General features: G+C 63.4%; 49 protein-coding genes, 1 other RNA gene and 1 pseudogene (1 of these 51 cut by a window edge). 28 read left to right on the forward strand and 23 right to left on the reverse strand.

From position 1 onward, the window contains the following. The 11 genes from RW095_RS27170 to RW095_RS27220 form a co-directional block, all read right to left on the reverse strand. On the reverse strand, positions 1-945 hold the 5' portion of the coding sequence (locus RW095_RS27170; RefSeq protein ID WP_317021904.1) for a C40 family peptidase. Its footprint begins 285 nt before the window's first position; only the first 945 of its 1,230 coding nucleotides appear in the window; it begins with the start codon at positions 943-945; its stop codon lies beyond the left edge, outside the window. A gap of 216 nt (positions 946-1,161) precedes the next feature. Continuing rightward, the gene (locus RW095_RS27175; protein WP_317021905.1) at positions 1,162-3,024 is read right to left on the reverse strand and encodes a PhoH family protein; all 1,863 of its coding nucleotides are present in this window, start codon (positions 3,022-3,024) and stop codon (positions 1,162-1,164) included. Positions 3,025-3,379: 355 nt separating this feature from the next. Further along, positions 3,380-3,841 (reverse strand): peroxiredoxin, encoded by a 462-nt coding sequence (locus tag RW095_RS27180; RefSeq protein ID WP_020065818.1) that lies wholly within the window; start codon positions 3,839-3,841, stop codon positions 3,380-3,382. Between the two features lie 184 nt (positions 3,842-4,025). Then, complete coding sequence (locus RW095_RS27185) at positions 4,026-4,919, reverse strand: polysaccharide deacetylase family protein (RefSeq protein ID WP_317021906.1); 894 nt, start codon at positions 4,917-4,919, stop codon at positions 4,026-4,028. A gap of 10 nt (positions 4,920-4,929) precedes the next feature. Then, complete coding sequence (locus tag RW095_RS27190) at positions 4,930-5,976, reverse strand: bifunctional UDP-4-keto-pentose/UDP-xylose synthase (RefSeq protein ID WP_020065820.1); 1,047 nt, start codon at positions 5,974-5,976, stop codon at positions 4,930-4,932. Next, the gene (locus tag RW095_RS27195; protein ID WP_317021907.1) at positions 5,973-6,908 is read right to left on the reverse strand and encodes a formyltransferase; all 936 of its coding nucleotides are present in this window, start codon (positions 6,906-6,908) and stop codon (positions 5,973-5,975) included. Before RW095_RS27195 ends, RW095_RS27190 begins: the two co-directional genes overlap by 4 nt. After that, entirely contained in the window at positions 6,905-7,957 is a 1,053-nt protein-coding gene (locus RW095_RS27200; protein ID WP_317021908.1) for a glycosyltransferase, read from the reverse strand. Before RW095_RS27200 ends, RW095_RS27195 begins: the two co-directional genes overlap by 4 nt. 6 nt (positions 7,958-7,963) lie before the next feature. Continuing rightward, positions 7,964-9,124, reverse strand: coding sequence for a DegT/DnrJ/EryC1/StrS family aminotransferase (locus RW095_RS27205; protein ID WP_317021909.1), 1,161 nt, complete (start codon positions 9,122-9,124; stop codon positions 7,964-7,966). A 195-nt stretch (positions 9,125-9,319) separates the two neighbouring features. Next, positions 9,320-9,691 (reverse strand): SMR family transporter, encoded by a 372-nt coding sequence (locus tag RW095_RS27210; RefSeq protein WP_020065824.1) that lies wholly within the window; start codon positions 9,689-9,691, stop codon positions 9,320-9,322. A gap of 25 nt (positions 9,692-9,716) precedes the next feature. After that, a complete protein-coding gene (locus RW095_RS27215; RefSeq protein WP_317021910.1) occupies positions 9,717-11,438 on the reverse strand; it encodes a glycosyltransferase family 39 protein in 1,722 nt (573 codons plus the stop codon). A gap of 512 nt (positions 11,439-11,950) precedes the next feature. Continuing rightward, on the reverse strand, positions 11,951-12,325 hold the full coding sequence (locus RW095_RS27220; RefSeq protein WP_317021911.1) for an Mth938-like domain-containing protein: 375 nt from the start codon (positions 12,323-12,325) through the stop codon (positions 11,951-11,953). A gap of 488 nt (positions 12,326-12,813) precedes the next feature. Here RW095_RS27220 and RW095_RS27225 point away from each other — a divergent pair, with 488 nt between their 5' ends. From RW095_RS27225 to moaE, 6 genes are all read left to right on the forward strand, one after another. Continuing rightward, a complete protein-coding gene (locus tag RW095_RS27225; RefSeq protein WP_128594942.1) occupies positions 12,814-14,061 on the forward strand; it encodes a pyridoxal phosphate-dependent aminotransferase in 1,248 nt (415 codons plus the stop codon). A 160-nt stretch (positions 14,062-14,221) separates the two neighbouring features. Further along, positions 14,222-15,553, forward strand: a complete 1,332-nt coding sequence (locus tag RW095_RS27230) for a homoserine dehydrogenase (protein ID WP_317021912.1) — start codon at positions 14,222-14,224, stop codon at positions 15,551-15,553. 8 nt (positions 15,554-15,561) lie between these two features. Next, positions 15,562-17,013 (forward strand): threonine synthase, encoded by a 1,452-nt coding sequence (gene thrC, locus RW095_RS27235; protein WP_317021913.1) that lies wholly within the window; start codon positions 15,562-15,564, stop codon positions 17,011-17,013. Positions 17,014-17,238: 225 nt separating this feature from the next. Further along, positions 17,239-18,636, forward strand: a complete 1,398-nt coding sequence (locus RW095_RS27240) for a molybdopterin molybdotransferase MoeA (protein ID WP_317021914.1) — start codon at positions 17,239-17,241, stop codon at positions 18,634-18,636. Between the two features lie 24 nt (positions 18,637-18,660). Beyond that, positions 18,661-18,918: a molybdopterin converting factor subunit 1 gene (moaD, locus tag RW095_RS27245; RefSeq protein ID WP_214883610.1), complete on the forward strand. Its 258-nt coding sequence runs from the start codon at positions 18,661-18,663 to the stop codon at positions 18,916-18,918. A gap of 17 nt (positions 18,919-18,935) precedes the next feature. Next, the gene (gene moaE / locus RW095_RS27250; protein WP_317021915.1) at positions 18,936-19,412 is read left to right on the forward strand and encodes a molybdopterin synthase catalytic subunit MoaE; all 477 of its coding nucleotides are present in this window, start codon (positions 18,936-18,938) and stop codon (positions 19,410-19,412) included. A gap of 117 nt (positions 19,413-19,529) precedes the next feature. Here moaE and RW095_RS27255 read toward each other — a convergent pair whose 3' ends face one another. Further along, positions 19,530-20,072, reverse strand: coding sequence for a group III truncated hemoglobin (locus tag RW095_RS27255; protein WP_317021916.1), 543 nt, complete (start codon positions 20,070-20,072; stop codon positions 19,530-19,532). A gap of 298 nt (positions 20,073-20,370) precedes the next feature. Here RW095_RS27255 and RW095_RS27260 point away from each other — a divergent pair, with 298 nt between their 5' ends. Together RW095_RS27260 and clpB are read left to right on the forward strand one after the other, a co-directional pair. Continuing rightward, the gene (locus RW095_RS27260; protein ID WP_317021917.1) at positions 20,371-20,880 is read left to right on the forward strand and encodes an Rrf2 family transcriptional regulator; all 510 of its coding nucleotides are present in this window, start codon (positions 20,371-20,373) and stop codon (positions 20,878-20,880) included. Between the two features lie 153 nt (positions 20,881-21,033). Further along, on the forward strand, positions 21,034-23,631 hold the full coding sequence (clpB, locus tag RW095_RS27265) for an ATP-dependent chaperone ClpB (protein ID WP_317021918.1): 2,598 nt from the start codon (positions 21,034-21,036) through the stop codon (positions 23,629-23,631). Between the two features lie 194 nt (positions 23,632-23,825). Here clpB and RW095_RS27270 read toward each other — a convergent pair whose 3' ends face one another. Next, positions 23,826-24,254, reverse strand: coding sequence for a YidB family protein (locus RW095_RS27270; protein WP_317021919.1), 429 nt, complete (start codon positions 24,252-24,254; stop codon positions 23,826-23,828). A gap of 210 nt (positions 24,255-24,464) precedes the next feature. Continuing rightward, a complete protein-coding gene (locus tag RW095_RS27275) occupies positions 24,465-25,085 on the reverse strand; it encodes a ComEA family DNA-binding protein (protein WP_394365196.1) in 621 nt (206 codons plus the stop codon). 298 nt (positions 25,086-25,383) lie between these two features. On the opposite strand from RW095_RS27275, the gene RW095_RS27280 reads away from it, so the two are divergent. Together RW095_RS27280 and RW095_RS27285 are read left to right on the forward strand one after the other, a co-directional pair. Beyond that, entirely contained in the window at positions 25,384-25,884 is a 501-nt protein-coding gene (locus RW095_RS27280) for a MerR family transcriptional regulator (protein ID WP_317021921.1), read from the forward strand. Beyond that, positions 25,836-26,273, forward strand: coding sequence for a carboxymuconolactone decarboxylase family protein (locus RW095_RS27285; RefSeq protein ID WP_317021922.1), 438 nt, complete (start codon positions 25,836-25,838; stop codon positions 26,271-26,273). Before RW095_RS27280 ends, RW095_RS27285 begins: the two co-directional genes overlap by 49 nt. A gap of 228 nt (positions 26,274-26,501) precedes the next feature. On the opposite strand, the gene RW095_RS27290 is transcribed toward RW095_RS27285, so the two are convergent. The 7 genes and pseudogenes from RW095_RS27290 to trxA all read right to left on the reverse strand — a co-directional run bounded on the left by RW095_RS27290 (position 26,502) and on the right by trxA (position 33,935). Beyond that, positions 26,502-27,881: an MATE family efflux transporter gene (locus tag RW095_RS27290; RefSeq protein WP_317021923.1), complete on the reverse strand. Its 1,380-nt coding sequence runs from the start codon at positions 27,879-27,881 to the stop codon at positions 26,502-26,504. Between the two features lie 2 nt (positions 27,882-27,883). After that, entirely contained in the window at positions 27,884-29,641 is a 1,758-nt protein-coding gene (locus RW095_RS27295) for an ArnT family glycosyltransferase (RefSeq protein WP_317021924.1), read from the reverse strand. Positions 29,642-29,970: 329 nt separating this feature from the next. Then, the gene (locus RW095_RS27300; protein ID WP_102634036.1) at positions 29,971-30,237 is read right to left on the reverse strand and encodes a type B 50S ribosomal protein L31; all 267 of its coding nucleotides are present in this window, start codon (positions 30,235-30,237) and stop codon (positions 29,971-29,973) included. A gap of 168 nt (positions 30,238-30,405) precedes the next feature. Beyond that, entirely contained in the window at positions 30,406-31,242 is an 837-nt protein-coding gene (locus RW095_RS27305) for a M90 family metallopeptidase (protein ID WP_317021925.1), read from the reverse strand. 15 nt (positions 31,243-31,257) lie between these two features. Further along, positions 31,258-32,007 (reverse strand): annotated as a pseudogene (locus tag RW095_RS27310) (MFS transporter); the annotation flags it as partial. 96 nt (positions 32,008-32,103) lie between these two features. Next, positions 32,104-33,372 carry a transcription termination factor Rho gene (gene rho, locus RW095_RS27315; RefSeq protein ID WP_006048863.1) on the reverse strand — a complete coding sequence of 423 codons (1,269 nt, stop codon included), beginning with the start codon at positions 33,370-33,372 and terminating at the stop codon, positions 32,104-32,106. A gap of 236 nt (positions 33,373-33,608) precedes the next feature. Further along, complete coding sequence (gene trxA / locus RW095_RS27320; RefSeq protein ID WP_006048864.1) at positions 33,609-33,935, reverse strand: thioredoxin TrxA; 327 nt, start codon at positions 33,933-33,935, stop codon at positions 33,609-33,611. 427 nt (positions 33,936-34,362) lie between these two features. On the opposite strand from trxA, the gene ffs reads away from it, so the two are divergent. The 8 genes from ffs (at position 34,363) to RW095_RS27360 (ending at position 43,188) form a co-directional block, all read left to right on the forward strand. After that, positions 34,363-34,461, forward strand: an RNA gene (ffs, locus tag RW095_RS27325) — signal recognition particle sRNA small type. 301 nt (positions 34,462-34,762) lie between these two features. Next, positions 34,763-37,564, forward strand: a complete 2,802-nt coding sequence (gene dnaX / locus RW095_RS27330; RefSeq protein WP_317021926.1) for a DNA polymerase III subunit gamma/tau — start codon at positions 34,763-34,765, stop codon at positions 37,562-37,564. A gap of 80 nt (positions 37,565-37,644) precedes the next feature. Next, positions 37,645-37,971, forward strand: a complete 327-nt coding sequence (locus RW095_RS27335) for a YbaB/EbfC family nucleoid-associated protein (protein WP_006048866.1) — start codon at positions 37,645-37,647, stop codon at positions 37,969-37,971. Between the two features lie 312 nt (positions 37,972-38,283). After that, positions 38,284-38,880: a recombination mediator RecR gene (gene recR / locus RW095_RS27340; protein ID WP_201701493.1), complete on the forward strand. Its 597-nt coding sequence runs from the start codon at positions 38,284-38,286 to the stop codon at positions 38,878-38,880. 70 nt (positions 38,881-38,950) lie between these two features. Further along, complete coding sequence (locus tag RW095_RS27345) at positions 38,951-40,228, forward strand: CaiB/BaiF CoA transferase family protein (protein WP_317021927.1); 1,278 nt, start codon at positions 38,951-38,953, stop codon at positions 40,226-40,228. A gap of 135 nt (positions 40,229-40,363) precedes the next feature. Next, positions 40,364-41,401: an ABC transporter substrate-binding protein gene (locus RW095_RS27350; protein WP_317021928.1), complete on the forward strand. Its 1,038-nt coding sequence runs from the start codon at positions 40,364-40,366 to the stop codon at positions 41,399-41,401. A 92-nt stretch (positions 41,402-41,493) separates the two neighbouring features. After that, entirely contained in the window at positions 41,494-42,306 is an 813-nt protein-coding gene (locus RW095_RS27355) for an ABC transporter ATP-binding protein (RefSeq protein WP_128590803.1), read from the forward strand. Between the two features lie 57 nt (positions 42,307-42,363). After that, positions 42,364-43,188: an ABC transporter permease gene (locus RW095_RS27360; protein WP_128590801.1), complete on the forward strand. Its 825-nt coding sequence runs from the start codon at positions 42,364-42,366 to the stop codon at positions 43,186-43,188. A gap of 128 nt (positions 43,189-43,316) precedes the next feature. Here the strand turns inward: RW095_RS27360 and RW095_RS27365 are convergent, their stop codons facing one another. Next, positions 43,317-44,291 carry an NADPH:quinone oxidoreductase family protein gene (locus tag RW095_RS27365; RefSeq protein ID WP_317021929.1) on the reverse strand — a complete coding sequence of 325 codons (975 nt, stop codon included), beginning with the start codon at positions 44,289-44,291 and terminating at the stop codon, positions 43,317-43,319. 208 nt (positions 44,292-44,499) lie between these two features. On the opposite strand from RW095_RS27365, the gene surE reads away from it, so the two are divergent. The 6 genes from surE (at position 44,500) to rlmD (ending at position 50,724) form a co-directional block, all read left to right on the forward strand. Next, on the forward strand, positions 44,500-45,258 hold the full coding sequence (surE, locus tag RW095_RS27370) for a 5'/3'-nucleotidase SurE (protein ID WP_317021930.1): 759 nt from the start codon (positions 44,500-44,502) through the stop codon (positions 45,256-45,258). Beyond that, entirely contained in the window at positions 45,255-46,379 is a 1,125-nt protein-coding gene (locus tag RW095_RS27375) for a protein-L-isoaspartate(D-aspartate) O-methyltransferase (RefSeq protein WP_317021931.1), read from the forward strand. The genes surE and RW095_RS27375 overlap by 4 nt, the downstream gene beginning before the upstream one ends. Before the next feature lie 5 nt (positions 46,380-46,384). Next, complete coding sequence (locus RW095_RS27380; protein ID WP_317022697.1) at positions 46,385-47,323, forward strand: peptidoglycan DD-metalloendopeptidase family protein; 939 nt, start codon at positions 46,385-46,387, stop codon at positions 47,321-47,323. An 11-nt stretch (positions 47,324-47,334) separates the two neighbouring features. After that, positions 47,335-48,414 (forward strand): RNA polymerase sigma factor RpoS, encoded by a 1,080-nt coding sequence (gene rpoS, locus RW095_RS27385; protein WP_128590902.1) that lies wholly within the window; start codon positions 47,335-47,337, stop codon positions 48,412-48,414. Positions 48,415-48,418: 4 nt separating this feature from the next. Then, the gene (locus RW095_RS27390; RefSeq protein ID WP_317021932.1) at positions 48,419-49,195 is read left to right on the forward strand and encodes a 3'-5' exonuclease; all 777 of its coding nucleotides are present in this window, start codon (positions 48,419-48,421) and stop codon (positions 49,193-49,195) included. 98 nt (positions 49,196-49,293) lie between these two features. After that, positions 49,294-50,724 carry a 23S rRNA (uracil(1939)-C(5))-methyltransferase RlmD gene (rlmD, locus tag RW095_RS27395; protein WP_317021933.1) on the forward strand — a complete coding sequence of 477 codons (1,431 nt, stop codon included), beginning with the start codon at positions 49,294-49,296 and terminating at the stop codon, positions 50,722-50,724. A 118-nt stretch (positions 50,725-50,842) separates the two neighbouring features. Here rlmD and RW095_RS27400 read toward each other — a convergent pair whose 3' ends face one another. Then, positions 50,843-51,703 (reverse strand): outer membrane protein assembly factor BamD, encoded by an 861-nt coding sequence (locus RW095_RS27400; RefSeq protein WP_317021934.1) that lies wholly within the window; start codon positions 51,701-51,703, stop codon positions 50,843-50,845. 38 nt (positions 51,704-51,741) lie between these two features. On the opposite strand from RW095_RS27400, the gene RW095_RS27405 reads away from it, so the two are divergent. From RW095_RS27405 to RW095_RS27420, 4 genes are all read left to right on the forward strand, one after another. Then, positions 51,742-53,019, forward strand: coding sequence for an RluA family pseudouridine synthase (locus tag RW095_RS27405; RefSeq protein WP_317021935.1), 1,278 nt, complete (start codon positions 51,742-51,744; stop codon positions 53,017-53,019). Continuing rightward, positions 53,016-53,876: a peptidoglycan editing factor PgeF gene (gene pgeF / locus RW095_RS27410; RefSeq protein ID WP_317021936.1), complete on the forward strand. Its 861-nt coding sequence runs from the start codon at positions 53,016-53,018 to the stop codon at positions 53,874-53,876. Before RW095_RS27405 ends, pgeF begins: the two co-directional genes overlap by 4 nt. A 527-nt stretch (positions 53,877-54,403) precedes the next feature. Further along, positions 54,404-56,278 carry a class I poly(R)-hydroxyalkanoic acid synthase gene (phaC, locus tag RW095_RS27415; RefSeq protein ID WP_317022699.1) on the forward strand — a complete coding sequence of 625 codons (1,875 nt, stop codon included), beginning with the start codon at positions 54,404-54,406 and terminating at the stop codon, positions 56,276-56,278. Between the two features lie 126 nt (positions 56,279-56,404). Continuing rightward, on the forward strand, positions 56,405-57,586 hold the full coding sequence (locus tag RW095_RS27420) for an acetyl-CoA C-acetyltransferase (protein WP_317021937.1): 1,182 nt from the start codon (positions 56,405-56,407) through the stop codon (positions 57,584-57,586). Positions 57,587-57,671 lie beyond the last annotated feature (85 nt).

Here is a 57,671-nt window from a genome sequence, read left to right on the forward strand (position 1 = left end):
CGGTGCGCTGGCGCCGCCGTCATACCCACTTGCCTGAGCCGACAGAGCAGGCGTCGGCGATACCGCGCCTGCTGCTCGCGCCTGAATCTGCGCCGCGCTCATGCCAGGCGGGGGAGGTTCGAAGGGATCGGCCTGGGGCGCGCGCGCTACCGGCGTGGCCGCTAGGGCCGGCTCGGCCGCCGCAGTCGATGGCGCGCGCGGCTCCGCGCCGGCGCGAGCCGTTGCTTGGGAGGGCGACGAACCGGTGACATAGACGGAGGCTGCTCGGGTCACAGCCGATGGTGCATTCGCCGACGTCGCCTCGCCGCCGCCATATGCTGCGCTCGCCGCCTGTGCTACCGCACGCTCCGTCTGCGGCGCCGCTGCCTGATAATTAGGCGCGTCGAACGGTGCCGGCTTCGCGGCCGGTCCGGCCACGCGGCGAATGCCGTCGAAGCGCTTCGCCCAATACGGATTGGTCAAATAATCGAGCCGCACCGTGCCGCCCGTCGACGGTGCGTTGACAAAGCGTAGCTTGCCCACGTAGATACCCACGTGCGAGTGCGCGCGACCGGTCGTGTTGAAGAAAATCAGATCGCCCGGCGCGATCTCGTCTGGTTCGACCGATTCGCCGCGTCCGCTCATATCGGCGGTCGTGCGCGGCAAATTCACCGAAGCCGCGCGCGACACGACATAGCGAACCAGGCCGCTGCAATCGAAGCCGCTATCGGGCGTGTTGCCGCCCCAACGGTAGGGCACGCCGACGAGGCTCATCGCCTGAATAGAGATTTCCTCGCGGCCAATGCTGTGGTCGACAAAGTTGGGGAAACCGGGTGGTGGCGCGCGATACGCGCCGTTTGCGACGACAACCGCGCCTGACGAGCCGCGCGACGACGTCTTCTGCGGCGCGCCGGCACAGGCGGCGAGCAACAGCACGGTCAGCAGCGAGAACGCAAGTCGGCGCATGAAAGAGTAAAGCGGTAAACGCTCGTTTAAAGGCGGACGATGTCCGGATGGTAGCCGGTGAAACGCGGGAGCGGCAAGAACTCTTGACAAATTACTTGAAGTTCGTGCGCTAAGTGTTGCTGACTAAAGACGCTGACTGAAGACGCCGCCGCATTGAAAAAGCCGCACCCGGAAATCTCCGGGCGCGGCTCCAAGGCACAGCCAGCTAATTGATTTTTAAAGGATTTCGGACGCGTAATCGGCAAGGCGCGAGCGCTCGCCGCGCGCGAGCGTCACATGGCCGCTGTGCGCCCAGCCTTTGAAACGGTCGACCACATAGGTCAAGCCAGAACTGCCTTCCGTCAGATAAGGCGTGTCGATCTGCGCGATATTGCCGAGGCAGATGATCTTCGTGCCGGGACCCGCGCGGGTGACCAGCGTTTTCATCTGCTTGGGCGTCAGGTTCTGCGCCTCGTCGATGATCAGATACTTGTCGACGAACGTGCGTCCGCGCATGAAGTTCATGCTCTTGATCTTCAGGCGCGAGCGGATCAGTTCCTGAGTCGCGGCGCGGCCCCATTCGCCGGCGGCGTCGTCGGTTTTCTGCAGCACTTCGAGGTTGTCGTCGAAGGCGCCCATCCACGGCTGCATCTTTTCCTCTTCCGTACCGGGCAGAAAGCCGATGTCCTCACCAACCGGCACCGTGGCGCGCGTCACGATGATCTCGTTGTAGCGCTTGTCGTCGAGCACCTGTGCGAGACCCGCCGCGAGCGCAACCAGTGTCTTGCCGGTGCCGGCCTGGCCGAGCAGCGTCACGAAGTCGATCTCGGGGTTCATCAACAGGTTCAGCGCGAAGTTCTGCTCGCGGTTACGCGCTGTGATGCCCCACACGTTGTTCTTGTGGTGGCCATAGTCACGCAGCGTTTGCAGCAGCGCTGTCTTGCCGTTCAGCTCGCGCACCAGCGCGTGGAACGCCGGCTCGCCGTTCTGCGGCTCGAGATACACGAATTCGTTGACGAGCATCGACGGGCACAGCGGACCGGTCACACGGTAATACGTGGTGCCCGTCTTGGTGTCCTGCCAGCTCTCCATGCCCTTCGCGTGCCTCGTCCAGAAGTCCTGCGGCAGCGCGCGGATGCCCGAATACAGCAGGTCGCTGTCTTCGAGTACCTGGTCGTTGAAGTAGTCTTCGGCGGGCAGGCCGAGCGCATGCGCCTTGATGCGCATGTTGATGTCTTTCGACACCAGCACGACCTGGCGATCCGCCCGGTCGCGCTGCAACGCGCGCACGACGCCGAGAATCTGGTTATCGGCTTTGCCTTCCGGCAGACCTTCGACCGGTTCGATCGCGGTCAGCTTGGTCTGGAAGTACAGACGCCCGGACGCCTCGCGGCTGCCCAGACGCGCGAGCGAAATGCCCTCGGACATATTGCCCGCGTTCGCCACCAGTGCGTCGAGCGTGCGACTCACCTGGCGAGCGTTACGCGCGACTTCCGACATGCCTTTCTTGTGGTTGTCGAGTTCTTCCAACGTCATCATCGGCAGATAGACGTCGTGTTCCTCGAAACGGAACAGGCAGCTCGGGTCGTGCATCAGCACGTTCGTGTCCAGCACGAAGAGCTTCTGGACTTCGACCGGCTCGGCGGCGTTGCCGCGTTTTTTATTCGTGCCGCGGGCGCTAGGCGCGGCGGCCGGCGTGCTCGCCGTGGGCTGCTTCGCGCTAGGCGTGCGTGCGACGGCCGGCTGCGGCTCGGCAGCGGGTTCGGCTTGCGGACGGGCAGCGGGAACCGGTTGCAGCAGCGCGGCGGTTTGCCTCGTCTTGCGCCCGGAGCCCGATGCGCCGCGTGCCTGAGCGGCCTCGTCCGCCGCGGTCCCCGTTGCGGCTGCCGACGATGCCGGCACCGGCCGCAACGTGGTCGCGGCATTGGCGGCGTGCGACATGGGCGTGGCGACGTTCGCACGGCCGTAATCGGTCGACTCCGCGGATTCGCCTTCGGCCTGTTTCTTCGAAACGGAGCGCGCCGGTGTGGCGGCTTTGGCCTTGTATTCGTCAGGCGGCAGGAGATTGCCGAGCTTGCTGGGGGGGGTAGGCAAAGGCATGGTTTCCCTCGAAATTATCGGGTCACATATCGTGCGCCGCCTGTCGCATTCTGCCCGTGCCGATGTTGCGCACGCAGTTTGCGCCCGGAGGCGCGCATTCGGTCTAGAGATGCCGGTTCGCCTGGTCTTCGATCGGCTCCTTAACGGTAACGCGCGGCCGAGTGAACGTACGGCTGCGCGCAATTGAAAAAGCCGCCGCCCCGGCGTACGGGGCAAGCGGCTCGCCTACGGTGTTCGCATTGCGCCTGACGACTCCGACGGACCCGATGCATCCGGCAAAGCGGCCGTCGAACGTGGCGCAGCGACGAAAAATTTGGGGTGGACAGGCACTCATTGCAACCCAATATAACGCGCCTCAAAGCGCTTGTACAGCCTCCAGAATTTCGTCGACATGCCCGGGCACCTTCACGCCGCGCCACTCCGTGCGCAGCACACCGTCACTATCGATCAGGAACGTGGAGCGTTCGATTCCCCGTACTTCTTTGCCATACATTTTCTTCATTTTGATGACGTTGAAGAGCGCGCACAGCTTTTCTTCCGGATCCGAGATCAGCGGGAAGGGCAATTCGAGCTTTGCCTTGAAGTTGTCATGCGAGCGCAGGCTGTCGCGCGACACGCCGATGATCTCCGCGCCGGCCTTCTTGAACTTCGGATACAGATCGCGAAACTGCAGACCTTCGGTCGTGCAGCCGGGCGTGTTGTCCTTCGGATAAAAATACAGCACCACCTTCTTGCCCCGCAGTTTGGACAGCGTGATCTCGCCTCCGGTGGCGGGAGCGGTGAAGTCGGGGATGGGTTGGTCGACTGCGATGGACACGAGGTTCTCCGGTTGTTATGGGCGGCGGCGCCGTGTGAATCCGACAAGGCGGTGTCGGCCTGGCATCGAGTTGGGGGAAGGGGCTACCGGTGCGCGCATATTCTCGCGTGGCGGTTGAGTCGTCAGAGCGGGCTGCCGGACAGCAACTCAATGGCTGCGTGAATTCAGCACGCCGGGCGGCCAGTCACGGCTGGACGATCAGCTCGCCGGAGCGCCCTGGAATTTCGCCCCACGTAACAGGGTACGATGGCAGCGCGCCGCGGTCCAGCGTGGCGTAGTAATCGCCCATGGTCGCGAACGTGTGGCCTTGTGCACGCCAGCCTTCCAGCAACCGTTCGAAGATCGGCGCGAGCTTCTGGCCCTCGAGTTCCGCGTGCAGCGTGAACACCTGATCGTGCGGATTGTTTTCCGTGTGCCTCAGCATGAAGGCCGCGACGTTGTGTTCGTCCACGCCGTCCACGCCGAGGACTTCGTCCAGCGTCGGCAGCGTGGTCGGCATCTGCACATGCGCGAGCGTTCTTCCGTCGACCACAGGAAAATACGGCGAATGGCCCCGGCCGTCGGACGCGTAGTGCATGCCCCAGGCGTCGATCTGCTCGAACGCATGGCCGTTCATCTGCCAGCCGGCCGCGCCATGCGTGACGGGCGGCGCACCGAAGATTTCAATGAAACGGTCGTGGCTTTTCTGCATTTGCGACGATGTCCACGCGCGATCTTTCGATCGCACGTTGTCCTGCCAGTACACGTGATCCCATGTATGAATGCCGCACTCGAAACCGGCTTCGTGGATCGCCCGCATTTCCGCCGACGCCTTGGCTCCGATGTCCGGCCCCGGCAGCAGCACGCCGTACATCAACTGCTTGAGCCCGTAGTGCTCGACCACCGACGTGCGCGACACCTTCTGCAAAAAGCCCGGCCGCAGCACACGGCGCATTGCCCAACCTGTGTGATCGGGGCCCAGGCTGAAGAGGAAAGTAGCGCGCGCCTTGAAGCGGTCGAAGATACGCGCGAGATTCGGCACGCCTTCGCGTGTGCCGCGCAGCGTGTCGACGTCGATCTTCAGGACGATTCGGGCCAAGGATCAGCCCTTATTGCTGTTCAACGAGCGCGCGTGCTTCGCCGACGTGGCCGCGATACGCTTCGAAAATCTTGCGCAGCGCTTCGTCGAAGGTCGACTTCGGTGCCCAGCCGAGTTCCTGCATCGTGTTGTCGATCTTCGGGACGCGATTCTGTACGTCCTGATAGCCGGCGCCGTAATACGCGCCCGACGACGTTTCGACCAGTTGGACCTTTTTCGCGGTGTCCGCGTATTCCGGAAATTCCGCGGCGAGCGTCAGCATCTTGTGCGCGAGCTCACGCACCGAGAAGTTGTTGGTCGGGTTGCCGATGTTGTAGATCTTGCCCGTCGCAACGCCGTCCTTGTTCTCGATGATCTTCATCAGCGCGCCGATGCCGTCGTCGATATCCGTGAACGCGCGCTTTTGCGCGCCGCCGTCGACGAGGCTGATGTTCTCGCCGCGCACGATGTGGCCGAGGAACTGCGTGACCACGCGCGAGCTGCCTTCCTTCGGCGTGTAAATCGAGTCGAGGCCCGGGCCGATCCAGTTGAACGGGCGGAACAGCGTGAAGTTCAAACCCTCCATGCCGTAGCCCCAGATCACGCGGTCCATCAACTGCTTCGAGCACGCGTAAATCCAGCGCGGCTTGTTGATCGGACCGTACGACAGTTGCGATTCTTCGGGATCGAATTGCTCGTCCGTGCACATGCCGTAGACCTCGGAGGTCGACGGAAATACGAGGTGCTTGCCGTACTTGACCGCCGAACGCACGATCGGCAGGTTCGCTTCGAAGTCGAGCTCGAACACGCGCAGCGGCTGCTTCACGTATGTGGCGGGCGTGGCGATCGCGACCAGCGGCAGAATCACATCGCACTTCTTGACGTGATATTCGACCCACTCCTTGTTGATCGTGATGTCGCCTTCGAAAAAGTGCATCCGCTCATGATTGATGAGATCGCCCAGACGTTCGGTCTGCATGTCCATTCCGAAGACTTCCCAATCGGTTGTTTCGAGAATGCGTTTGGACAGGTGATGGCCGATGAAGCCGTTCACACCCAGGATCAGGACTTTCTTCATAAATGTCGGGGAGTTTGAATGAGCTGGGCGAATTCGGCCGGAGTGACGACGGTTTCAGTGCCGTCGTGCTGATGCCGTAATTCGTGGATGGCGATCGCGCGACCGTCGCCGCATATCGCGAAAACACCATTATCGCTTACGTGCAGGCCCGGCGGCAAATTCGGGCGAAGCGCGCCGGGCGCCGCAAGCCGCGCGCGCGCGACGACGAAGCGCCGGCCGTCGACGTCGGCAAACGCGCCGGGATAGGGCGGCGCGACTGCGCGGATCAGGTTGTAGACCTGTTGCGCCGGCTGGGTCCAGTCGATGCGGCCGTCCTCCGGCTTGCGCCCGCCGTAGTAGCTGCCGTGCGCGAGATCGTTCGGCAGATGCGGCGCTTCGCCGGCGAGCAAGGCGGGCAAGACGCGCCACAGCGTTTGCTCCGCGGCCACCGTGACTTTGTCGAACACTTGCGCGGCGGTGTCGTCGGGCAGAATCGGCACCGGCGTTTGCGCGATGATCGCGCCCGCGTCGGGCTTCGCGGCCATTTCGTGCAACGTCGCGCCGGTTTCGGTTTCGCCATGCAGCACTGCCCAGTTGGTCGGCACGCGGCCGCGGTACTTCGGCAATAGCGAGCCGTGCATGTTGTAAGCGCCCCGCGCGGCGAGCGCGAGCAGGTCGACCGGCAACATGTGGCGGTAGTAGAACGAGAAGATGAAGTCGGGATGTGCGGCGCTGACGGCCGCTCGCAATTCAGGACTCTTCGGGTCTGCGGGCGTCACCACGCGAATGCCGTGCTCGGCCGCGACCGTCGCCACGCTGCCGAACCAGATGTTTTCGGTTGGGCTGTCTTCGTGCGTGACGACGAGCGCCACGTCGACGCCGCGCGCGAGCAGTACCTGCAGGCAGCGCACGCCGACGTTGTGATACGCGAATACGACGGCGCGCGGTTTCATCGGTTCGGGCTCTCGTCGTGATGGTCGGCGAGCGGCGCCGGTTGAATCGCTTGCACGACGGTTTGACGCGGCATTTCAACCACGGCCGCGCCGTCGCGCTGTTCGAGAATCGTCTGCACCAGATAGCGCGGACGGGCGCGCACCTGTTGATAGATTCGACCGATATATTCGCCGAGCAGCCCGAGCGCGAAGATGATCACGCCGAGCAGGAAGAACGTAATGGCGAAGAGGGTGAACACACCCTGAACTTCCGCCCCGATGATGAAGCGCCGGATCAGCAGCAGCACGAACAATGCCGCGGAACCGAGCGACAGGATCACGCCAATGAACGACAGCCACTGCAGCGGCACGACCGAGAAGCCGGTCACGAGGTCGAAGTTCAGGCGGATCAGCGAATAGAGCGAGTACTTGGATTCGCCGGCAAAGCGCTCCTCGTGCGCGACTTCGATCTCGACGGGATTCTGCGCGAAGGTGTACGCGAGCGCCGGAATGAACGTGTTGATTTCGCCGCAGCGATTGATCGTGTCGATGATGTGCCGGCTGTACGCGCGCAGCATGCAGCCCTGATCGGTCATCTTGATGCGCGTGATGCGCTCGCGCAGCCGGTTCATCACGCGCGAAGCCTTGCGGCGCCACAAGCTGTCCTGACGTTGCAGGCGAATCGTGCCAACGTAGTCGAAGCCTTCGCGCATCTTGTTGACCAGCTTGCCGATTTCTTCCGGCGGGTTTTGCAGGTCGGCGTCGAGCGTAATGACGATCTCGCCGCGCGACTGCTCGAAGCCCGCGAGAATCGCCATGTGCTGCCCGTAGTTGCCGTTCAGCAGGATGACGCGGGTCGTGTCGGGGCGCGCGCGGAACTGCTCGGCGAGCAGCGCGGCGGATTTGTCGCGGCTGCCGTCGTTGATGAAGATCACTTCATAAGACGTGCCGAGCGCGTCGAGCGCCGGATAGAGCCGCGCGAATAGCGCCGCAAGCCCGGCTTCCTCGTTGTACACCGGAATGATGATCGACACTTCCGGTGCGACGGCGCGTTGTTCCGTATAAATCATTTCCGCTTATTTTCCGTATTGTTCGCAAATTTCATTGACCGCGCGGCACACGCGCTCCACGTCGCCTTCGTTCATCAGTGTGAAGAGCGGCAACGTGACGTTCGTCGCGCCGAAACGCTCGGCGTGCGGGAACATACCTTCCGTAAAGCCGCGCGCGCGGTACAGCGAGAACAGATGAATGGCCGGATAGTGCACGCCCGAACCGATACCGCGTTCTTTCAACTGGCCCATGAAACCGGCGCGGTCGATCGAAAGCTTCTCCAGCGGCAAGGTGATCTGGAACATGTGCCAGTTACTGTTCCCGAAGTCGGCGAACGGCAGTCCAACGCCCAGCTTCAGCGCCGCGCCGCCCTCGAAGCCGGCGAAGTATGCGCGCGCCAGTTTCCTGCGTTGCGCGAGGAAGCGTTCAAGGTGCGGCAACTGACCGAGGCCGACGCGCGCGGCGACATCCGTCAGATTGTATTTGCCGCCGAGCACGTCGCAGTCCATGCCGTCGAACCCCGTGCGCGTGATGCCCTGCAGCCGGTATTTCTGCGCGAGGACGGCTTCGTCCTCGTTGTTCAGCACCAGTGCGCCGCCTTCGATAGACGTGAGGTTCTTGTTCGCGTGGAAGCTGAACGAGACCATGTCGCCGATCGCGCCGATGCGCTTGCCGTTCCACGTCGAGCCGAACGCTTGCGCGGCGTCTTCCACCACACGCAGTTTATGCTCGCGCGCGATCGCGTACAGACGGTCCATGTCGACGGGCAGGCCGGACAGATAAACCGGAATCAGCGCCTTCGTGCGCGGCGTGATCGCCTTCTCGAGCTTGTCGAGGTCGATGTTGCGCGTGACCGGGTCGATGTCGGCGAACACCGGCGTCGCGCCGACTTCGTAGATCACGTTGCTGGTCGACACCCACGAGGCGGGCGTCGTGATCACTTCGTCGCCTTCGCCCACGCCGGCGATGCGCAGTCCGATTTCGAGCGTGGCCGTGCCGGAGTTGAACGTGCGTACGGGACGGCCGCCGCAGAACTCGGAGAGCGCCGCCTCGAACTTCTGGTTCTGGGGGCCGGTAGTGATCCAGCCCGAGCGCAGAACGTCGGCTACCCCGCGAATCGTTTCTTCGTCGATCTCCGGTTTGACGAACGGCAGGAACGGCAGCGGCGGAACGGTTGACTGGGTCATGAATGCTTCGCTCGATCGAAAGGGCCGCGGCCTGAAGGGCGCGGTGGACACACACTACGCGCAAATCCAGGCCAAGGCTAAAAAGGGTGCAAACCGCGGAGCATACCGCGATCAACCTTACGTTTTGCTTAGCCGGCACGGATGCCGGCTTACGCTATCTTTGCGGCAGCTTTGCCGCGGTTTCTTCGTGGTGCGCTAGCTGCGCGCGACGATCACCACGCCCACCAGAATCACGCCGATGCCGACCAGCTTCTGCACCGACAGCACTTCGCCGAACAGATACCACGCGGCGAAAGCGTTGACGACATAGCCGAGCGACAGCATCGGATAGGCGATCGACACATCCACGCGCGACAGCCCGACAATCCAGACGGCGAGGCTGATCACATAGCAGGCCACACCGCCGATGATCGGCGGCTGCGTCGCAATGCGAAAGGCAATCGGCACGATGTTCGCACGGGTGAATTCGAAGTGTCCAACGGCATTCGTTCCGGCTTTGAGCAGCAACTGCGCGCCGGCATTCAACGCGACGCCGGCAAGAATACAAAAGAGGGAAATCGGGTTCATCGGGTGTGGAGCTCCTGATATGGGGTCACTGTTGCGGTTTTTCCACCGGCGTAGCCGCCGCGCCTGCAGCGAGCGGCTTCATTACGACGACGCGGCGCGAGTCCCGGGCGACGACCTGCATCGGCAGGCCTTCTTTCAGGAGCCGGTCGTAAGTCGACGGCGGAATCAGCGCGAGCGCGTAGCGGTCGGTCTTCCAGCGCTCGACCCACGCTTCTACCGACCGCAGCCATTTCTGCGGTTCCACCGACACGCCGAACGCCAGTTCGTCCGGATGCTCGACCATCGTCATCGTATGGCCGATGTAGAAGGGCAACGTGTGATCGAGCACGCCGACCGAGTAGAACGGCGTGTCGGCCGGCAACTTCGCCATTTGGGCCTTGATCGCGGGCGCGAGCGGCGCGCCGGAACTGAGGCGGCCGAACACGTCGTGACCGATGCCGGCGATCGTGCCGAGCAAAAGCCACGCCGCGCCAAAACTCGCGATCGTGCCGAGACTGCCGGCGCGGCTGCGGCGATTGAACCACAGTGCGGCGAGCGTCAGCACGAACGCGACGGCAAGCGCGGCCAGCACCCACGTGCGGTACTGCGCGTACAGTTCGGCGGGATTGCGCTGGCTGCCGAAGCGCGGCAGAAACAGCGCGGCGAACGCGGCCACTACGAGAAACAGTGCATAGCCGGCGAGATGGCGGCGCAGCTGGTCGCGCGTGACGAGCGGCAGATACATTCCGATCAGAAGCGCGATGGGCGGCGCGATAGGCAGCGTGTACGAGAGCAGCTTGGAATGCGACGCGCTGAAGAACAGGAAGATAAAGCCTGTCCAGACGAGCATCATCGTGACCGGCGCGAAGCCATTCGGCTGGCGCGGCAGGCGCCATGCGTGACGCACACTTTGCAGTGCCACCGAGAGCCAGGGCAGGAAACCGACGATCAACACCGGCACGAAATAATAGAACGGCCCGGGACGGTTCTGCTCGGGCGTCAGGTAGCGCTTGAACTGCTGAACGATGAAGAAAAAGTTGAGAAATTCTGGATTGCGCTGCTGCACCAGCACGAACCACGGCGTGACGATCGCGAAGAACACGATGAGGCCGCCGATCAGATGCAGGCGCTTCCACACCGCCCAGTCACGCGCGACCAGCGTATAGAGCACCAGCACGGCGCCCGGCAGAATGACGCCGACGAGGCCCTTCGACAATACGGCGAGCGCCATCGAGCCCCAGCACAGCCACATCCAGCCGCGCACACAGGCGGTCTTGAGATTCGGGCGCTGCGCGAGCAGCAATGCGCACAACGTGAGTTCCATCCAGAACGACAGGCCCATGTCGAGCGTGTTGAAGTGGCCCATCAGGTTCCAGTAGGGCGACGTCGCGAGCACCAGCGCTGCAAACACGCCGGTGACCGCATTGAACACGCGCGCGCCCGTGAAGCCGATCAGCAGCACGCCGGCAAATCCCGTGAGCGCCGTGTAGAGCCGCGCCTGCCATTCGCCGATGCCGAACCACGCGAACGTGAGCGCGTTGGCCCACGTTTGCAGCGGCGGTTTCTCGAAGTACTTGTAGCCGTTGTAGCGCGGCGTGATCCAGTCGCCGGTGACGAACATTTCGCGCGCCATTTCGGCGTAGCGGCCTTCGTCGCTCGGCAGCAGATGGCGCCATCCGAGCGGCACGAACCAGATGACGGCAAGGGCCAGCACCAGCAGCAGGATCGCGGTGCGGTTGAGCGGTAGCCTCGACGGCGTATCGTTCATGGATTTAAACCTTTCTGGCGACGCCGCGTTAGCGGCGCTGCGTTGTTATTCGGAATTGGCGGTAGGCCTGAACTTCGTGGCCAGCCGCGGTGCTGCTATGCCCTGGCTCGCGCCAGGTCTTATGGCTGCTCTTGTGCCCGCCGCATTTCGCGCCGCTGAGCACGCGGCTGCCTGCGCCGTCGGGCGCCCGGCGAACAGGCGTCGGCCGCTGCCGCGACTAGCTGAGCGGCTCGCGCAGCCACGCCGACGCGAGCCGCGATCGCTTATATCCAGACCGCCGGCTTCGCACGGATGGCGCGCAGTGTACGTGATCGTCCGTGACCCGGCGAGCGCGGGGCTGCTGCATTTCGCGTGAAGCGCTCACTCAGCGCCCTTGGGCCAGCAATGCGGGCAGCACTGTGGGCCACGACAGGAACACTAGCTGAACGCATCCGCGCAATTCGAGCTGCGGCGGTCGACTCAAGGCCGCAGACGCGACAGATGCGCCGTCTTCGCACCATCCGCCAGGCCCGCTAGCCTTCGATCAGCAACGCGGCCGCGACCTTGCGGCCCTCGGCCATCAGAATGTTGTACGTACGGCAGGCGGCCTTGAAGTCCATCGTTTCGACGCCGATGCGTTTGGCGGTGAGCGCGGCGGTCAGCCGCGGGTGCGGAAACCGCAGCCGCTCGCCGCTGCCGAAGATCACCACTTCGGGCGCGGGCTCGACCAGCATCGAAAAAAGCTCGGGGCTCAGTTGCTCGAAGGACGAGACAGGCCAGGGAATGACAGGCGCTTCCGGAAGCACGAGGAGGCTGCCGGAATGACGCACCAGATTGATTTCGACATAGCGGGCGCCGTAGCCGGTCACGGTATTGAGGGCGCCGCTGGAATCCTGATGTAATTTCAAATTCGTTTTCCGAAGTCGTCGCGAGACATCATGCGTGTTGGCGGCCTGATCGCGGCAAGCGCGAGCAGGGCGGTCAGACGCCAGTGGGACACGAAAGGGCCGAAAAAGCTCCCGTTGCGGTTCCGTTACGGTTCCGTTGTGGTCCCGTCACAGTCCCATTGCGGTTGGTGCATTGCGGAAGTCGGCCAAAATCCGCTAAATTATAACTTTTTAGCCGCCCAGCGGCGCCCCTCGCCGTGCGCCGCCACAAGCCGCGCTGACGATCCGGGGCGGGCCTATCTCACTGCTGCATCGGCGCAATCCGCCGCAATGCGCGCTGACCGGACTCTGCACAGAACCTCGGGAAGTGGCTGCAAAGGCGGCCGACCCGCGCCGGCCGCGCCCGTTTGCCCGTATCCGCGAACCCGGCTGGCGCGTTTAGTTGTTTGCCCGTGCCCGTTCGCCCGAAGCTGCAGACCCGCGGCTCCAAGCCAATTAACCAGGATGAAGTGCCCGCCGTGAAACCGATTCTCAAATCCAACAAGTTGTTGAATGTCTGTTATGACATTCGCGGGCCCGTCCTCGAACATGCAAAACGGCTCGAAGAAGAAGGCCATCGCATCATCAAACTGAACATCGGCAATCTGGCGCCGTTCGGTTTCGAGGCGCCCGACGAAATCATTCAGGACATGATCCTGAACCTGCCCGGTTCGTCCGGCTATTCGGATTCCAAAGGTGTGTTCGCCGCGCGCAAGGCGATCATGCATTACACGCAGCAAAAGGGCGTGCACGGTGTCGAGCTGGATGACATCTACATCGGCAATGGCGCCTCCGAGCTGATCGTGATGGCGCTGCAGGGGCTCCTCAACGACGGCGACGAAGTGCTGCTGCCCGCGCCCGACTATCCGCTGTGGACGGCCGGCGTGAGCCTCGCGGGCGGCACGCCGGTGCACTACATCTGCGACGAAGCGAACCGCTGGATGCCGGACCTCGACGACATCCGCGCGAAAATCACGCCGAACACCCGCGCGCTCGTCGTCATCAACCCGAACAACCCGACCGGTGCGCTGTACTCCGACGAACTGCTGCTGGGCCTGATCGAGATAGCGCGCCAGCACGGCCTCGTGATCTTCGCCGACGAGGTGTACGACAAAATCGTCTACGACGGCAAGACGCACACGTCGATGGCGGCGCTCTCCGAAGACGTGCTGACGGTCACCTTTAACAGCCTGTCGAAGAGCTACCGCTCGTGCGGCTACCGCGCCGGCTGGATGTTCATTTCTGGCCTGACCGGCGAGAACCGCCGTCACGCGAAAGACTACTTCGAAGGACTCGGCATTCTCGCTTCTATGCGCCTGTGTCCGAACGTGCCGGGCCAGTACGCGATCCAGACCGCGCTTGGCGGTTATCAGAGCATCAATGACCTGATCGTGCCGAGCGGGCGCCTCTATAAACAGCGCGAGCTCGCGTACGACATGCTCACGTCTATCCCCGGCGTGAGCTGCGTGAAGCCGGAAGCGGCGCTCTATATGTTCCCGCGCCTGGACCCTAAGGTTTATCCGATCCAGAACGACCAGCAGTTCATCCTCGACCTGTTGCTGGAAGAGCGCGTGCTGCTCGTGCAGGGCACGGGCTTCAACTGGAAAACGCCGGATCATTTCCGCGTCGTGTTCCTGCCGAATGTCGACGACCTCGCGGATTCCATCAACCGCATCGCGCGTTTTCTCGACGGTTATCGCAAACGTCACACGGCCTAGCGCACAATAGGCGATCCGCGGCTTCGGCGGCGCATCGCACCCGATACCCGTTTCCTCGTGAGAAAACGCCGGGCCGCCCAAGTTTTCTCACCCCCTCGGGGCCTGGCGCAAAGCACCAGGGTTGGGGCGCTTTTTCAACATCTACTCGAAAACACGCTGCATGGAACCGATCAAAGTTGGACTGCTGGGCTTCGGCACGGTAGGCAGCGGCACCTTCACGGTACTGCGCCGCAATCAGGAAGAAATCAAACGCCGGGCCGGCCGCGGCATCGAGGTTGCGCGCATTGCCGTGCGCAATCCGGCGAAGGCGACCGTGGCGCTGGGCGCTGACGCGGCGAGCGTGGCGCTCACCGACGACTTCAACGCGGTGGTCGACGATCCGTCGATCGACATCGTCGCGGAAATGATCGGCGGCACGGGCGTGGCGCGCGACCTGGTTTTGCGCGCGATCAAGAATCGCAAGCACGTGGTCACGGCCAACAAGGCGCTGCTCGCGGTGCACGGCACGGAAATCTTCGAAGCGGCGCGCGCCAACGGCGTGATGGTCGCATTCGAGGCGGCGGTGGCGGGCGGCATCCCGATCATCAAGGCGCTGCGCGAAGGGCTGACGGCCAATCGCATCCAGTACATCGCGGGCATCATCAACGGCACGACGAACTACATTCTTTCGGAAATGCGCGACCGCGGGCTCGACTTCGCGACCGCGCTCAAGGCCGCGCAGGAACTGGGCTACGCCGAAGCCGATCCGACCTTCGACATCGAAGGCGTGGACGCCGCGCACAAGGCCACGATCATGAGCGCAATCGCATTCGGCGTGCCGGTGCAGTTCGACCGCGCGTATGTGGAGGGCATCAGCAAGCTCGCCGCAATCGACATCAAATACGCCGAGGAACTCGGCTATCGCATCAAGCTGCTCGGCATCGCGCGGCGCACCGACAAAGGCATCGAGTTGCGCGTGCATCCCACGCTGATTCCGGAAAAGCGCCTGCTCGCCAATGTGGAAGGCGCGATGAACGCGGTCGTCGTGCACGGCGATGCAGTCGGCACCACGCTGTACTACGGCAAGGGCGCGGGCGCGGAGCCGACGGCGTCCGCCGTGGTCGCCGATCTGGTCGACGTGACACGCCTGCATACGGCCGACCCGGAGCATCGCGTGCCGCATCTGGCTTTCCAGCCGGACCGCCTGTCGAGCACGCCGATCCTGCCGATCGACGAAGTGACGAGCGGCTACTACCTGCGTTTGCGGGTCGCGGACGTGACCGGCGTGCTGGCCGACATCACGCGCATTCTGGCCGATACCGGCATCTCGATCGACGCGCTCCTGCAAAAGGAATCGGAGCACGTGGATGCAAACGGCAAGGGCGAGACCGACATCATCCTGATCACACACGAAACGGTTGAAATGAACGTCAACGCGGCGATCAGGTCGATCGAAGCGCTGCAGACCGTTGTCTCGCAAGTCACGAAGCTGCGCATGGAAGCGCTGAACTAGGCCGAACTATGAACTACCTCTCCACGCGCGGCGCCGGAGCCGGCGAGCGCCACACTTTCTCCGACATTCTGCTCGGCGGTCTCGCAAAAGACGGCGGGCTGTATCTGCCGGCCGAATACCCGCGCGTCAGCGCCGACGAACTCGCGCGTTGGCGCACGCTGCCGTATGCGGACCTTGCCTTCGAGATACTGTCGAAATTCAGCGACGACATTCCCGCTGAAGACCTGCGCGCGCTGACCCGCAAGACCTACACGGCGCAGACATACTGCAACGTGCGCGACGACGAAGGCGCGGAGCAGATCACGCCGCTGAAAACACTCGGCGTCGAGAACGGCGCGCCGCTGTCGCTGCTGGAACTGTCGAACGGTCCGACGCTCGCGTTCAAGGACATGGCGATGCAGCTGATCGGCAACCTGTTCGAATATGCGCTCGCAAAACACGGCGAAACGCTGAACATTCTCGGCGCGACTTCGGGCGACACCGGCAGCGCCGCCGAATACGCGATGCGCGGCAAGCAGGGCATTCGCGTGTTCATGCTGTCGCCGCACAAGAAGATGAGCGCGTTCCAGACCGCGCAGATGTACAGCCTGCAAGATCCGAACATTTTCAACCTCGCGGTCGAAGGCGTGTTCGACGATTGCCAGGACATCGTCAAAGCCGTTTCGAACGATCACGCGTTCAAGGCGAAATACAAGATTGGCACGGTCAATTCGATCAACTGGGCGCGCGTCGTCGCGCAGGTCGTTTATTACTTCAAGGGCTATTTCGCCGCGACGAAGAGCAATGACCAGCGCGTATCGTTCACGGTGCCGTCGGGCAATTTCGGCAATGTGTGCGCGGGTCACATCGCGCGCATGATGGGGCTGCCGGTCGAGAAACTCGTGGTGGCGACCAACGAAAACGACGTGCTCGACGAATTTTTCCGCACCGGCATCTACCGCGTGCGCAAGGCCGCGGAGACGTATCACACGAGCAGCCCGAGCATGGACATTTCGAAGGCGTCGAACTTCGAGCGTTTCGTGTTCGATCTGCTCGGGCGCGATCCGGCGCGCGTGCTGCAATTGTTCCGCGACGTCGAGGAAAAGGGCGGTTTCGACCTCGCGGCGAGCGGCGACTTCGCTCGCGTGAAGCAGTTCGGCTTCGTGTCGGGGCGCAGCAGTCATGACGACCGCGTTGAAGCGATCCGCGACGTCTTCCAGCGCTACGACACGATGATCGACACGCATACGGCAGACGGCCTGAAGGTCGCGCGTGAACATCTGCAACCCGGCGTGCCGATGATCGTGCTGGAGACGGCGCAGCCGATCAAGTTCGGCGAGACGATTCGCGAAGCGCTGTTGCGCGAGCCCGAGCGTCCGGCCGCGTTCACGGGACTGGAGTCGCTGCCGCAGCGTTTCGAAGTGCTGCCCGCCGACGCGCAGCGCGTGAAGGACTTCATCGTGGCGAACACGAGTGCGTAATTGACTGTCACGCGGGCCAGCGGCCTGCGTGACATGCTGAACCAGCAGTGCTGAATCTACGCTGCGCGCTCGGGTGGCGATCCATGCGGCGGCTTACCGTCCCCGCTGCTGCGAACCCCTGAGAACTCCGGTACGAGCCGCAAAACCCTTCAGTAAGCGCGGGCCCGACAAGGCTCAGCCTTCGGCCGCTACAATGTTCTTTTAACCTGCGGCTTCGAACCCCAGATGTCCACACCCACGCCCCGCGCTCCGATGCTCGCAACCGCCGACGCATTGGCGACCCTGCTCAGCGCTGCGAGCCCGGTCATCGGCAGCGAATTCATTCCGACGCTCGAAGCATCAGGCCGCGTGCTCGCGGCCGATGTGGTCTCGCCGCTCGACGTGCCGCCGATGAACACCAGTGCAATGGATGGCTACGCGATTCGCGCCACCGACGTGACGGCGCACGGCAATCGCCGTCTGCCGGTGTCGCAACGCATTCCGGCCGGCCATGCGCCCGAGCCGCTGAAGCCCGGCACGGCAGCCCGCATTTTCACCGGCGCGACCGTGCCGCAGGGTGCAGACGCCATCGTGATGCAGGAGCAAACGGAAGCCGACGGCGATGAGGTCACTATTTTGCACAGCCCCCGACCCGGCGAATGGATCACCGCGCAAGGCGCCGACATTCACAGCGGCTCGGTCATCCTGCCGGCCGGCACGCGGCTCACGCCGCAGGCGTTGGGGCTTGCCGCGTCGGTCGGTTGCGCCGAACTGGAAGTGCGCCGCCGCGTGCGGGTTGCCGTTTTCTTCACCGGCGACGAGTTGACCATGCCGGGCGAGCCGCTGAAGCCCGGCGCGATTTACAACTCGAATCGCTTCACGCTGCGTGGACTGCTCGAGAAGCTCGGCTGCGAGGTGAGCGACTTTGGCATCGTCGCCGACCGGCTCGATGCGACGCGCGACATGCTGCGTGAAGCCGCCCACGCGCACGATCTCATCCTGACTTGCGGCGGAGTGTCCGTCGGCGAGGAAGATCACGTGAAGCCGGCCGTCGAGGCGGAAGGGCGCCTCGCGATGTGGCAGATTGCGATGAAACCCGGCAAGCCGCTCGCGTTCGGCGCCGTACGCCGCGGCGCTGAGGGCGGTGCTGAGGGCGGCGTCGAGGCCAACGCCAACGCCGAGGCCAACGCCAGCGCCAGCGCCAGCGCCAACGCCAACGCCAACTCCAACGCCAACTCCAACGCCAACGACGCTTCCGCTGCAACGCATGCAACTGCTGCAGCGTCTCTGCCATCGTCAGCCGAAACGTTTTTCATTGGTCTGCCGGGCAACCCTGTGTCGAGCTTCGTGACCTTTCTGTTGTTCGTGCGTCCGTTCATCTTGCGGCTGGCGGGCGTGCAAGCCGTCGTGCCGCGCGCGCTGTCGTTGCGCGCGGACTTCACCCAGGGCAAGGCGGATCGCCGCAACGAATTCCTGCGTGCGCGCATCAACGCCGCCGGCGGGCTCGATCTGTTTCCGAACCAGAGTTCGGCCGTGCTGACGTCGACGGTATGGGGCGACGGTCTGATCGACAATCCGCCCAATCATGCGATCAGCGCCGGCGAAACCGTGCGCTTTATTCCCTTTTCCGAATTGCTGAATTGAGGCCGGCGACGCCGGCGGCATCCAATGAAGATTCAACTGCGATATTTTGCGAGCGTGCGTGAAGCACTCGATCTGGCCGACGAAACGGTTGACGTGCCCGAGGGCGTCGCAACCGTCGGCGACGTTCGCGCGTGGCTGCGCGTGCGCGGCGGCATCTGGGCCGACACGCTCGCCGAAGGCCGCGCGCTGCGCATGGCCTGCAATCACGTGATGACGAACGCCGGCACGCGAATCACCGACGGTTGCGAGGTCGCGTTTTTCCCGCCCGTGACAGGCGGTTGAACCGCAAGGAGCCCGCCATGCCCGTACGTGTCCAGACCGAAGATTTCGACCTCAGCGCCGAGGTCGCCGCGCTGCGCGCGCGCAATCCGAAGATAGGCGCCGTGGCGTGCTTCGTCGGCACCGTGCGCGATCTGAACGAGGGCAGCACGGTCGAGGCAATGGAACTCGAACATTATCCGGGCATGACCGAGAAGTCGCTCGAAGCAATTGTGGAAAGCGCGCGTCGGCGCTGGCCGGGTATCGAGGTACTGATCGTGCATCGCGTGGGCAAACTTTATCCGCTCGACCAGATCGTGCTGGTGGCGACCACGGCCGCGCATCGCGGGGACGCGTTTGCGTCGTGTGAATTCGTGATGGACTATCTGAAAACGCAGGCGCCGTTCTGGAAGAAGGAGAAAACCGACGCGGGCGAGCGCTGGGTCGACGCCCGCGTGACCGACGACGCCGCGCTCGCGCGATGGGGCATCGAATCCGGGAACGGCTCTTTGGAGTAGGCGTTTGCCGCGCTCGTCGCGCGAGTGGCGTGACGAGGGTGACTGCCTGACGGGCGTGACAAGCGTGACAAGCGTGAGACTCGCGCAGCTCGCGCAGCTCGCGCCGCGCCGTCGTCGTCACTCGTCGCGTGACCGCCCGATAATGCGCGTCGGAAACGGCTCCCCAGCCGGCCGCGCGGGAAGCAGCGGCTCATCGTCGCGGGGCGTGCGCTTTGGCGCCACGCGTTCGAGCAACGCCTGTTGTTCCGCCGGAATCTCGTAGTCCCAACCGAAGCGGCTCAATTGCAAACTTTGCGCGATACGCAGCGCCGGTTCCATGAAGCGGACCGCGGCGGCCGGCTCATAACGCGACTCGACAGTGTCCAGGAACAGATACAGCCAGCGGCTGAAATGCTGCGGCTCGATCCCTTCGAGCGGCTGATGCGCCTGCTGCACATTGCCGCGGTACTGCTTCGCGCCCAGCACGAGACTCGCCCAGAACGTGCACATTTTCGGCAGATGATCGTCCCAGCGGCCGGCTAGCGTCGCATCGAAAACCGGCTCGAGCAGCGGATCCGCACGTACGCGATCGTAAAAACCGTACACAAGCTCGCGAATATTGGCTTCATCAGGCTCGGCGGCGCGCTCGACAACCGGCGCGGCGGGAAAAGAGGGCTTCATGCAAGTTCCGGAAGTATGCGACGATCGGTTCGTCGCTTGCCACAGCGCGCCACGCACTGGCACGAACCGCCGCAAATAAAGCGAGTTCCACAGAAGTGGACTGAAAAAAGCGCGCTTTTCCTGTGAATGGGCGCGGCGGGAAACGTTACCATGGGCGTCGAACGCCCGGTTTTTACTCATGCAGCATAATAAATATATGCCATGTGCATCTTATGGCGAAGCTGCGGCCTCCGGCAACCCTTGCATCGACGCGGTTATCCCACGGATCGCGGCTTGCGCTCATTGTGAAACTGCACCCATGAGACTGACCGACTACACCGACTACTCGCTGCGCGTCCTTTTATACCTCGCCGTTCGGGGCGAGGGGTTGTCGACCATTCAGGACATATCGCAGGCGTACGGTATCTCCAAGAATCACCTGATGAAAGTGGTGCAGCAGCTGAGCGAACTCGGCTGGGTGGAAACCGTGCGCGGCCGCAACGGCGGGTTGCGGCTTGCCGGACGAACCGGCGCGCTGACGGTCGGCGAGGTCGTGCGTGCAACCGAAAGCGACTTCGCGCTGGTTGCCTGCCTGCCGGATCAGAACGGCGAACGCCGCGCTTGCGCCATTACGCCCCAGTGCCGGTTGCGCGGCGCGCTCGAGGCGGCGCGTCACGCTTTTCTCGCGGAACTCGATCGCCATACGATCGACGAGGTTGCAGGTCCCCAAGGTCCGCTGGCGGCGCTGCTCGGCATACGCACCGTCATTCCGGTCATGCCGATGACGCCTGTCACGGCGGCGAGCGACAAGCCGTTGCCGATCGCCTGAGCGCGACCTGAGCGCAGCGCGAGCGCGGTTGTGAAGCTCGGTCGCGCATTTTCTTCGCGCGAGATGTTCAAAACTCGGTCGCGACGTTAAAAAAGCGCTTGAAACCTGAATAAAACGCCTCATTTTGGTGGTAATCGAAATTGGAGGTCTCGCATGAGAATCGACAAACTCACCACTAAATTCCAGGAAGCGCTGGCGGACGCGCAGAGCCTCGCGGTCGGCCATGACAATCAATACATCGAACCCGTTCACGTCCTCGCGGCGCTCGTCGCCCAGCAGGACGGGTCCGCGCGTTCACTGCTTTCGCGCGCCGGCGTGCATGTTCAGGCGCTGCAAACCGCGCTCGACGACGCCATCACGCGTCTGCCGCAGGTGCAAGGCACGGACGGCAACGTGCAGATCGGCCGCGAACTCACGGGTCTTCTGAATCAGGCCGACAAGGAAGCGCAAAAGCTCAACGACACGTTCATCGCAAGCGAAATGTTCCTGCTCGCGATCGCGGACGACAAAGGCGAAGCCGGCCGCCTCGCGCGCCAGCATGGCTTGTCGCGCAAGTCGCTCGAAAGCGCGATTGCCGCTGTGCGCGGCGGCTCGCAAGTGCATAGCCAGGACGCCGAAAGCCAGCGCGAGGCGCTGAAGAAGTACACCGTCGACCTGACCGAGCGCGCGCGAGCCGGCAAGCTCGACCCGGTGATCGGCCGTGACGACGAAATCCGCCGTTCCATTCAGATCCTGCAACGCCGCACCAAGAACAATCCGGTGCTGATCGGCGAGCCGGGCGTGGGCAAGACGGCGATTGTCGAAGGGCTCGCGCAGCGGATCGTCAACGGCGAAGTGCCGGAAACGCTCAAGGGCAAGCGCGTGCTCTCGCTCGACATGGCTGCGTTGCTGGCCGGCGCGAAATATCGCGGCGAATTCGAAGAGCGCCTGAAGGCGGTGCTGAACGACATCGCGAAAGACGAAGGGCAGACCATCGTCTTTATCGACGAAATTCATACGATGGTGGGCGCGGGCAAGGCCGAAGGTGCGATGGACGCCGGCAACATGCTGAAGCCGGCGCTCTCGCGCGGCGAGCTGCATTGCGTCGGCGCCACTACGCTCGACGAATATCGCAAGTACATCGAAAAGGACGCCGCGCTCGAACGCCGCTTCCAGAAGGTGCTCGTCGACGAGCCGACGGTCGAAGCCACGATCGCCATTTTGCGCGGCTTGCAGGAGAAGTACGAGCTGCACCATGGCGTGGACATCACCGACCCGGCCATTGTCGCGGCGGCCGAACTGTCGCATCGCTACATCACCGATCGTTTCCTGCCGGACAAGGCAATCGACCTGATCGACGAAGCCGCGTCCAAGATCAAGATGGAAATCGACTCGAAGCCCGAAGAGATGGACCGGCTCGACCGTCGTTTGATCCAGTTGAAGATCGAACGCGAAGCCGTCAAGAAGGAGAAGGACGAAGCGTCGCAAAAGCGTCTGCAACTGATCGAAGAAGAAATCGAGCGGCTCGATCGCAAATATTCGGACCTCGAAGAAATCTGGACCGCGGAAAAGGCCGCGGTGCAGGGCAGCGCGCAACTGAAGGAAGAGATCGACAAGACGCGCGCGGAAATCACGCGCTTGCAGCGTGAGGGCAAGCTCGAAAAGGTCGCGGAATTGCAATACGGCAAGCTGCCCGGTCTCGAGGCGCAGCTAAAGGAAGTCACGCAGGCCGAAGCGAAGGAGCAGAACAATCCGACGCGTCCGCGTCTGTTGCGCACGCAGGTCGGCGCGGAGGAAATCGCGGAAGTCGTGTCGCGCTCCACCGGCATTCCGGTTTCGCGAATGATGCAGGGCGAGCGCGAAAAGCTGCTGCAGATCGAAGACAGGCTGCATGAGCGCGTAATCGGCCAGGACGAGGCGATCAGCGCGGTGGCCGATGCGATCCGCCGCTCGCGCGCGGGTCTGTCGGATCCGAACCGTCCGTACGGTTCGTTCCTGTTCCTCGGGCCGACCGGCGTAGGTAAGACCGAGTTGTGCAAGGCGCTGGCGGCGTTCCTGTTCGATTCGGAAGATCACCTGATTCGCATCGACATGAGCGAATTCATGGAGAAGCACAGCGTCGCGCGTTTGATCGGCGCGCCGCCTGGATATGTGGGCTACGAAGAGGGCGGTTATCTGACGGAAGCCGTGCGTCGCAAGCCGTATAGCGTGATTCTGCTCGACGAAATCGAGAAGGCGCATCCGGACGTGTTCAACGTGCTGCTGCAAGTGCTCGACGACGGCCGCATGACCGATGGCCAGGGCCGTACCGTGGACTTCAAGAACACGGTGATCGTGATGACGTCGAACCTCGGTTCGCAGGTCATTCAGGCAATGGTCGGCGAACCGCAGGAAGCGGTGAAGGACGCGGTGTGGGAAGAGGTGAAGCTGCACTTCCGCCCCGAGTTCCTGAACCGTATCGACGACGTCGTGGTGTTCCATGCGCTCGATCGCTCGAACGTGCAGTCCATCGCGCGAATCCAGCTGCAGCGTCTGCACGAGCGGCTTGCCAAGCTCGACATGCAACTGGTGGTGTCGGACGAGGCGCTGGAGCACGTCGGCAAGGTCGGCTACGATCCGCTGTTCGGCGCGCGGCCGTTGAAGCGTGCAATCCAGCAGGAGATCGAGAACCCGGTCGCCAAGCTGATTCTGGCCGGCAAGTTCGGTCCGAAGGACGTCATTCCGGTCGAGCTGGAAGACGGCAACCTGGTGTTCGAGCGAGTGGTGCATTAATTCATGTTGCGTTGATGCCGTGTGTTGGCGCGGCGCGTCGATCCACGTATTGATGTGAATTGACGCCCGCTACTCGACGCCGCCTCACGCGGTAGCTCCACACATGACAAAGCGGCAACGAAGTCACCTTCGTTGCCGCTTTTTTTTGCCCGCTCAATGAACAGGCGAGGTGCCGCTTGCGCCGCACAGCCCGCTTACGCAGTGCCCTTGCCGAACAGCGCGGACAGGCCGCCGAGCGCGCCAAGCACGGTTGTCGCGTTCAGCTTGCCTTCGGCGGGCACTTCGCCGTCAGGCGTTGCGGCGTTGACCACGTGGGGCAGGATCTGCGAGAGCAGGCCGGTGACCTGATCCGGTTGCACGCCGGCTTTGGTGGCGAGCCCGGTGACGGCTTCGGAGCCGAGCACGCTATGCAAAGCATCGGCCGCGATCGGCTGGTTCTCGCCGTTGCTGACCCACGACGATACGACGTCGCCGAGGCCCTTCTCCTGAAAGCGCTGGATCAGGCCGTTCAGGCCGCCCGGCTGGCTATTGACGAATTCGAGTGCGGCTGCGATCAGCGCTTGCTGGCCGCCGCCTTCGGGCGATTTGCCAACCAGGGAACCGAGGGTGTCGAGTAGGCTCATGACGGTCTCTCTTGAATGCCGAACGTCGATGACGGGTCGGCGGGTGACGCGCCGCGCGGCTGCGCGGCGTCGGGGGAAGGTAGGCGCACTGCAGGCAGGTGCGGCATGCTCGTCCCACGCGGATCGCGTGGATTGCATCGGAACTTCGCTGCTGGCGCTCTACCTTGCTGATTTGGTCAGTCTCTGATCCGATTTCTGCGCGCAGGTTCGCTATGCGCCGCCCGAAGCCGCGGCCGCCGACGCGGCCTTGCTCTTCTTCGCTTTCTTCTTCGAGGCCTTCGCGCCAGACGCGTCCGCAGGCGCGCTGGCTGCCGCGGCAGGTGCTGCCGGTGCGGTGGCAGCGGCCGCCGGCGCGGATGCCGCTGTCGCGTCCGAGGCTGCGGCCTTGGCCTTTTTCTTCGACGACTTCGAAGCTTTCGTGCCTGAAGCGTCGGCAGGCGCGGCCGGGATTGCAGTTGTGGTTGCCGTGGTGGTTGCTGTGGTGTTGGCCGGGGTGTTGGCCGCAGGCGCGGTCTTCGTGGCCGTGGACTTCGCCGCGGGCTTCGCGCCCGTTGGCGGCGTAGACGAGCCGTTGATGGTCAAGCCCGCTGCTTCCAGATTTACGACCGACTTGCTGCCAATGCCTTTGACGCGCGTGGCCAGATCGTCGGCGTCCTTGAACGGCCCGTTCTTCGTGCGTTCTTCGATGATCGCCTTCGCATGCGCGGGCCCAATGCCCTTGACCGATTCGAGTGCGGCCTGATCGGCGGAATTCACTTCGACTGCGGCCGCGAATCCCGCCGACAGCGACAACGCCAGGGCAACGCACAGCATCACAAGCTTTTTCAGCATGGCAAGCACTCCATTGAGGGCAAAAGTTAGCCGGGAACGGACGACGCAAAGTGTCACCAGGCGCTGCGCTTAAGCATAGGACAAACGCGCGCTCTTATTGGCGACCGCCGACGATTTATACCGACCGATCAATGGCAAGTAAATCGCCATGAACAATCCTTAAACCTTTTGCCCGGTAATAAGGCGGTTGTGAGCCGGATTGCTCGCATCGCATCGTCTGAGCCGCGAGGTCGCGTGAGAATGACAGCGCGGCGCACTTGACTTAGAGTGCACTCGAAGTCCTAACCTGAGTCCTGTCATGTCGAAAACGTCGAACGCACTCACCATCGGGCAAGTCGCCGACACCATCGGCGTCTCCCCGCATACGCTGCGCTATTACGAGCAGGCCGGGCTGATTCCCGCGATTGGCCGCACGCGGGCGGGGCATCGCCTGTATTCGCCGGCCGACCTCGACTGGCTGCGATTTTTGATGCGCCTCAAAGCCACCGGCATGCCGATCGCGGGCATGCAGGCCTTCGCGGCGCTGCGTGCCGAGGGTCAGCAGACGATCGGTGCGCGCCGCGACCTGCTGGTGGCGCATCGCGATGCGGTTCTGGCGCGGGTCGCCGACTTGCAGGCCAACCTTGGCGCGATCGTCGACAAGATCGCGCATTACGAAGGCGAAGAGGCCGGCCAGATGTCCGCGGCGGACAGCCAGTCACGACGGATCGACGAGACGTCATCGTTCTCACACTCGGAAAAGGACTCACCATGGACTACGCGCAAAACGACCGCTACACGCAAGGCTGGAACAAACTGAGGGAAATCGATGGTTCTGCCGGCGAGCAGGTGATCGCCGCGCTTGCACCGATTGCGCCGGACTTCGCGCGTCTGCTGATCGAATTCGGTTTCGGCGATATCTACAGCCGTCCGCAACTCGATCTGCGCGCGCGGGAGATTGCCACCATCGCTTCGCTCGCGACGCTCGGCTGCGCGCAACCGCAGCTCAAGGTGCATATCGAAGCGGCGCTGAACGTCGGCTGCACCCGCGAGGAAATCGTCGAGGTGTTCATGCAGTTGGCGTTGTATGCAGGGTTCCCGGCGGCATTGAACGCGCTGTTCGCCGCGCGCGAGGTTTTTGAGCGCCACGATCAGGCGTTGCAAGAGGCGCGACCGGAACGGGCGGAGGACGTGACGCATGCGGGTTGAGCATGCGGAACGGGCCGAGGAACCGACGCACGCCGCTAAAGCACGCGGTTCGCGCAGACACGAGCCACTCGCGTTGGCTGCGCGCGCGGTTTTAAGGGCAAGCGGTGATGCCAAGCGGTGGTGTTAAGCGGTGGTGCCAAGCGGTGGTGCCAAGCGGTGGCGTCTAACTTGTGTATCCAACCGATGGCATCCAACCGGCGCCATTGCGCAATGCCGCCAACGTAGCCCTCAATCAGCCGCTTCCGGTCGCATTGCCGCGCCCGCGCGCACATGCCGCTTGCTGACCACGCGCCAGTAAAGCAGCAAGCCGATGCCCGCAATCGCAAGACTCGCCGTATTCGCGACCCAGAAGCCGCGCGCCCCCGTCAGCCAGGGCGGGATCGCGCCGGTCACATTGAAGCCGAGTAGATATCCGCCGCCGAGACCCACGCCCCAGAGCGCGACAGCGTAGATCACGGTCGGCACGACGGCAACCTTGTAGGCGCGCAACACGAACGCGGTGGTGATCTGCAACGCGTCGAACAGGTGATAGCAGACGACGATCAGCACGAGCGGCATCGCCGCCGCCACGACTTGCGCGTTCGGCGTATAGCCTTCGATCACGTATGGTCGCAGCACGAGCAGCACTGCGCCGTAACAGCAGGCGAGGGCGACCGCCATCATGATTCCGTGGCGCGACAACGTGCGCGCGGCCTCGGGGCGGTGTGCGCCGAGCGCCTGAGCGACCAGCGTCGACGAAGCGATGCCGATCGACAGCGGCGTCATATACAACACCGCGCCGATGTTGCCGGCGATCTGGTGCCCGGCGAGCGTCGTCGTGCCGAAGCGCGCGATGAAGAGCGCCATGAAGGTGTACGACGTGACTTCGATCAGATACGACAGTCCCATCGGAATGCCTAGCCGCAGCTGCGCGGCCTGGCGCCGCCAGACGGGCCAGCAGAAGCGCTTGAAGATCGCGAAGGGCGTGAAGACGTCGACACGGGTGAGCAGCAACATGCCGAGGAGCGCGAGCCCCCAGTTGATCAAGGTGCTGGCAAGCGCGCAGCCGGGGCCGCCGAGTGCCGGCACGCCGAGGCCGCCGAAAATGAACCACGTATTGAGCGGCACCTTTAGCAACAGCGCCCCGATCTGCAGAATCATCACGAGTCGCGGCTTGCCCACTGCATTGCTGATCGAGCCGTAGACGCGAAACACGAGGCCGGCAGGCAGGCCAAATGCGAGTATTCGCAGATACGACACCGTGCGCTCGTGCAGCGCATCGGGCACCCGCGCGAGATGCAGCAGATGGCCGGGGAAGAACAGGATCAGAAAGCCGATGACCGTGAGCGCCAGCGCGAGCCACAGCGATTGCCGGACTTCCTCGCCAATCTCCTGGTAGCGGCGCGCGCCGTACAGTTGCGCGGTGATAGGTTGCAGCGCGGTGAGAATGCCGGTCAAGCCGATGTAGACGGAGATGTAAATCGACGAGCCGAGGCCCAGCGCGGCGAGATCGACAGCCGAGTAGCGGCCGACCATGGCCGTGTCGATCACGCCGAAAGCGATGATGGCCAGTTGACCGATCAGCACGGGCCACGCGAGCCCGGCGATTTTCCGTACGTCGGCGAGCATGTTCAGCCAGGCTTCTTATGCCAGTTGCGCCGTTTGACGACCGGCGGCTTCGGACGGTCGATGCGCACATACAAACGGAAGCGTTCGTCGCGGTCAGCCACGCGGCGGCCTTCCCAGACCAGTTTCCACATGAAGTCGGACATCGCGCTCGGCTCGCCGAAGTCCTGCGTGTCCTGGCGCAGAATGACGTCGCAATCCTGATTGAACGAGAAGTGCATGTCGCCGAAATACGCGAAGGTCGCAATTTGCGCATTGCCGAGGCGCACCGGCGATATGCAGGTGTAGTCGTCAGGCAAGTGACTCGCGATCTGTTCGGCGACGTCCTTGTAAGTCCGGCTGTAGTTGACGACCGGCAGCCACAAGGTCATCAGCAGCACCCACATGAGCGTCGTGCCGGCGCTCGAGAGCACGACGCTGCGCCACAGCACCTTCGGATGGCGCGCGAGACGCCATTGCACGAGCACGAACCAGCAAATGGTCACAGCGACCGCGCAAACGAACGAAAGTATTTTGAACTGCGGCGCGAAGCCCGGTGCGAGACGCGCGAGATTGCGCGCGAGCGGATGCGGGAAGCCGGTCAGCCCGGCCACGTACACGAGCCAGACGAAGCTGCCGAGGATCGTGAAACTGAGCAATGCGAACCAGTCGATTGCGTTGATGGCACCGCGTTTGAGCGTGGGCAGCGCGAAGGTGGCCAGCACCGCGAGCGCGGGCAGCAGCAACATATAAAGCCGGTTCGACTGATGGCTCTGCAAGATGACGAGCACCAGCAGCGGCCCGATCACCGAAAGCGGAATGGCGACGTGCGGCGCGCGGCGCAGACCCGACCAGCTGAACCACGCCCATAGCGCGAGCGGCCATGCGGGCCAGGTAAAGAGCGGCAGGTTTTTCAGCGCGTAAGCCGCGACCGAGCCGGGCGGGCCGGCAAACGAACTCAGGCTGACGTGTACCCACTGGTTCAGATACCAGACGGCGTCGACGGGAAAAGCCGAGAGCGCGGCGATCGGCCACGCGACCGAGAGCGCCAGCGCGATCGGCAGACCCGCAAGCAGCAGCCAGCGCGAGCGCGTCTCGCGGACGATCAGCGTCATGGCGAGCGTGCCCAGCAGAAGCGCGCCGACCAGCACGGGGCTGCTCGCGAGTGTGACGAAGCCCATTGCCAGGCCCCAGATCGACGCGCCCTGAATCGGCTTGTCGATCATTCGCACGAGACCGTATACGAGCATCGCGATACACACGAACTGCACCAACTGCGGCGTGGTTTCGTGGCCGCGCTCGGCAAGGCCGAAGCAGGCGAGCAGGATCAGCAGGGCGCCGTCGGCGAGCGTGCGACCGTAGTCGCGAGGTTCCGGCTCGCCGCCGAACGCGTACTTGAACGGCTGGACTTCGGCGCGTCGGCCGAGCAGGTAGGCGGCATACCAGACGAACGCGCAGCCCACGCAAAATAGCAAGCCGGTAACGACACGGGAGGCATTGCTCGCGTCGACCCACGGCGCGAATACGCGGATGGCACTGGCGCCGAGCCAGTAGCCAAGCGGGCCGTCTTCAGTCAGGTACTTGCCGACCAGATTCGGCAGGAGCCAGTCGTGCGCGCTGCCGTTCGCCATGGTCCACATCACGCCGAAGCCGGCTGCGTCCTCGTTCTTCCACGGATCGCGGCCGAAAAGGCCGAACGACGCGTAGACGATACAGATGGTCAACAGCAGCCAGCGCGGGAGCGCACTGGTCGCGGAAGCAGTGAGGCGAACGACAGGTCTCATGCGGTTTGGGATATTTAATAAGCGAAGCCGCCACTGGACTGCGGGTCCGGCTGACACGGCCTTATTGGAGCATCCGGCATTGTAGTCGGGAGCCACTATGCGCGTCACGGCCGGTAATGGCCTGCAACGGCGTTGAGCATGCCGCTACACCGAGCCGTCGGTCCGACGTGTGCGGCGGCTCGAACTCTCGCCGCGGTGGCGCCGGCTTTCAAGTTGCGTGCAGGCGACAAAAAAGGGCAGCTCGCGCTGCCCTTCTTTTTGCTGCTTCGCTGCCGGACGAAAGTAGCCGAATCGGCCTGATTCTGCCCAGCAAGCCAAAGCGGCGGGTATTACTTCGCTGCTGCCTTGCCGGTAGCGCGCGAACCGAACTTCTTGTTGAACTTTTCGACGCGGCCTGCCGTGTCCATGATCTTTTGCTGGCCGGTGTAGAACGGATGCGATTCCGACGAAACTTCGATCTTGGCGAGCGGGTAGGTCTTGCCGTTGAATTCGGCGGTTTCACGCGTCTGGATGGTCGAGCGCGTCACAAACTTGAAGTCGTTCGACATGTCGATGAACAGGACTTCGCGGTAATTCGGGTGAATGCCTTCTTTCATGATCTTTCCTTTAATCTGGCGGTAGCCAACCCGCGTGCGGCCGCTCATGCGCGGACTGCATCTAGGCGCGAGCCACTTGCCTATGGTCGAAAAACGGCGATTATGCCAGAAAATCAGTCGCTTGACGAATTCTGTCAGGTTTTTGCCGGCGTTTTGCCCGCATTTCGCTTATTGCGGGGGCGCGAACGTCAGGCCGACTCGCGCCGGGTCCTGACGATAATATCGGGCGAGAAGCCGATATAGCTCCGGATACTCCGCTTCGAATGCTTGTGGCTTGACGAAAAGCGCCTCGCTGCACACCGCGAAAAATTCCGACGGATGATCCGCGGCGTATGGATCGATCAGCGATTCGCGCTCGAAGCGCGTCCAGCGGCGCTGCGGCACGGCGTCGACGCGGGCGCAGAACTGATCGTAGGCGGCGTCGAACACGTCCGCCCAGGCTTGCGAGTCGAGTGGCGCGTGCCAGCGGCGCACGAGCGGCGGATGGCCGTCCGCCTCGCCGTTGAGCATGTCGATCTTGTGCGCGAATTCGTGGATCACCACGTTGTACGCGTCCGCGCCGTCCGTCATCTGCGCGTCTTCCCACGACAGCACGACGGGCCCGCCTTCCCACGCTTCGCCGCTCGCGTCGTGCTCGACCTCGTGAACGACGCCGTCTTCGTCCTCGACGGTCTTGCGGATCACGAATTCGCCCGGATACACGATTACGCCGACCCATCCGCGATACAGATCCAGGCTCAGATTCAGCACTGGCAAGCACGCCTGTGCCGCGATGGCGACAGTCATCGCATCGGTCAACTCCAGTTCGTGCGCGGTCGAGAACTCCTTTTGCGCGATGAAAAGGCTGCTCATCTCGCGCAGGCGCGCGAGATCCGGTGCATCCAGGCGCGCGAGAAACGGCAGGCCATCGAGCGTGGCCTGCCACAGGGCATCGCCGATTGCGTAGTTGCGCAGCGCACGCTCGCGCCGGCGGGCGCCGAGCCATTGAGTGAGTTTCGAAAGCATGGGCCGATGAAACCGTTAGTCGATCTGTTTTTGCCACGCGGCGAAAATCCCGCCGCAAATCGCGATGCCGATCAGGAAGTAGAAGCCGTCGAGCGAGGTCAGAAAACTGGCCTGCCTCGCCACCGCCTGGCTGATCTCCACGACCGCAAGCGAATGCGCGTCCGAAGACGAGTGTCCGGCGGCGGATAACGCGCGCGTGAGCGCGGCAAGCGAGTCCTGAAACAATGGATTGTACGGATTCACGCACTCCGCGAGTCGCGCCTGACGCAACGCCTGCCGATGCTGCTCAACGATGATCACCGAAGCTGTGGCGAAGGAGATCGTCAGTTGCCGCACGATGTTCTTCAACTGGTAACCGTGCGTGAATTCCTCTATCGCGAAGATTCTGAAGGTCAGATTCGCCACCGGCAGCACGATGAACAGGAACAGCAGGCCGCGCAACAGGAGCGGTCCCACCAGCGCCGCTTCCCCGACGGACGGCGACATGCGGGTCATCCACGCGGCCGTGAGCGCGGCGATCGCGAAACCCGGCACAATGATCCGCTTCTTGCGCGTCAGAAGTTTTGCGAAGCGCAGGTAGATGAAGAGCGCGCTCGCGGAAATCAGCGACGTGACGCCGACGAGTTGCCCGGTGTTCTCGATCGGGTAGCCGAGACCGCTCTCGAGGAAACGCGAAATCAGATAGCTGAACGCGGTCGACAGATAGTAATAGAACATGTACAGCACGAGACCGACCTGGAACACCTTCTTGCGCAACGCGTGTACAAGCTGCCACCTTCACACTGTTGCAGATCCGCTGGGCGAAAAAAAACCGCTCGTCGGTGACGAGCGGTTTTTTCACGCGGCTTGGAGGCGCAGCTTTTAGCTGCCGCCGCCACGGCGCATCATGTCGAAGAACTCGGAGTTGCTCTTCGTCTGGCGAATTTTGTCGAGCAGGAATTCCATCGACTCGACTTCGTCCATGTCGTGAATGAACTTGCGCAAGACCCAGATTTTTTGCAGCACTTCGGGCTTGATCAGCAGTTCTTCGCGACGCGTGCCGGACTTGTTCAGATTGATCGACGGGTACACGCGCTTTTCTGCAAGACGGCGCTCCAGGTGCACTTCCATGTTGCCGGTGCCCTTGAACTCTTCGTAAATCACGTCGTCCATGCGGCTGCCGGTTTCGATCAGCGCCGTGCCGATGATGGTGAGCGAGCCGCCTTCCTCGATATTGCGCGCCGCGCCGAAGAAGCGCTTCGGGCGTTGCAATGCGTTGGCATCCACACCGCCCGTCAGCACCTTGCCCGAAGCCGGCACGACCGTGTTGTACGCGCGCGCAAGACGCGTGATCGAGTCGAGCAGAATGACCACGTCGTTCTTCATTTCGACGAGGCGCTTGGCTTTTTCGATCACCATTTCGGCGACCTGCACGTGACGCGCGGCGGGTTCGTCGAACGTGGAGGCGATCACTTCGCCGGCCACCGAACGCTGCATTTCCGTCACTTCTTCCGGACGCTCGTCGATTAGCAGCACGAACAGTACGACGTCAGGATGGTTCTGCTTGATGGCGTGCGCGATGTGCTGAAGCATCACGGTCTTGCCGGACTTCGGCGACGCAACCAGCAAGCCGCGCTGGCCTTTGCCGATGGGCGCGATCATGTCGATGATGCGGCCGGTGACGTTTTCCTCACCGCGCATTTCACGTTCGAGCAGCAGCACCTTATTCGGGTGCAGCGGCGTCAGGTTTTCGAACATGATCTTGTGCTTCGAGGCTTCCGGCGGCTGGCCGTTGACCTTGTCGACCTTTACCAGCGCGAAATAGCGCTCGCCGTCTTTCGGCGTACGCACTTCACCTTCGATCGTGTCGCCCGTATGCAGGTTGAAGCGGCGGATTTGCGACGGGCTGATGTAAATGTCATCCGTGCTGGCGAGATAGGAGGTTTCCGGCGAACGCAGGAAGCCGAAGCCGTCCGGCAGCACTTCAAGCGTGCCGTCGCCGAAGATCGTGTCGCCCGTTTTGGCTCGTTTTTTTAGAATGGCGAACATCAATTCCTGCTTGCGCAGGCGGTTCGCACTTTCGATCTCGAGGCCATTGGCCATCTCGATCAATTCGGACACGTGCAGAGTCTTAAGCTCGGATAAATGCATACGGAGAACCCGCAGGAGAAGGTGCGACGAAATGGAATCTGGGAGGAGAAGTGAGCGGAACCGCTCAAGGACTTACACGTCTTTTCGACGTTTTGCGGATTCTAGCATAGCACACGCCAGTTTTCGCCAGTGGGGCGCTACCGCATGTTTCTTGTGGGAAACGTTGTCGTCCCACAACAGGGCGGACGAGGCGCGCGCTGGTCCGGTGGACCTCGCGGCGCGCCCGCGTGACCGTTTTACAGGTTGCCGTCGAGGAACGCGGTGAGTTGCGACTTCGACAATGCGCCGACCTTCTGTGCGGCAACGGCGCCGTTCTTGAACAGGATCAGCGTGGGGATGCCGCGCACGCCGAACTTGACCGGCGTCGACTGATGTTCGTCGACATTGATCTTCGCGATTTGCAGGCGATCGGCGTAATCCTTTGCGACTTCGTCGAGGATCGGCGCGATCATCTTGCACGGACCGCACCATTCAGCCCAGAAGTCGAGCAGCACGGGTTTATCGGATTTCACGACGTCCTGTTCGAACGATGCGTCGCTAATATGCTTGATTTGTTCGCTCATTGTATGAATACCTCTATCGGTTCGAGGCCCGCGTGAATTGCTCGCCACGATACGTCAAAACCTAGGGAAACTTCCGTTCGCTTAACCGCACTCCGAACCTCACCGCCTGCGCGCGAAAAGTCGAGGACGATCCGGCATGGGCGGAAGGCTCGCGCTTGCGGGTCATCCGTACGGCAGTTTAGCTTAATTCGCTATGCGTTGCCGGGGGCGATAGTACCCATCAGGGGCAGTGGGGCCGACGGCTGCCGATGAAGTGCCACCGTGTTTCATCACTACGACGTAGCCTATGTGGAGGTGCGGCGAGCAAACTCAAGTGTGCGGCGCGAGCCGTGCGGCCACGCGCGAACGGCGGCGATTTGGCTCGCGCTTTGCACTTTGGCCGTATTAACAGTCGCGCGAAGAGCCAGGCGGTGATAGAATGTTTCGTGACGGGCCTCCTCGCATGGAGGGATGGTCAACCTGGTCAGGTCGGGAACGAAGCAGCCACAGCCGTTTTCCACCAGTGCCGAGGGTCAGGCTCGTCACCTTCCTCTTTCTGTTCGTTCTGTTTTCTTCCCCTTGCGCTTATTCGGATCGCGTCTGTTTCAGATGCCGGTCGCGTATGTGCTGTTCTTCGCACCGCGTGTGCTCATGCGCTCCAAGCCTTCTGCTGCACGGCCCTGTACGTTGCGCATAGGATCTGCGACGACGCTCGGCGCTGTCGCCGATATTTTTTTCTATCGTGCCATTAGCCGCTTTCAATCGCGCAGTTCAATTGGGCAGCCAGGCGCGTTTGCGTCGGGTCGCGAATCGGTTTTGCGCGGCATTGTTACTGATACAATTTCCCGATGACCTATCAAGTTCTCGCACGCAAATGGCGGCCGAAAGATTTCGCGTCGCTCGTCGGACAGGAGCACGTGGTGCGCGCGCTCACGCACGCGCTCGACGGCGGCCGTCTGCATCACGCGTATCTGTTTACCGGCACGCGTGGCGTCGGCAAGACGACGCTGTCGCGCATCTTCGCCAAAGCGCTGAACTGCGAAACCGGTGTGACGTCCACGCCGTGCGGCGTCTGCCGGGCCTGCCGTGAAATCGACGAAGGGCGCTTTGTCGATTACGTCGAGATGGACGCGGCGAGTAATCGCGGCGTAGACGAAATGGCCGCGCTGCTGGAGCGCGCGGTGTACGCGCCGGTGGATGCGCGCTTCAAGGTCTACATGATCGACGAAGTGCACATGCTCACGAACCACGCCTTCAACGCAATGCTGAAGACTCTGGAAGAGCCGCCGTCGCACGTCAAGTTCATTCTCGCCACCACCGATCCGCAGAAAATTCCGGTCACGGTGCTGTCGCGCTGTCTGCAATTCAATCTGAAGCAGATGCCGGCCGGCCACATCGTCTCGCATCTCGAACACATCCTGGGCGAAGAGAATGTGCCGTACGAGGCGCAGGCGTTGCGCCTGCTCGCGCGCGCCGCCGACGGTTCGATGCGCGACGCGCTCTCGCTGACCGACCAGGCAATTGCCTATTCGGCGAATCAGGTGAATGAAGAGGCCGTGCGAGGCATGCTTGGCGCGCTCGATCAGAGCTACCTGATCCGACTGCTCGACGCGCTCGCCGAAGGCGACGGCGCCGCCGTGCTGTCGGTTGCCGACGAAATGGCGCTGCGCAGCCTGTCGTTTTCGACGGCATTGCAGGATCTCGCGAGCCTGCTGCATCGCATCGCGTGGGCGCAGTTCGCACCGTCGTCGGTGCTGGACGAGTGGCCGGAGGCGGGCGACCTGCGCCGCTTTGCGGATACGCTCAGCGCCGAACAGGTGCAGTTGTTCTATCAGATCGCGACGATCGGCCGGAGCGAACTGGGTCTCGCGCCCGACGAATACGCCGGTTTCAGCATGACACTGCTGCGCATGCTGGCCTTCGAGCCCGCTCCAACGGGCGGCGGGGGTGGAGCAGCCGGACCTGGCCGGCAAGCCGGTCAGGCAGGCGCGAGCGGAGCGAAGCGGGCGGGGACGCCCGCGGTAGCGGCGGCGCAAGGAGCGGCGGGTTTGTCGGCGGCAGTTGCTGCGTCGCCCACACGGGCGGCGGGCTCGCGCGGCGCTGTTTCCCAGGCGGAGCCGGTTCGGGAACCAGCAGGCGTTGCCGGTGCTGCCGGGAGCGCGCCTGCAAGCGTCAGTCGGAGGCAGGAGGTCGCGGCAAGCACACAAGCTGTATCCGCCTCCGGCGATGCCGCTCAAAAGACGGCCCAAAATCCGGCGCCGCCAAAATCGGACCCGGCGTTCAAAACAGAGTCGGCGCCGATCCAGGACGAAGCCACTACCGCCCAGACGCCTGCGCGCGTCAATGTGCCCGCGCCCGCCGCGGGAGCGCCCGCCGCGGGAACGTCCGCCGCTTCGGATGGTACGCCAGCGCGTGCGTTGGCTCCGTGGGACGAGGAGCCCGAAGTGGCTGTCGGCAACCAGGCCCAGGCGTCGGACACGAGCGCTGCCGAAGCAGCGTCCGCTTCAGTGACCGCCGACCCAGCGCCTTCTCAAACCCCGCCGACGCTCGCAGCAGCGGATACGCCTGCTGCGCTTGTATCGGAATTGACGTCCGCGGAGACAGCGTCTCCGGAAAGCACGCCGCCCGCCCCGCTCAGCGCACCGGCAGCCGCCGCGTTCGCGCGCGCGAGCGAAGCCGCGTCCGCGACCGATTCGAATGAAGCGGCCGAGCCCGCGCCTGCGATGTTGCCCGACGCACCGCCGCGCCGCGCTGGCGGCGCGAGCGCCGCACTCGACGTTCTGCGCAGCGCCGGCCTGAAGGTGTCGTCCGACCGTGGCCGCGCGAACGCCGCCTCGCCCGCGAAGCCTGCGGCGCCTTCAATTCCGAAGCCGGCTGCGCCGCGCGTGGTGGTTCCGGTGCCGACGCCCGGCGCGCCGCGCGGCGCGGCACAGCAGGAGTCCGCATCGGGCGCTCGCGCGGCAGCACCCGCAGCGACGCCAGCTCAATCTGCGGCGCGTAAAGAGCCGCAGTCAAACGGCTCGCCGGTTCCTCCGTGGGACGACATGCCGCCAGACGACTACGTGCCGCTTTCGGCATCGGATGACGGCTATTACGGACCGCCCGACGACAACTACATGCCCGTGTTCGACAGCGGCCCTGACGACGTCCGCGTGAACGCGCCGACGTCTGCGCCCGCGCCGGTCGTCGATCAGCGTCCGCTGCCGCCCCCCGTGCCGCTCGATCCGCTCGGGTTCAAAGGCGACTGGCCCGCGCTCGCCGTCGACCTGCCGCTCAAGGGCATCTCGTATCAGCTGGCGTTCAACAGCGAACTGATGGCGCTCGAAGGCAATACGCTGAAACTGAACGTGCCCGTGCCGCAATACGCGGAAGCCTCGCAGGTCGCGAAACTGAAAAGCGCGCTCGCCGACAAGCTCGGCCAGCATGTCGACGTGCAGGTCGAAGTCGGCCCGGCGCGCCGCACGGCAGCCTCTCACGACGCCGCCATGCGGGCACAACGTCAGCAGGAGGCGGAGCGCGAAATTGGCGCCGATCCGTTCGTGCAGTCGCTGATCCGCGAGTTCGGCGCGAGCATCGTGCCGGGCTCGATCCGCCCGATTAGTTCGATTGATCCGGACGCCGGCCCGAACGGCGCGTCCTCCGTTCACTGATTCGCCGCGCCATCACGCCGGAAACGCACTGAGGCGCGCGCGATTTTTCGAATTTCACGCTATCAAGAAGGAGCATTTCCATGATGAAAGGTCAACTCGCCGGGCTGATGAAACAAGCCCAGCAGATGCAGGAAAACATGAAGAAGATGCAGGAGCAGCTCGCTCAGATCGAAGTCGAGGGGCAGTCGGGCGCCGGTCTCGTGAAGGTGACGATGACCTGCAAGAACGACGTGCGCCGCGTGTCGATCGATCCGAGCCTGCTCGCCGACGACAAGGACATGCTGGAAGACCTCGTCGCCGCTGCGTTCAACGACGCCGTGCGCAAGGCCGAAGCCACCGCCCAGGAAAAAATGGGCGGCATGACCTCGGGCCTGCCGCTGCCCCCGGGCTTCAAGCTGCCGTTCTGAGAGTGACGCCGCACGCCGGAGCGGGCGCGAACGCTTAGCTAACGCGGCGTGTGAGCGACAAGCGTCGCGCGTGACGGCTGTGCGTCGCAAGCACCGAGTTCGCATTCGAGCCGACCGTTCCGCGCCGCGCGAGTGCGGCGTGGCGCGCACTTTGCGGCCGGCATGTCGACGGCCGCCGACTGTGCGATGCAAACGCGCTTGCGCGATCCATCCGCAGGCGGGCAAAGTCTGGCAGAGTCTGAAGAACCGCTACACGCCGAACCGCATCACAAACCCGCCTGCTTTGGCATACCCACCTCGACGCCGATTCGCATGAAACAACCTTCCGCCTTGTCGGCGCTCGTCGAAGCGCTGCGCACGCTGCCCGGAGTCGGGCCAAAGTCCGCGCAACGCATGGCGTACCACCTGATGCAGCACGACCGCGACGGCGCCGAAAAACTCGGCCGCGCGTTGCTGTTCGCGACCGAGCATCTGCAGCACTGCGAGAAGTGCAATACCTTCACCGAAGCGCAGATCTGCGAAGTGTGCCTGGATCCCGAGCGCGATCCGACGCTGCTGTGCGTCGTCGAAACGCCAGCCGACCAGATCATGCTCGAACAGACCATGACGTACCGCGGTCTCTACTTCGTGCTGATGGGCCGTCTGAGTCCTCTCGACGGCATCGGCCCGAAGGAGATACATTTCGACCGACTGGTCAGGCGAGCGTCGGACGGCGTCGTGAAAGAAGTCGTGCTGGCAACCAATTTCACCAACGAAGGCGAAGCGACAGCGCATTACCTCGGGCAGACGCTCAAGGCGCGCGGCCTCGCCGTCACGCGCCTCGCGCGCGGCGTGCCGGTGGGCGGCGAACTCGAATACGTCGACGCCGGCACGATCGCCCGCGCAATGCTCGACCGCCGCTCGATGTAGCGACACCGCGCGCCGCAGCCCCGTGCAAGCGGCGCCGCCGCCGCAAATACAGAACAGAACGAAGGAGACTATGAGCGCAACTCCCGAATCAGGCGTCAACGAGGCGAAAGAGGCGAAAGAGGCGAAAGAGGCGAAAGAGGCGCCGCAAAGCCAATCAGGCCCGCTTGCCGGCGTGAAGGTGCTGGAACTCGGCACGCTGATCGCGGGACCGTTTGCCGCCCGCTTTCTCGGCGAGTTCGGCGCGGACGTGATCAAGATCGAAGACCCCAAAGGCGGCGATCCGCTGCGCAAATGGCGTAAGCTTTATCCGGAAGTCGGCGGCACCTCTTTGTGGTGGGCCGTGCAGGCGCGCAACAAGAAATCCGTCACGATCAATCTGAAGGCCGAGGAGGGCAAGGAGATCGTGCGGCGTCTCGCGCGCGAAGCGGATATCGTCGTCGAAAATTTCCGGCCTGGTCTGCTTGAGAAACTTGGGCTCGGTTATGACGTGCTGTCGGCGGAAAACCCCGGGCTCGTGATGGTGCGCTTGTCCGGCTACGGCCAGAGCGGACCGTATCGCGACCGGCCCGGCTTCGGCGCGATCGCGGAGTCGATGGGCGGCTTGCGGCATATCACCGGCTATCCCGATTTGCCGCCGCCGCGCATCGGCATCTCGATAGGCGATTCGATCGCGGCGCTGCACGGTGTGATCGGCGCGCTGATGGCGCTGCATCACAAGCAGGTGAACGGCGGCAAGGGGCAGGTCGTCGACGTCGCGCTGTACGAGGCCGTCTTCAACATGATGGAAAGCGTGGTGCCCGAATACGGCGTCTATGGCATGGTGCGCGAGCGCACCGGCGCGTCGCTGCCGGGCATCGTGCCGTCCAATACCTATCCTTGCCGCGACGGCAGCATTGTGATCGGCGGCAATAGCGATCCGATCTTCAGGCGCCTGATGATCGCGATCGAACGCGAAGACCTCGCGAACGATCCCGCTCTCGCGCATAACGACGGCCGCGTGCCGCGCACGCAGGAAATCGACGCTGCGATTGCCGCGTGGCTCGCCACGCGCACGATTGACGAAGCGCTCGCGGTGCTCAACGCAGCAGATGTGCCGGTGGGCCGCATCTACAGCGTGGCCGATATGTTCACCGATCCGCAGTACATGGCGCGCCAGATGATCCAGCGCTTCAAGTGGCAGGACGGCCGCGAGATCACGCTGCCGGCGGTCACGCCGAAGCTCTCGGAGACGCCCGGCGAAACGCGCTGGCTCGGCCCCGAACTGGGTGAACATACGGATGAAGTCCTGCAATCGCTAGGTTATGATGCAGACCACATCGCAAGGTTGCACGCGCAACAAATTGTGTGAGCACCGTGCGTGACCCGCGCATTTGGGCTGGGCATGTGAGCCACGCAGATGAGCAACGCATGCGAGCCACGCCCGCTGCGCCGGACAAATAAAATCGCAAGACCAGATTTTGCAAGAGCCTCGGAGACAACGAACATGCATCGCAGAAGCTTCCTCGCCGGTACCGCCGCGCTTGCTGGCGCCACGCTGACGGCCACACCGCTCGCTTTCGGACAGAGCAAACTGGAAACCACGAAGGTGGCCATTGCTGTCGGCGGAAAAAACCTCTTCTACTATTTGCCGCTCACGATTGCCGAGCGCCGCAATTACTTCAAGGACGAAGGACTCGACGTCGAGATCTCCGACTTCGCCGGCGGCTCGCAAGCGTTGAAGGCGGCGGTGGGCGGCAGCGCCGATGTCGTCTCCGGCGCGTTCGAACACACGTTGCTGCTGCAGGCGCAGAAGCAGTCGTTCCGCGAATTCGTATTGCAGGGACGCGCGCCGCAGATCGTGCTCGCGGTGTCGAAGAAGACCATGCCGAACTACAAGTCGATCGCCGATCTGAAGGGCAAGAAAATCGGCGTGACGGCGCCGGGATCGTCGACTTCGATCATGGCGAGTTTCGTGTTGGCCAAGGGCGGGCTGACTGCGAAAGACGTCGCGTTCATCGGCGTCGGCGCGGGCGCCGGCGCAATCGCGGCGCTGCAGTCCGGGCAGATCGACGCGCTCGCCAATCTCGACCCGGTGATGACCAAACTTGAACGTACCGGCGAGATTCGCGTCGTCTCCGATACGCGCACGCTCGCCGACACGCGCAGCGTGTTCGGCGGCGACATGCCGGCAGGGTGCCTGTACGCATCGCAAAGTTTCATCACGAAAAATCCGAACACCACGCAGGCGCTGACCAACGCGATGGTGCGCGCGCTCAAGTGGCTGCAGACCGCGACCGGCACCGAACTCATCAACACGGTGCCCGAAGGCTATTTGCTCGGAGATCGCGCGGTCTATCTGGACGCATGGCAGCACGTGAAGGAAGCGATGTCGCCAGATGGCCTGATGCCCGCCGACGGCCCGGCGACGGCGCTCAAGACCTTGCAGGCGTTCGATCCGGCGGTGCAGGGCAAGCCGATCGACGTGTCGAAGACGTGGACGAACGACTTCGTCAAGAAAGCGCTGACCACGGTGAAGGCCTAAGGTCGCCCGTCATAGCGGAACGTAGCGTAACGTGACGCCACGCTCGACGCGTGGCGTCCCACTTCAAACCGATCCACGAACAGAGTCGAACGATGACCGTTGCAGCCCTGGCGCTCGAAAACATCACTTGCACGTTCGCTGCGCGCGACAACCGCGCGCAGCGATACACGGCGGTCAAGGACACCACGTTGAGAATCGCGCCGGGCGAGTTCGTCTCCGTAGTGGGCCCGACCGGCTGCGGTAAATCCACGTTGCTGAACGTCGGCGCCGGTCTGCTCGGGCCGTCGTCGGGCACGGTCAGCGTATTCGGCGAGCCGTTGAAGGGCATCAACCGGCGCGCGGGTTACATGTTTCAGGCCGATGCATTGATGCCGTGGCGCTCTGCTATCGACAACGTGCTCGCGGGCCTCGCGTTTCACGGCGTGCCGCCAGCCGAGGCGCGCGACAAGGCGGATGAATGGCTCAAGCGCGTAGGCCTCGGCGGCTTCGGCGACCGCTATCCGCACCAGTTGTCGGGCGGCATGCGCAAGCGCGTGGCGATGGCGCAGACGCTGATTCTCGATCCGGACATCATCCTGATGGACGAACCGTTTTCAGCGCTCGATATCCAGACGCGTCAGCTGATGGAAAACGAGTTGCTCGACCTGTGGGCGGCCAAACGCAAAGCGGTGCTCTTCATCACGCACGACCTCGACGAGGCGATCGCGATGTCCGACCGCGTGGTCGTTCTGTCGGCGGGGCCGGGCACGCATCCTATCGGCGAATTCACGATCGACTTGCCGCGTCCGCGCGACGTCGCGGAAATCCGCTCGCATCCGCGCTTCGTCGAACTGCACGCGCAGATCTGGAGCGTGCTGCGCGACGAGGTGCTCAAGGGCTATCAGCAACAACTGACCGCCGTGTAATGACTGTTCGCGCGCGTCACGTTTTACGTCTATCAATCGTCTAAGGCAAACCGAGTCATGTGGAAGACGTTGCGCCCTAATCGGGCGAATCTGGTGATCTGGCAATGGCTGCTGCTCGTGCTGTGCTTCGTGCTCTGGTACGTGCTGACGAGCCCGACGCTCTTGCCGGCGTTTTATTTCGACGACCCGAACAAGGCAGCGTTCTTCTTCGGCGAACCGCAAAAAGTGCTGCTGCGGATCTGGGAGTGGTTCACGACCGGCGAGATTTATCTGCACCTGTGGATCACGCTGCTCGAGACCGTGCTCGCGTTTGCGCTCGGCACGGCGCTGGGACTTGGCGTCGGTTTGTGGCTTGCGCTCTCGCCGCTCGCGAGCGCGCTGTTCGATCCGTATATCAAGGCCGCGAACTCGATGCCGCGCGTGATTCTCGCGCCGATCTTCGGCGTGTGGTTCGGTCTCGGCATCTGGTCGAAGGTCGCGTTGGGCGTCACGCTGGTGTTCTTCATCGTGTTCTTCAACGTGTATCAAGGCGTGAAGGAAGTGAGCCCGGTCGTGCTCGCCAACGCGCGCATGCTCGGCGCGAACGGCAAGCAACTGCTGCGTTTCGTCTATTTGCCGAGCGCAATGAGCTGGGTGTTTTCGAGCTTGCATACGTCGGTGGGGCTGGCGTTCGTCGGCTCGGTGGTGGGCGAGTATCTCGGCTCGGCGCGCGGCGTCGGCTACTTGATTCTGCAAGCCGAAGGCACCTTCGACATCAACACGGTGTTCGCCGGCATTCTGGTGCTGACCGCGTTCGCGCTGGTTCTCGACGCGATCGTCGGCGTGGGGGAGAGGCATCTGATGAAGTGGCAGCCGAAGACCGGCGATACCGAAAAGCTTTAGGAATCGCAAACGCCGTGCAAGAGAAAAGCAGCGTGTGAGTTGAAAAGCCACACGCTGCTTTTATTTTGCCGAACGCCCCGTGACGGGCTGCGGGCCGCAGCCGTACCGTAGCCACGCGCGCGCCTCAGTCATGGCGTAATCACCACCTTGCCGATCACGCGGCGCTCGGCCATATCGCGCAGCGCGCGCCCCGTTTCTTCGAGCGGGTAGCGCGCCGACACGTAAGGTTTGAGCTTGCCTTCGCCTATCCAGCCGATCATCTGTTCGAAGGCGGCGTGATTGCGCTCCGGCTCGCGCTTCGCGAAATCTCCCCAGAACACACCGACCACGCTTGCGCCTTTGAGCAGCGTCAGATTGAGCGGCAGCTTCGGGATCTCGCCGTTCGCAAAACCCACCACCAGATAACGCCCGCGCCAACCGATGCTGCGAAACGCCGGCTCGGTATACGCACCGCCGACCGGATCGTAGATCACGTCCGGACCGTGGCCTTCGGTGAGTGCTTTGATGCGCTCGCGCAAGTCTTCGGTGCTGTAGTTGATCGTCGCATCCGCGCCATGCTCTGTGCATATAGCGAGCTTTTCGTCGCTCGAAGCGGCCGCGATCACGCGAGCGCCGAGCGCCTTGCCGATTTCGACAGCCGCAAGGCCGACACCGCCTGCCGCGCCGAGCACGAGCATCGTCTCGCCAGCTTGCAACGCGGCGCGATCCGCGACCGCATGGTGCGAGGTGCCATACGCGAGCGTGAACGCCGCGGCCAGTTCGAGGTCGACGCCGTCCGCGAGCGGAACGCATGCCGAGGCGCTCGCGACGGCCTGCTCCGCGAAGCCGCCAGAACCGGTGAACGCGACCACGCGCGAGCCGGGCACGAACTGCGTGACGCCCGCGCCGAGCGTACGCACGATTCCCGCGACCTCGGAGCCGGGCGTAAAGGGCAGCGGCGGTTTGAATTGATACTTGTTCTCGATGATCAGCACATCGGGAAAGTTGACGGCGGCGGCCTTCACGTCGATCACGACCTGGCCGGTCTCAGGCAGAAGGTCCGGCAGGTTCTCTACGGCAAGGCTCTCGGGCGGCCCGTACTGGTTGCAGCGTATCGCGCGCATCGTGTCTCCATTCGGTCAGGGTTCGCAGTCGCTTCGAGTGTAAAGCATCCGTACGACCGTACGTTTATCTCCTTTGGCCGAGCGCGGCTCGCGTTGCCGCAAGCCGCATGCATCTGTATCGCGAGGCCGGCACCCCGGCTTAGCGTGGCGCGCGCAACACGCCTGCCGTGTCGTTCGCGCGCCTTCTTTCCTCGGTTACAATCGCCGCATGCGAATTCTACTCAGCAACGACGACGGTTATCTGGCGCCCGGGCTTGGCGCGCTTTACGACGCGCTCAACCCGCTTGCGGACGTGACCGTGATGGCGCCCGAACAGAACTGCAGCGGCGCATCCAATTCCCTGACGTTGTCGCGGCCGCTTTCGGTGCTGCGCTCGGCCAATGGTTTCTACTACGTGAACGGCACGCCTACCGATTCCGTGCACATCGCGCTGACGGGCATGCTCGACCACACGCCCGATCTCGTCGTGTCGGGTATCAACAACGGTCAGAACATGGGCGAGGACACGCTTTATTCGGGCACCGTCGCGGCGGCTACGGAAGGCATCATGTTCGGTGTGCCGGCCATCGCATTCTCGCTGGTCGACAAGGACTGGGTGCATCTCGAAGACGCGGTGCGCGTCGCCGCGGAAATCGTCGCGCACTATCTCGCGCATCCGCTGCCGGGGCATCCGCTCCTGAACGTCAATATTCCGAACCTGCCGTACGAGCAATTGCGCAACTGGCATATCACGCGTCTAGGCAAGCGGCACCCGTCGCAGCCGGTGATCCGCCAGACCAATCCGCGCGGCGAGCCGATCTACTGGATCGGACCGTCGGGCAGCGCGCGCGATGCAAGCGAAGGCACGGATTTCCACGCAGTCGCCAACGGCCATGTGTCGATCACGCCGCTGCAGCTGGATCTGACTCACACGCAAATGCTGCCGGCGGCGCGCGACTGGGCGCGCGCGGGCAGCGGCGCTTCATGACGAGCGAGCGCGCGAAGCGCTTTCCGCTCGGTCTCGAGGACCTGGTGCGCGAGCCGCGCCGGCCCGAAGGCCGTCCGGGCGAAGTGCGCGCCGCGGCGCTTGCCGCGAGCGCGGCACTCAATGCGCGGCAACAACCCGCGAAGAATCTGCAGCCCGGCGCGGCGGGCAAAGCGCCGTCAAAGCAAGGTCGAGCGCAGACGCCGGTCCCGGTAAAGTCGCCGGTCGGTGCACAAGCGAGGCCGCAAGTCATCACGCCGCCAAAGCCGCTTGCCGCGCCTGCAGCGAAAGCGCCGGCGAGGCCCGTCGTGCAGAGTGCGAGTGTGCGTCCGTCGTCTTCGGGCAGGACCGCTGCACTGGCGCCAGCGCCCGCGCGAACACCAGCCAAACCCGCTGCGCAGTTGGCGCCGTCGGCAAAACCCGCAACCCGGCCGGTGGAGCGCAGCGCCGCGCCGAACGTCGCTTTGAACGGCGCCATGGCGTTGACCTCGGAACGGGTTCGCGAACGCATGGTCGAACGCCTGCGTGCGAACGGCGTCACCGATCAGCGCGTGTTGAACGCAATGTCGGTCGTGCCGCGCCACATGTTCGTCGATCCGGGTCTCGCGGTTCAGGCCTACGAAGATGCCGCGCTGCCGATCGGGCATCACCAGACTATCTCGAAGCCGTCGGTGGTTGCGCGAATGATCGAACTCGCTGCGGCGGGCCGCGCGCTGACCAATGTGCTCGAGATCGGCACGGGTTGCGGCTATCAGGCGGCGGTGCTGAGCCAGGTTGCGCGCGAGGTGTATTCGATCGAACGGATCAAGCCGTTGTCCGAGCGCGCGAAGACAAACTTGCGTCCGCTGCGAATTCCGAACATCCGGCTGCACTATGGCGACGGGCGTTTGGGTCTGCCGTCGGCGGCGCCTTTCGACGCGATTCTGATTGCCGCCGCGGGCCTCGACGTACCGCAAGCATTACTTGAACAACTCGCGATCGGCGGCCGTCTGATCGCGCCGGTCGGCTCGCAGGAAGGTCAGAGCCAGGTACTGACGCTCGTCGAGCGTCTCGGACCGGCGCAGTGGCGCGAGTCGCGGCTTGATCGCGTTTTCTTTGTACCCTTAAAATCCGGAGTGATTTGACACCGATGAGTATGTTGCGCGCGATGCAAAGAACCAGCCTGAATGTCCCCATGTCCGTAACCCAGCGCAGCGTGTGCGTGCTCGCCTTGTCCCTGTTGATGACAGCCTGTGCATCCCGGCTCGATCAGGCGCCGGTCCTCGACCGCTCCGGCGGCAATGTGCTCGGCACACAGGCAGCGCAGCAGCCGCCAGTGCCGCTCGGGCCGCCGCCGCCGGGCTACTACCGCGTGAAGCCCGGCGACACGCTGTATCGGATCGCACTCGAGAATGGCCAGAACTACCGCGACATTTCCGCGTGGAACAATCTCACGAACCCGAATCAGATCGAGGTGGATCAACTGCTGCGTGTTGTACCGCCGGGCGCCAATGCCGCCGCGTCGACGCCCGGCGTGACCACCGCGCCCATCGGCAGCACCGGCGCAGTGCAGGGCGCGCCGCTGAACGGCACGTCGCCGTCCGCAGGTGGTGCGGCCGGCGTCGCCGCGCCGCCGATCTACGGTTCGACTGCGAACAACGCTGCGCTCACGCCACCGTCCAGTGCTGGTGCAGCGAGCGAATCGAGCGCCGGTGCATCCGGCAACGTGAACTTCTCATGGCCGGTGCGCGGTCCGCTGCTCGGTACGTTTAACGATTCGACAAACAAAGGTGTCAATATTGGCGGCGCGGCGGGCGACGCGGTAAAGGCCTCCGCCGACGGCCGTGTGGTTTATGCCGGAAATGGGCTGCGTGGTTACGGCAATCTCATTATCATCAAGCATGATGCAACTTATCTCACCGCGTATGCACACAACCGCTCTTTGATGGTAAAAGAGGGGGACGCGGTAACGAAAGGGCAGAAAATCGCCGAAATGGGTAACAGCGATTCAGACCGCGTCATGTTGCATTTCGAAGTTCGCCGACAGGGTAAACCTGTCGACCCACTGAAGTATTTGCCGCCGCAATAAGCGATACGACCATGCCGAAATCGAAGCGCCGCCTGCCGCAAGCCGAATCTGAAACGATCAGCGATGCCACGTCCGCTTCGGTGGACCAAAGCGGCGCTTCCGAAGCGGAAGAAGAGACGGCGGACGAGCGCGAACTCGACGACCGTCAAAGCGCGGAAGAAGGCGGCGACGCGCGCGAAGGCGCGACCGAGGTCGTGCCCGACGCCGACGATTTCCGCGCGCTGCTGCAGGCCGAGCTTACGGCCGACACGATCCAGCATTATCTGAATCGCATCAGCGTAAAGCCGCTCCTCACTGTCGAAGAGGAGCAGAAGTACTCCCGTCTTGCGAAGGCGGGTGAGTTCGAGGCACGGCAGGTGATGATCGAGCGCAATCTGCGGCTTGTCGTCAGCATCGCTAAGGGTTATCTGAACCGCGGCGTGCCGCTGCTCGATCTGATCGAAGAGGGCAACCTCGGCCTGATGCACGCCATCGAAAAATTCGATCCCACGCGCGGCTTCCGGTTTTCCACTTATGCGACCTGGTGGATACGACAGAGCATCGAGCGCGCGATCATGAACCAGGCGCGCACCGTGCGCTTGCCGGTGCACGTGATTCGCGAACTCAATCAGGTGTTGCGTGCGAAGCGCCATCTGGAAAAAAATTCAATGAATTCGGGTGAAGCAGCCGAGCGCCGCGACGCTAGCATCGACGACATCGCGTATCTGACTGGTAAGACCACTGACGAAGTCACCGACATTCTTGCGCTCAACGAGCACACGGCGTCGCTCGACGCGCCGCTCGATCTCGATCCGGCCAGCAGTCTGCTCGATCTGTTGTCCGACGACCAGAGCCAGTCGCCGGACGCCGAGGTCCAGCATCGCGAACTGGAAACGCTCACGCGCGCGTGGCTTGCGCGTTTGTCGGACAAGCACCGTCATGTGATCGAACGCCGGTTCGGCCTGAATCATATCGAGCCCGCCACGCTCGAAGAGTTGGCCGATGAAATGGGCCTCACGCGCGAGCGTGTGCGCCAGATCCAACAGGAAGCGCTCGTGCGGCTGAAGCGCTTTTTCGCCTCCAACGGCGTTCGGAAAGACGCCGTTCTCTAACCTGATGACACCGATTCTTGTTTTCGACATCGAGACGATTCCCGATGTCGCCGGCATCCGCCGTCTCGAAGATTTGCCCGCCTCGATGAGCGACCCCGAAGTCGCCGAGCACGCGTTTGCCGCCCGTCGCGACAAGACCGGCAGCGATTTTCTGCCGCATCATCTGCAACGGATCGCCGCGATTTCCTGCGTGTTCCGCGATAACAACGGTTTTCGCGTGCGCTCGCTCGGCACACTGGAAGACGGCGAAGCGGCGCTCGTGCAGTCGTTTTATCGCGTGATCGAGAAGTACACGCCGCAGCTCGTGTCGTGGAACGGCGGCGGCTTCGACTTGCCGGTGCTGAACTATCGCGCGCTCGTCAACGGGATACCCGCCTACCGGTTCTGGGATCTCGGCGAGGACGACCGCGAGTTCAAGTGGAACAACTACATTAGCCGTTATCACGCGCGCCACACCGATCTGATGGACGTGCTCGCGATGTACCAGGCGCGCGCCAATGCGCCGCTCGACGCGCTGGCGAAAATGTGCGGTTTTCCCGGCAAGATGGGCATGGACGGCAGCCAGGTGTGGCACGCGTATCAGGAAGGGCGGATAGAGGAAATCCGCAATTACTGCGAGACCGACGTCGTGAATACGTATCTGCTCTATTGCCGCTTCCAACTCATTCGCGGCGCATTTTCCGCGGCTGAATACGCCGACGAGATCAATCTGGTCAAGAACGCGCTGGCGCTCGAAACGGCGCCGCAATGGGCGGAGTATCTGGCGGCGTTCGATCAGTAGCGGTGCAGGCGGTGGTGGAGATACGCGTGGGGCGAAGGCGTCGCCCGGCGCTTCGTCTACAATCTCGCCTTTCCCCAAAGTTTGCCAGGAAGTAGCAGGTGTCCCGAACTGCCCCCCACCGTCGCTCGCCGAAGCGCCCGTCGAAATACCATAAGACGCCCGCTCCTGCGCCAGCGCACGTCATCACCGGCAATGAACCGGTCATTGAAATCGTTTCGCTCGATATGGAAGCCCGCGGCGTCGGTCGCATGGAGAGCGAGGACGGCACGCCCGGCAAGGTGGTCTTCGTCGAAGGCGCGCTGCCGGGCGAGCGCGTGAGCTACTCGACACATCGCAGCAAGCCGAAATTCGAGCAAGCCGAAGTCGTTCAGGTGTTCCGCGAAAGCGTCATGCGCACCAAGCCAAAGTGCGTGTACTTCGACATTTGCGGCGGCTGTTCGATGCAGCATCTGGATATTCGCGCGCAAGTCGCGGTCAAGCAGCGCGTGCTCGAGGACAACCTTCAGCATCTGGCGAAGCTACGCCCCGAAACGGTGTTCCGGCCGATTCACGGACCGGCTTGGGGCTACCGCTACCGCGCGCGTCTCGCGGTGCGTTTCCTGCCGGAAAAAGGCGGCATGCGGATCGGCTTTCACGAGAAGAAGAGCAGCTACATCGCGGATATGAAAACCTGCGAAGTTCTGCCGCCGCATGTGTCGGCAATGCTGATGCCGCTGCGCTTCATGGTGCGCAAGCTGTCCATTTACGATCGCATGCCGCAGCTCGAACTGGCGGTCGGCTCGTCGGTGACGGCGCTCGTCGTGCGCAACCTGGAACCTTTGACTCCGGCTGACGAACAAGTGCTGCGAGAGTTCGCCGACGAGTACAAGGTCCAGTTCTGGATCCAGCCAGGCGGGCCCGACACCGTCGCGCCGCTCTATCCGCTCGACGTGCAGCTCGACTACACGCTGCCCGAATACGACATCCGGATGCCTTTCAAGCCGACCGACTTCACGCAGGTCAATCACGCGATCAACCGTGTGCTCGTGAGCCGCGCGCTGCGTCTGCTGGCGCCTGCGCGCGCCGACCGAGTGCTCGACCTGTTTTGCGGGATCGGCAACTTCACGCTGCCGCTCGCGCGTGTCGCGAAGGAAGTCGTGGGTATCGAGGGCAGCGAAGTGCTGACCTCGCGGGCGCTCGCCAACGCGGAGCTGAACGGCGTGGCGGGGCATACGTCATTCGCGTGCCGCAATCTTTTCGAAGTCACCGCCGACGACATTCGCGCGCTTGGCCACTTCGACAAGTTCCTGATCGACCCGCCGCGCGAAGGCGCGCTGGCTGTCGCGAAAGCTTTGGCCGAGATCGCTCAGAGCGGCAACGGGTCGTTGCCGCAGCGCATCGTCTACGTGTCCTGCAACCCGTCGACGCTTGCGCGGGACTCGGGTCTGCTCGTGCATGAGGCGGGCTACCGGCTGGTGGGTGCTGGCGTCGTCAACATGTTCCCGCACACGTCGCACGTGGAGTCGATTGCGTTGTTCGAGCGCGATTGACGGACACACGAACGCACGAAGCACCAGCGAACGCCTGGACTGAACGCGCAAAGCAAAACGCCACGACCTGGGTCGTGGCGTTTTTCATTTGCAGCCGATTTTCAGCGTGCCGCGCGGCTTAGAACTGCCACCACGACTTTTCCTTGCCCGGCCTTGCGTGGCCCGTGATGTACGGACTGTCGGGGAAGGTGCCGGCCAGGACGCGCCTCGTGTCGTCGGCGAGTTGCGGCTGGTTCAGCTTCTCATACGACAGCATCATGATATGCAGTGCGTCTTCGATAGCCGGTGCGTTCTTGTATTCCTTCAACGCGAGTTGCGCGCGGTTGATCGCAGCCACATAGGCGCCACGGCGGTAGTAGTAGTCCGCCGCGTGGACTTCGTGCGACGCCAGCGCGTTGACGATGTAGCGCATGCGCTGTGCAGCGTCGGGCGCGTATTTGCTGTTCGGGTAACGGTCGACGACGACCTTGAAAGCGTCGTACGACTCACGCAGCGACTTTGGATCGCGCTCGCTCATGTCCTGACCGGAGAAGCGGCCGAAGAGACCCAGGTCGTCGTTGAAGTGGATCATGCCCTTCAGGTAGTACGCATAGGCGATGTCCGGGTGATCCGGGTGAAGCTGGATGAAGCGGTCGATAGCCTGGTCGGCGGCCGCGGCTTCATTGTCTTTCCAGCTGCAATACGCGACGTTGATCTGCGCCTGCTGTGCGAAGTGGCCGAACGGATCGCGGCCTTCGAGCATTTCGAAGTATTTCGCGCACTTGCCGAAATCGCCGCCGCTTAAGGCGTCGTTCGCCTCCGTATATAATTTGTTGTTGTTCCACGTTGCCGTTTCGTCGGTCTTCTCCGGCAGGCCGTGGCAAGCCGCAACAACCGCGACGGCTGCGGCACACGCAATGTATCCGGCCACTTTCCGGGCCGCGTTCTTCAGGGCCTTCAAATTGATCGCCGCTTTAGTGATGGTGTTCAAGGCTCGCATTTTCCAGTCTAGCTTTACGTCCAGGTGACCCAGACTCAATGACCCGCTCAAATACTCCAGGCGCTGCAACCGGTGCCGGGAATAGCAACGAAGATTATAACGTAAGCGCCGACCCCTCCGACGCGTTAGGCGCCGATTCGCTCGACGACGATCTCGGCGCCGACGCGCTCGGCGCGGCCCGTGCGGCGAGCACGGTACCCACCGTGGCGAACCGTGTCACTGACGAAACGCCGCGCAATGTCGTGGTGCCCGACGAACTGGCAGGCGAGCGCCTCGACAAGGTGCTTGCGCGTGTCTTCCCCGAGTTTTCGCGCAACCGTCTGCAAAGCTGGATCGAGGCGGAGCGCGTGCGCATCGACGGCAAGCCTGCGAAAATCCGCCAGCCGGTGCCGCTCGGCGCGACGATCGAACTCGTGCCGGATCTGCTGCCCGAACAGCTAGCTTTCACGCCCGAACCGGTGCCGCTGGAAATCGTCTACGAAGACGACACGCTCGTGGTCATCAACAAGCCGGCCGGCATGGTCGTGCATCCAGCGGCCGGCAACTGGAGCGGCACGGTGCTGAACGGTCTGCTGTACCGCTATGGCGACGCGGCGGCGGGCTTGCCGCGCGCGGGCATCGTGCATCGGCTGGACAAGGAAACGTCAGGGTTGATGGTGGTTGCGCGCACGCTCGAAGCGCAGACCGACCTCGTGCGCCAGTTGCAGGCGCGCACGGTGAAGCGCCGCTATCTCGCGCTCGTGTGGGGCAACATGCCCGAAGAAGGCACGATCGACGCCCCGATCGGCCGCGATCCGCGCGAGCGCACGCGCATGGCGGTGGTCACAGGCGCATCGGGCAAACTGGCGCGCACGCATTTCCGGCGCGTCGATACGGCGATCTGGCAGCGTCAGCCGGTCACCGCGATCCACTGCGATCTGGAAACGGGCCGCACGCATCAGATTCGAGTGCACTGCGCGCACATCGGCCACCCGCTGCTCGGTGATCCTGTCTATGGCCGCGCCCGCGGCAAGCGCTCGGTTGCGCCGCTGCCCGGCGAGTTCGCGCGTCAGGCGCTGCATGCATGGCGCCTCGGTCTGATTCACCCGAAAACCGGCCGCACGATGCAATGGCGCGCCGACGTGCCCGAGGACATCGCGGCGCTGTCGGCGGCGCTCGGTCTCGGCCGCGACGATGCGGGCGAGTTCGACGAGACATACTATGAGGAAGACGGCTACGAAGCATCCCCCGGCGAGGAGATCGACGACCTCGACGAGCACGATGAAGACGACGCAGCCACGGACCATCCAGAGCAAGACGAGGACGATCGCGCATGACGAGCCTGCCGCAACTGAGCTTTGCCGATGTCGTGCAACCCGCATGGAATGTGGCGCCGCGCGTGCGCGCGCTCGTCACCACGCGCGACGGCGGCGTGAGCGAGCCGCCGTTCGGGCGCTGGCGCGACGGCGCGGACCAGCCCGGCGGCCTGAATCTCGGGATGAAATCCGGTGACGATCTGGCGACCGTCGCCGCCAATCGCGCGCGGCTTCTGGAGCTAACGGGCTTGAGCGAGGCAGCGTGGCTCGATCAGGTTCACGGAGCGCGCATCGTGCGTGCGGAAGACGCGCTTAGCGAGGCGCGCGCGAGCGGCGCGCCGGCGCAGGCTGACGCGAGCGTTACCGATCGCGCGGGCATCGCCTGCGTGGTGATGATCGCCGACTGCATGCCGGTGCTGTTGTGCGACGAAGCCGGGCGCGCAGTCGGCGCGGCGCATGCGGGATGGCGCGGACTCGCGGCAGGCATCGTGGAGCAAACGGCCGGGCGCGTCGCGGAACTCGCCGGCGTGCAGGCGGGCGCGTTGCACGCGTACCTCGGACCGTGCATTGGACCGGACTCGTTCGAAGTCGGTCCGGACGTGCGCGACGCCTTCATGAACAGCACGGACGAAAGCGAGCGCGAGGCCACGGCGAGTGCTTTCGTCGAGCATCCGCGGAACGCCGGCAAATATCTTGCGGACCTTCCGGCGCTGGCTCGCTTGCGCTTGCAGCGGCTCGGCGTGACGCGCATTGTCGGCGGCGATCTGTGCACGGTCAAACAACGCGAGCGGTTCTATTCGTATCGTCGCGATCGCGAGACCGGCCGGATGGCCGCTTTGATCTGGCTCGACGATCAGGCACAGACACTCGGTGACTGACGCGCGCACGCGTCGCGCGCCGGATTATCTACGAGCATGCGTATGCAGCTTCTCGGAGCGCGCGGACTACGCTTTTTGCTGCGCTGCCGGAACTCATTCGAGCCGATAAAACGGCCCCGATTGAGAGTTCCGCTGCAATCCATAAATGTGATTAAAGCGCCGTAGAACGCGTGCTTTTTTCGCGATCCGACATGCGCAGGACATATGGCCGAAAATCATGACAGGCGATACAGGGAAAACGATAATTAAAAAACTATCGCACTGCGGCAAAATCGGGAACAAGCATTGACATGCCTTGCGATGGGGAGCAAGAATGTTTCTCACAGCTCCTCGTACATGGGACAGGGCGTGACGAGGGCGCGAGCGATCGCCCACGTGCGCAAGAACCTGCCTCTCAACCGTCCGCAAGGACTTACCGGTCAAAAGCAGGTATGGCAGCTTCTCATTCCTCAGCTTCCCCCAGCACCGACTCCTCGAAGGAGCATACGCAGCAGGCCGATACGAGCGGAGCGACACCGGCCGCCGGCATGCAGCAATTTTTCGACGCCTGGTTGAATGCGTGGCGCGCGCTCGGCGCGGCGCCCGGTGGCAACGGCACGTTTCCTCCAGCGCAAGGCGCGGCCCCCTGGAGCCTGCCGCAAATGCCGGCGTTTTCGGCGGCGTTTCCAGCGACTTTTCCTGCAGCGTTTCCAGGCCTTCCCGCTTTCCCAGGCTTCCCAGGCATGCCTGACTTCAGCAAGCTGGCAGCGGGCGGGATGCCCGCCATGCCTTCGCTGGCAGGATTGACTATGCCAGCCGCGGCGATTCCGCCCGAACGTCTGCAGAAACTGCAAGCCGACTACACGTGCGAAGCGATGGTCCTGCTCCAGCAGGCGAGCGGCAACGGCGCAGCGCCAAAGGCGCCCGAACTCAAGGACCGCCGCTTCAGTTCCGACGCATGGAGTTCCACGCCGGCCTTCGCATTCACCGCCGCATGGTATCTGCTGAACGCGCGCTATCTGCAGGAAATGGTCGATGCGCTGGAAGCCGAACCGAAGGTACGCGAGCGCATCCGTTTTGCAGTTCAGCAGTGGACGGCCGCCGCATCGCCGAGCAACTTCCTCGCGTTGAATCCCGAGGCGCAGAAGACCTTGCTGGAAAGTCACGGCGAGAGCTTGCGTCAGGGCGTAATGAATCTGCTTACCGACATGCAGCGCGGCAAGATTTCGCAGACAGATGAATCGCGCTTCGTGGTCGGCGAGAATCTCGCGACCACCGAAGGCTCGGTCGTTTTCGAAAACGAGCTGATGCAGTTGATCCAGTACAAACCGCGTACGGCGACCGTGCGCGAGCGTCCGCTGCTGATCGTGCCGCCTTGCATCAACAAGTACTACATTCTCGACCTGCAGCCGGAGAACTCACTGGTCGCGCATGTGCTCGATTCGGGACACCAGGTGTTTTTGATCTCCTGGCGTAACGCGGATACCTCGATCGCCCATAAAACGTGGGACGACTACGTCGGCGAGGGCGTGCTCACGGCATTGCAAACGGTGACCCGGATCAGTGGGCGCGAGCAGGTCAACACGCTCGGCTTCTGCGTAGGCGGCACGCTGCTCGCCACTGCGCTCGCGGTCGCTGCGGCGCGCGGTGAACATCCGGCCGCGTCGATGACGCTGCTCACCACGATGCTCGACTTCTCCGACACGGGCGTGCTCGATATCTTCGTCGACGAAGCGCATGTGCAGATGCGCGAGCAGACCATCGGCGGCAAGAACGGTACGCCGCCGGGACTCATGCGCGGCGTCGAATTCGCCAACGCGTTTTCGTTTCTGCGGCCGAACGACCTCGTGTGGAACTACGTGGTCGACAATTATCTGAAGGGACGCACGCCGGTGCCGTTCGACCTGCTGTACTGGAACAGCGACTCGACAAGCCTGCCGGGCCCCATGTATGTCTGGTATCTGCGCAATACGTACCTCGAAAACCGTCTGCGTGAGCCGGGCGCGCTGACTACCTGCGGCGAGCCGGTCGACCTGTCGAAGGTCGACGTGCCCACCTTCATTTACGGTTCACGCGAAGACCATATCGTGCCGTGGCAAACGGCTTATGCGTCGGTGCCGCTCCTCGCCGGACCGTTGAAGTTCGTGCTCGGCGCGTCCGGTCATATCGCCGGCGTGATCAATCCGCCCGCGAAAAAGAAGCGCAGTTACTGGACGCTCGAGAGCGAAACCGGAGAGTTGCCGGAAACCCCCGACGAATGGTTCGGCGAGGCGAAAGAAGTGCCCGGCAGCTGGTGGTCCGAGTGGACCACATGGCTCGATCAGTACGGCGGCAAGAAGGTGAAGCCGCGCGCTGCGGCGGGCTCCCAGGAATTCCCGGTCATCGAACCGGCGCCGGGGCGCTACGTGCGGCAGCGCGAGTGAGGCGGACATGGCGCGAGGTTCGACCGAACGCAGGGAAGCAGACAAGCTAGCGATTTTGACGAGCAACGAGATTTTTAACGTGACGGGCTGCGGCGTAATCAGCCGATGTGCCCGGAGGATATCGAAATGACTGATGTTGTGATCGTATCGGCCGCCCGTACGGCAGTAGGCAAATTCGGTGGGTCGCTGGCGAAGATCGCGGCGCCCGAGCTCGGCGCGACGGTGATCCGCGCGGTACTGGAACGCGCGGGTATGAAGCCCGAGCAGGTGAGCGAAGTGATTCTGGGGCAGGTGCTGACGGCGGGCTCGGGCCAGAATCCGGCGCGCCAGTCGCTGATCAAGGCCGGTCTGCCTGCGGCAGTACCCGGCATGACGATCAACAAGGTCTGCGGTTCGGGCCTGAAAGCGGTCATGCTGGCGGCCAACGCAATCATTGCGGGCGACGCGGACATCGTGATCGCCGGCGGTCAGGAAAACATGAGCGCCGCACCGCACGTGCTGCCGGGCTCGCGCGACGGTTTCCGCATGGGCGACGCAAAGCTGATCGACTCGATGATCGTCGACGGCCTGTGGGACGTGTACAACCAGTATCACATGGGCGTGACGGCGGAAAACGTCGCGAAGGAATTCGATATCACGCGCGAACAGCAGGACGCGTTTGCGGCGTTGTCGCAGAACAAGGCTGAAGCCGCACAGAAGTCGGGCCGTTTCGACGACGAAATCGTGCCGGTCGAAATTCCGCAACGCAAGGGCGACCCGGTGCGTTTCGCCACCGACGAGTTCGTGCGTCACGGTGTGACGGCCGAAGCGCTGGCGGGCCTCAAGCCGGCTTTCTCGAAGGAAGGCACGGTGACGGCGGCCAACGCGTCGGGTCTGAACGACGGCGCGGCGGCGGTGCTCGTCATGTCCGCGAAGAAAGCCGAAGCGCTCGGCCTCACGCCGCTTGCGCGCATCAAGGCGTACGCGAACGCGGGTGTCGATCCGAAGATCATGGGCATGGGCCCGGTGCCGGCTTCGCGCCGCTGTCTGGAGCGCGCAGGCTGGAGCGTGAACGATCTCGACCTGATGGAAATCAACGAAGCGTTCGCCGCTCAGGCGCTCGCGGTGCACAAGCAGATGGGCTGGGACACGTCGAAGATCAACGTGAACGGCGGGGCGATTGCGATCGGCCACCCGATCGGTGCGTCCGGCTGCCGGATTCTCGTCACGCTGCTGCACGAAATGCAGAAGCGCGATGCGAAGAAGGGTCTCGCTTCGCTGTGTATCGGCGGCGGCATGGGCGTCGCACTGGCGCTCGAGCGAGTTTGATCGAGCGCGCGCGCCGCCTGCGCGCGCGAGGCACCAGCAGGTGCCAGGCCGGGTGTTCAGGCGCGCGGCACGCGGCGCGAGAGCG

The organism is Paraburkholderia kirstenboschensis, from assembly GCF_032806925.1.
GTDB classification, from domain to species: Bacteria; Pseudomonadota; Gammaproteobacteria; order Burkholderiales; family Burkholderiaceae; genus Paraburkholderia; species Paraburkholderia kirstenboschensis.

Excerpts from the sequence above, each read along its gene's own strand:
- RW095_RS27405 (WP_317021935.1), top strand. The coding sequence starts at position 51,742 with ATGACCCGCTCAAATACTCCAGGCGCTGCAACCGGTGCCGGGAATAGC.
- RW095_RS27260 (WP_317021917.1), top strand. The coding sequence starts at position 20,371 with ATGAGACTGACCGACTACACCGACTACTCGCTGCGCGTCCTTTTATAC.
- RW095_RS27360 (WP_128590801.1), top strand. The coding sequence starts at position 42,364 with ATGTGGAAGACGTTGCGCCCTAATCGGGCGAATCTGGTGATCTGGCAA.
- RW095_RS27285 (WP_317021922.1), top strand. The coding sequence starts at position 25,836 with ATGGACTACGCGCAAAACGACCGCTACACGCAAGGCTGGAACAAACTG.
- pgeF (WP_317021936.1), top strand. The coding sequence starts at position 53,016 with ATGACGAGCCTGCCGCAACTGAGCTTTGCCGATGTCGTGCAACCCGCA.
- RW095_RS27345 (WP_317021927.1), top strand. The coding sequence starts at position 38,951 with ATGAGCGCAACTCCCGAATCAGGCGTCAACGAGGCGAAAGAGGCGAAA.
- RW095_RS27350 (WP_317021928.1), top strand. The coding sequence starts at position 40,364 with ATGCATCGCAGAAGCTTCCTCGCCGGTACCGCCGCGCTTGCTGGCGCC.
- RW095_RS27365 (WP_317021929.1), bottom strand. The coding sequence starts at position 44,291 with ATGCGCGCGATACGCTGCAACCAGTACGGGCCGCCCGAGAGCCTTGCC.
- RW095_RS27255 (WP_317021916.1), bottom strand. The coding sequence starts at position 20,072 with ATGAAGCCCTCTTTTCCCGCCGCGCCGGTTGTCGAGCGCGCCGCCGAG.
- RW095_RS27305 (WP_317021925.1), bottom strand. The coding sequence starts at position 31,242 with ATGCTTTCGAAACTCACTCAATGGCTCGGCGCCCGCCGGCGCGAGCGT.
- RW095_RS27280 (WP_317021921.1), top strand. The coding sequence starts at position 25,384 with ATGTCGAAAACGTCGAACGCACTCACCATCGGGCAAGTCGCCGACACC.
- RW095_RS27190 (WP_020065820.1), bottom strand. The coding sequence starts at position 5,976 with ATGAAGAAAGTCCTGATCCTGGGTGTGAACGGCTTCATCGGCCATCAC.
- RW095_RS27175 (WP_317021905.1), bottom strand. The coding sequence starts at position 3,024 with ATGCCTTTGCCTACCCCCCCCAGCAAGCTCGGCAATCTCCTGCCGCCT.
- rpoS (WP_128590902.1), top strand. The coding sequence starts at position 47,335 with ATGCCGAAATCGAAGCGCCGCCTGCCGCAAGCCGAATCTGAAACGATC.
- trxA (WP_006048864.1), bottom strand. The coding sequence starts at position 33,935 with ATGAGCGAACAAATCAAGCATATTAGCGACGCATCGTTCGAACAGGAC.
- RW095_RS27210 (WP_020065824.1), bottom strand. The coding sequence starts at position 9,691 with ATGAACCCGATTTCCCTCTTTTGTATTCTTGCCGGCGTCGCGTTGAAT.
- RW095_RS27270 (WP_317021919.1), bottom strand. The coding sequence starts at position 24,254 with ATGAGCCTACTCGACACCCTCGGTTCCCTGGTTGGCAAATCGCCCGAA.
- moaE (WP_317021915.1), top strand. The coding sequence starts at position 18,936 with ATGCCCGTACGTGTCCAGACCGAAGATTTCGACCTCAGCGCCGAGGTC.
- RW095_RS27355 (WP_128590803.1), top strand. The coding sequence starts at position 41,494 with ATGACCGTTGCAGCCCTGGCGCTCGAAAACATCACTTGCACGTTCGCT.
- rho (WP_006048863.1), bottom strand. The coding sequence starts at position 33,372 with ATGCATTTATCCGAGCTTAAGACTCTGCACGTGTCCGAATTGATCGAG.
- RW095_RS27335 (WP_006048866.1), top strand. The coding sequence starts at position 37,645 with ATGATGAAAGGTCAACTCGCCGGGCTGATGAAACAAGCCCAGCAGATG.
- RW095_RS27400 (WP_317021934.1), bottom strand. The coding sequence starts at position 51,703 with ATGCGAGCCTTGAACACCATCACTAAAGCGGCGATCAATTTGAAGGCC.
- RW095_RS27205 (WP_317021909.1), bottom strand. The coding sequence starts at position 9,124 with ATGACCCAGTCAACCGTTCCGCCGCTGCCGTTCCTGCCGTTCGTCAAA.
- RW095_RS27200 (WP_317021908.1), bottom strand. The coding sequence starts at position 7,957 with ATGATTTATACGGAACAACGCGCCGTCGCACCGGAAGTGTCGATCATC.
- RW095_RS27230 (WP_317021912.1), top strand. The coding sequence starts at position 14,222 with ATGGAACCGATCAAAGTTGGACTGCTGGGCTTCGGCACGGTAGGCAGC.
- RW095_RS27375 (WP_317021931.1), top strand. The coding sequence starts at position 45,255 with ATGACGAGCGAGCGCGCGAAGCGCTTTCCGCTCGGTCTCGAGGACCTG.
- moaD (WP_214883610.1), top strand. The coding sequence starts at position 18,661 with ATGAAGATTCAACTGCGATATTTTGCGAGCGTGCGTGAAGCACTCGAT.
- phaC (WP_317022699.1), top strand. The coding sequence starts at position 54,404 with ATGCAGCAATTTTTCGACGCCTGGTTGAATGCGTGGCGCGCGCTCGGC.
- RW095_RS27215 (WP_317021910.1), bottom strand. The coding sequence starts at position 11,438 with ATGAACGATACGCCGTCGAGGCTACCGCTCAACCGCACCGCGATCCTG.
- thrC (WP_317021913.1), top strand. The coding sequence starts at position 15,562 with ATGAACTACCTCTCCACGCGCGGCGCCGGAGCCGGCGAGCGCCACACT.
- RW095_RS27420 (WP_317021937.1), top strand. The coding sequence starts at position 56,405 with ATGACTGATGTTGTGATCGTATCGGCCGCCCGTACGGCAGTAGGCAAA.
- RW095_RS27300 (WP_102634036.1), bottom strand. The coding sequence starts at position 30,237 with ATGAAAGAAGGCATTCACCCGAATTACCGCGAAGTCCTGTTCATCGAC.
- RW095_RS27195 (WP_317021907.1), bottom strand. The coding sequence starts at position 6,908 with ATGAAACCGCGCGCCGTCGTATTCGCGTATCACAACGTCGGCGTGCGC.
- clpB (WP_317021918.1), top strand. The coding sequence starts at position 21,034 with ATGAGAATCGACAAACTCACCACTAAATTCCAGGAAGCGCTGGCGGAC.
- dnaX (WP_317021926.1), top strand. The coding sequence starts at position 34,763 with ATGACCTATCAAGTTCTCGCACGCAAATGGCGGCCGAAAGATTTCGCG.
- recR (WP_201701493.1), top strand. The coding sequence starts at position 38,284 with ATGAAACAACCTTCCGCCTTGTCGGCGCTCGTCGAAGCGCTGCGCACG.
- RW095_RS27295 (WP_317021924.1), bottom strand. The coding sequence starts at position 29,641 with ATGAGACCTGTCGTTCGCCTCACTGCTTCCGCGACCAGTGCGCTCCCG.
- RW095_RS27390 (WP_317021932.1), top strand. The coding sequence starts at position 48,419 with ATGACACCGATTCTTGTTTTCGACATCGAGACGATTCCCGATGTCGCC.
- RW095_RS27240 (WP_317021914.1), top strand. The coding sequence starts at position 17,239 with ATGTCCACACCCACGCCCCGCGCTCCGATGCTCGCAACCGCCGACGCA.
- surE (WP_317021930.1), top strand. The coding sequence starts at position 44,500 with ATGCGAATTCTACTCAGCAACGACGACGGTTATCTGGCGCCCGGGCTT.
- RW095_RS27275 (WP_394365196.1), bottom strand. The coding sequence starts at position 25,085 with ATGCTGAAAAAGCTTGTGATGCTGTGCGTTGCCCTGGCGTTGTCGCTG.
- RW095_RS27290 (WP_317021923.1), bottom strand. The coding sequence starts at position 27,881 with ATGCTCGCCGACGTACGGAAAATCGCCGGGCTCGCGTGGCCCGTGCTG.
- RW095_RS27380 (WP_317022697.1), top strand. The coding sequence starts at position 46,385 with ATGAGTATGTTGCGCGCGATGCAAAGAACCAGCCTGAATGTCCCCATG.